The organism is Paenibacillus sp. UMB7766-LJ446 (assembly GCF_030226665.1).
Lineage (GTDB): Bacteria > Bacillota > Bacilli > Paenibacillales > Paenibacillaceae > Paenibacillus > Paenibacillus vandeheii.
In genome coordinates this window covers 115,344-173,014 of the sequence record NZ_JASOYM010000015.1, presented here as the reverse complement: position 1 = coordinate 173,014, position 57,671 = coordinate 115,344, and the positions used below count along the sequence as shown (strand labels likewise).

The 57,671-nt window shown below is 46.4% G+C and carries 51 protein-coding genes, 1 tRNA gene and 1 other RNA gene (2 of these 53 cut by a window edge); 47 read left to right on the top strand and 6 right to left on the bottom strand.

Features of this window, described 5'->3' with window-relative positions; all coding sequences use genetic code 11:
• From QP794_RS28440 to QP794_RS28290, 31 genes are all read left to right on the top strand, one after another.
• Positions 1 to 1,029, top strand: partial view of a PucR family transcriptional regulator gene (locus tag QP794_RS28440; RefSeq protein WP_285080080.1) — the 3' portion only. It extends 165 nt beyond the left edge of the window; the window shows 1,029 of its 1,194 coding nt (coding positions 166-1,194); its start codon lies beyond the left edge, outside the window; the stop codon is at positions 1,027 to 1,029.
• A 103-nt stretch (positions 1,030 to 1,132) separates the two neighbouring features.
• Positions 1,133 to 2,257, top strand: a complete 1,125-nt coding sequence (locus QP794_RS28435) for an ABC transporter ATP-binding protein (RefSeq protein WP_024634104.1) — start codon at positions 1,133 to 1,135, stop codon at positions 2,255 to 2,257.
• 274 nt (positions 2,258 to 2,531) lie between these two features.
• Entirely contained in the window at positions 2,532 to 3,470 is a 939-nt protein-coding gene (gene hprK / locus QP794_RS28430) for an HPr(Ser) kinase/phosphatase (protein ID WP_285080078.1), read from the top strand.
• Positions 3,471 to 3,595: 125 nt separating this feature from the next.
• Positions 3,596 to 4,633, top strand: coding sequence for a prolipoprotein diacylglyceryl transferase (gene lgt / locus QP794_RS28425; protein WP_024634106.1), 1,038 nt, complete (start codon positions 3,596 to 3,598; stop codon positions 4,631 to 4,633).
• 6 nt (positions 4,634 to 4,639) lie between these two features.
• Complete coding sequence (gene ppaX, locus QP794_RS28420) at positions 4,640 to 5,290, top strand: pyrophosphatase PpaX (RefSeq protein ID WP_079350116.1); 651 nt, start codon at positions 4,640 to 4,642, stop codon at positions 5,288 to 5,290.
• On the top strand, positions 5,287 to 5,829 hold the full coding sequence (locus tag QP794_RS28415) for an acyltransferase (protein ID WP_285080075.1): 543 nt from the start codon (positions 5,287 to 5,289) through the stop codon (positions 5,827 to 5,829). The genes ppaX and QP794_RS28415 overlap by 4 nt, the downstream gene beginning before the upstream one ends.
• A 538-nt stretch (positions 5,830 to 6,367) precedes the next feature.
• The gene (locus tag QP794_RS28410) at positions 6,368 to 7,579 is read left to right on the top strand and encodes an ATP phosphoribosyltransferase regulatory subunit (RefSeq protein ID WP_024634109.1); all 1,212 of its coding nucleotides are present in this window, start codon (positions 6,368 to 6,370) and stop codon (positions 7,577 to 7,579) included.
• A gap of 1 nt (position 7,580) precedes the next feature.
• Positions 7,581 to 8,240, top strand: coding sequence for an ATP phosphoribosyltransferase (gene hisG, locus QP794_RS28405; RefSeq protein WP_079344992.1), 660 nt, complete (start codon positions 7,581 to 7,583; stop codon positions 8,238 to 8,240).
• Positions 8,241 to 8,404: 164 nt separating this feature from the next.
• The gene (gene hisD, locus QP794_RS28400) at positions 8,405 to 9,709 is read left to right on the top strand and encodes a histidinol dehydrogenase (protein WP_285080074.1); all 1,305 of its coding nucleotides are present in this window, start codon (positions 8,405 to 8,407) and stop codon (positions 9,707 to 9,709) included.
• The gene (hisB, locus tag QP794_RS28395; protein WP_285080073.1) at positions 9,702 to 10,331 is read left to right on the top strand and encodes an imidazoleglycerol-phosphate dehydratase HisB; all 630 of its coding nucleotides are present in this window, start codon (positions 9,702 to 9,704) and stop codon (positions 10,329 to 10,331) included. The genes hisD and hisB overlap by 8 nt, the downstream gene beginning before the upstream one ends.
• Positions 10,332 to 10,334: 3 nt before the next feature.
• On the top strand, positions 10,335 to 10,955 hold the full coding sequence (hisH, locus tag QP794_RS28390; protein WP_285080072.1) for an imidazole glycerol phosphate synthase subunit HisH: 621 nt from the start codon (positions 10,335 to 10,337) through the stop codon (positions 10,953 to 10,955).
• 305 nt (positions 10,956 to 11,260) lie between these two features.
• A complete protein-coding gene (gene hisA / locus QP794_RS28385; protein WP_024634114.1) occupies positions 11,261 to 11,995 on the top strand; it encodes a 1-(5-phosphoribosyl)-5-[(5-phosphoribosylamino)methylideneamino]imidazole-4-carboxamide isomerase in 735 nt (244 codons plus the stop codon).
• Between the two features lie 269 nt (positions 11,996 to 12,264).
• Entirely contained in the window at positions 12,265 to 13,026 is a 762-nt protein-coding gene (hisF, locus tag QP794_RS28380) for an imidazole glycerol phosphate synthase subunit HisF (RefSeq protein ID WP_079344982.1), read from the top strand.
• A complete protein-coding gene (hisIE, locus tag QP794_RS28375) occupies positions 13,019 to 13,747 on the top strand; it encodes a bifunctional phosphoribosyl-AMP cyclohydrolase/phosphoribosyl-ATP diphosphatase HisIE (RefSeq protein WP_285080071.1) in 729 nt (242 codons plus the stop codon). Before hisF ends, hisIE begins: the two co-directional genes overlap by 8 nt.
• An 11-nt stretch (positions 13,748 to 13,758) precedes the next feature.
• Entirely contained in the window at positions 13,759 to 14,583 is an 825-nt protein-coding gene (gene hisJ, locus QP794_RS28370) for a histidinol-phosphatase HisJ (protein WP_285080070.1), read from the top strand.
• Between the two features lie 79 nt (positions 14,584 to 14,662).
• Positions 14,663 to 15,610, top strand: coding sequence for a ribose-phosphate diphosphokinase (locus QP794_RS28365; protein ID WP_024634118.1), 948 nt, complete (start codon positions 14,663 to 14,665; stop codon positions 15,608 to 15,610).
• 281 nt (positions 15,611 to 15,891) lie between these two features.
• On the top strand, positions 15,892 to 18,171 hold the full coding sequence (locus tag QP794_RS28360; RefSeq protein WP_285080069.1) for a helix-turn-helix domain-containing protein: 2,280 nt from the start codon (positions 15,892 to 15,894) through the stop codon (positions 18,169 to 18,171).
• 332 nt (positions 18,172 to 18,503) lie between these two features.
• Entirely contained in the window at positions 18,504 to 20,093 is a 1,590-nt protein-coding gene (locus QP794_RS28355; RefSeq protein ID WP_285080068.1) for an extracellular solute-binding protein, read from the top strand.
• Positions 20,094 to 20,231: 138 nt separating this feature from the next.
• The gene (locus QP794_RS28350) at positions 20,232 to 21,131 is read left to right on the top strand and encodes an ABC transporter permease (RefSeq protein WP_285080066.1); all 900 of its coding nucleotides are present in this window, start codon (positions 20,232 to 20,234) and stop codon (positions 21,129 to 21,131) included.
• Between the two features lie 70 nt (positions 21,132 to 21,201).
• Positions 21,202 to 22,074: a carbohydrate ABC transporter permease gene (locus tag QP794_RS28345; RefSeq protein ID WP_024634122.1), complete on the top strand. Its 873-nt coding sequence runs from the start codon at positions 21,202 to 21,204 to the stop codon at positions 22,072 to 22,074.
• Positions 22,075 to 22,113: 39 nt separating this feature from the next.
• Entirely contained in the window at positions 22,114 to 23,865 is a 1,752-nt protein-coding gene (locus QP794_RS28340; protein WP_285080065.1) for a prenyltransferase/squalene oxidase repeat-containing protein, read from the top strand.
• A gap of 193 nt (positions 23,866 to 24,058) precedes the next feature.
• The gene (locus QP794_RS28335; protein WP_285080064.1) at positions 24,059 to 25,792 is read left to right on the top strand and encodes a tetratricopeptide repeat protein; all 1,734 of its coding nucleotides are present in this window, start codon (positions 24,059 to 24,061) and stop codon (positions 25,790 to 25,792) included.
• Positions 25,793 to 25,961: 169 nt separating this feature from the next.
• Complete coding sequence (trxB, locus tag QP794_RS28330) at positions 25,962 to 26,921, top strand: thioredoxin-disulfide reductase (RefSeq protein WP_094939552.1); 960 nt, start codon at positions 25,962 to 25,964, stop codon at positions 26,919 to 26,921.
• 160 nt (positions 26,922 to 27,081) lie between these two features.
• Positions 27,082 to 28,113, top strand: coding sequence for an AI-2E family transporter (locus tag QP794_RS28325; RefSeq protein WP_029881471.1), 1,032 nt, complete (start codon positions 27,082 to 27,084; stop codon positions 28,111 to 28,113).
• Between the two features lie 443 nt (positions 28,114 to 28,556).
• Positions 28,557 to 29,507 (top strand): ROK family glucokinase, encoded by a 951-nt coding sequence (locus tag QP794_RS28320; RefSeq protein WP_024634127.1) that lies wholly within the window; start codon positions 28,557 to 28,559, stop codon positions 29,505 to 29,507.
• A gap of 51 nt (positions 29,508 to 29,558) precedes the next feature.
• Complete coding sequence (rapZ, locus tag QP794_RS28315) at positions 29,559 to 30,458, top strand: RNase adapter RapZ (protein WP_024634128.1); 900 nt, start codon at positions 29,559 to 29,561, stop codon at positions 30,456 to 30,458.
• Between the two features lie 13 nt (positions 30,459 to 30,471).
• A complete protein-coding gene (locus QP794_RS28310) occupies positions 30,472 to 31,458 on the top strand; it encodes a gluconeogenesis factor YvcK family protein (protein WP_024634129.1) in 987 nt (328 codons plus the stop codon).
• A 6-nt stretch (positions 31,459 to 31,464) separates the two neighbouring features.
• Complete coding sequence (gene whiA / locus QP794_RS28305) at positions 31,465 to 32,403, top strand: DNA-binding protein WhiA (RefSeq protein WP_024634130.1); 939 nt, start codon at positions 31,465 to 31,467, stop codon at positions 32,401 to 32,403.
• A 179-nt stretch (positions 32,404 to 32,582) separates the two neighbouring features.
• Complete coding sequence (locus QP794_RS28300) at positions 32,583 to 32,852, top strand: HPr family phosphocarrier protein (protein WP_017691248.1); 270 nt, start codon at positions 32,583 to 32,585, stop codon at positions 32,850 to 32,852.
• Between the two features lie 147 nt (positions 32,853 to 32,999).
• Positions 33,000 to 33,755, top strand: coding sequence for an SIMPL domain-containing protein (locus QP794_RS28295; protein ID WP_285080060.1), 756 nt, complete (start codon positions 33,000 to 33,002; stop codon positions 33,753 to 33,755).
• Between the two features lie 364 nt (positions 33,756 to 34,119).
• On the top strand, positions 34,120 to 35,217 hold the full coding sequence (locus QP794_RS28290; RefSeq protein ID WP_285080059.1) for a PdaC/SigV domain-containing protein: 1,098 nt from the start codon (positions 34,120 to 34,122) through the stop codon (positions 35,215 to 35,217).
• A 179-nt stretch (positions 35,218 to 35,396) separates the two neighbouring features.
• Here QP794_RS28290 and clpP read toward each other — a convergent pair whose 3' ends face one another.
• Positions 35,397 to 35,993: an ATP-dependent Clp endopeptidase proteolytic subunit ClpP gene (gene clpP, locus QP794_RS28285; protein WP_079344952.1), complete on the bottom strand. Its 597-nt coding sequence runs from the start codon at positions 35,991 to 35,993 to the stop codon at positions 35,397 to 35,399.
• Positions 35,994 to 36,172: 179 nt separating this feature from the next.
• A tRNA-Arg gene (locus QP794_RS28280) sits at positions 36,173 to 36,247 on the bottom strand.
• Between the two features lie 483 nt (positions 36,248 to 36,730).
• Here QP794_RS28280 and QP794_RS28275 point away from each other — a divergent pair.
• The 10 genes from QP794_RS28275 (at position 36,731) to ssrA (ending at position 49,461) form a co-directional block, all read left to right on the top strand.
• On the top strand, positions 36,731 to 37,756 hold the full coding sequence (locus QP794_RS28275; protein ID WP_024629504.1) for a sugar-binding transcriptional regulator: 1,026 nt from the start codon (positions 36,731 to 36,733) through the stop codon (positions 37,754 to 37,756).
• Between the two features lie 107 nt (positions 37,757 to 37,863).
• A complete protein-coding gene (gene gap / locus QP794_RS28270; RefSeq protein WP_285080058.1) occupies positions 37,864 to 38,871 on the top strand; it encodes a type I glyceraldehyde-3-phosphate dehydrogenase in 1,008 nt (335 codons plus the stop codon).
• 149 nt (positions 38,872 to 39,020) lie between these two features.
• Positions 39,021 to 40,202 (top strand): phosphoglycerate kinase, encoded by a 1,182-nt coding sequence (locus QP794_RS28265; RefSeq protein ID WP_285080057.1) that lies wholly within the window; start codon positions 39,021 to 39,023, stop codon positions 40,200 to 40,202.
• A gap of 33 nt (positions 40,203 to 40,235) precedes the next feature.
• On the top strand, positions 40,236 to 40,988 hold the full coding sequence (gene tpiA, locus QP794_RS28260; protein WP_285080056.1) for a triose-phosphate isomerase: 753 nt from the start codon (positions 40,236 to 40,238) through the stop codon (positions 40,986 to 40,988).
• Positions 40,988 to 42,532, top strand: coding sequence for a 2,3-bisphosphoglycerate-independent phosphoglycerate mutase (gene gpmI, locus QP794_RS28255; protein ID WP_285080055.1), 1,545 nt, complete (start codon positions 40,988 to 40,990; stop codon positions 42,530 to 42,532). Before tpiA ends, gpmI begins: the two co-directional genes overlap by 1 nt.
• Positions 42,533 to 42,769: 237 nt before the next feature.
• Entirely contained in the window at positions 42,770 to 44,056 is a 1,287-nt protein-coding gene (gene eno, locus QP794_RS28250; protein ID WP_024629499.1) for a phosphopyruvate hydratase, read from the top strand.
• Positions 44,057 to 44,283: 227 nt separating this feature from the next.
• On the top strand, positions 44,284 to 44,517 hold the full coding sequence (gene secG / locus QP794_RS28245; protein ID WP_024629498.1) for a preprotein translocase subunit SecG: 234 nt from the start codon (positions 44,284 to 44,286) through the stop codon (positions 44,515 to 44,517).
• A gap of 454 nt (positions 44,518 to 44,971) precedes the next feature.
• A complete protein-coding gene (gene rnr, locus QP794_RS28240; protein WP_285080053.1) occupies positions 44,972 to 47,749 on the top strand; it encodes a ribonuclease R in 2,778 nt (925 codons plus the stop codon).
• A gap of 178 nt (positions 47,750 to 47,927) precedes the next feature.
• Positions 47,928 to 48,410 (top strand): SsrA-binding protein SmpB, encoded by a 483-nt coding sequence (gene smpB / locus QP794_RS28235; RefSeq protein ID WP_024629496.1) that lies wholly within the window; start codon positions 47,928 to 47,930, stop codon positions 48,408 to 48,410.
• 686 nt (positions 48,411 to 49,096) lie between these two features.
• Positions 49,097 to 49,461, top strand: a transfer-messenger RNA (tmRNA) gene (gene ssrA / locus QP794_RS28230).
• Positions 49,462 to 49,618: 157 nt separating this feature from the next.
• On the opposite strand, the gene QP794_RS28225 is transcribed toward ssrA, so the two are convergent.
• The 4 genes from QP794_RS28225 to QP794_RS28210 form a co-directional block, all read right to left on the bottom strand.
• Positions 49,619 to 51,220 (bottom strand): recombinase family protein, encoded by a 1,602-nt coding sequence (locus tag QP794_RS28225; protein WP_285080050.1) that lies wholly within the window; start codon positions 51,218 to 51,220, stop codon positions 49,619 to 49,621.
• A gap of 81 nt (positions 51,221 to 51,301) precedes the next feature.
• Positions 51,302 to 52,153 carry a recombinase family protein gene (locus QP794_RS28220; protein ID WP_285080049.1) on the bottom strand — a complete coding sequence of 284 codons (852 nt, stop codon included), beginning with the start codon at positions 52,151 to 52,153 and terminating at the stop codon, positions 51,302 to 51,304.
• A 329-nt stretch (positions 52,154 to 52,482) separates the two neighbouring features.
• Positions 52,483 to 53,124, bottom strand: a complete 642-nt coding sequence (locus QP794_RS28215; protein WP_285080048.1) for a hypothetical protein — start codon at positions 53,122 to 53,124, stop codon at positions 52,483 to 52,485.
• Positions 53,117 to 53,665 carry a helix-turn-helix domain-containing protein gene (locus QP794_RS28210; RefSeq protein ID WP_285080047.1) on the bottom strand — a complete coding sequence of 183 codons (549 nt, stop codon included), beginning with the start codon at positions 53,663 to 53,665 and terminating at the stop codon, positions 53,117 to 53,119. The genes QP794_RS28215 and QP794_RS28210 overlap by 8 nt, the downstream gene beginning before the upstream one ends.
• 305 nt (positions 53,666 to 53,970) lie before the next feature.
• On the opposite strand from QP794_RS28210, the gene QP794_RS28205 reads away from it, so the two are divergent.
• The 6 genes from QP794_RS28205 to QP794_RS28180 all read left to right on the top strand — a co-directional run.
• A complete protein-coding gene (locus QP794_RS28205; protein WP_285080046.1) occupies positions 53,971 to 54,909 on the top strand; it encodes a hypothetical protein in 939 nt (312 codons plus the stop codon).
• Positions 54,906 to 55,283, top strand: coding sequence for a hypothetical protein (locus tag QP794_RS28200; RefSeq protein WP_285080045.1), 378 nt, complete (start codon positions 54,906 to 54,908; stop codon positions 55,281 to 55,283). The genes QP794_RS28205 and QP794_RS28200 overlap by 4 nt, the downstream gene beginning before the upstream one ends.
• The gene (locus QP794_RS28195; protein WP_285080044.1) at positions 55,241 to 55,933 is read left to right on the top strand and encodes a phage tail sheath C-terminal domain-containing protein; all 693 of its coding nucleotides are present in this window, start codon (positions 55,241 to 55,243) and stop codon (positions 55,931 to 55,933) included. Before QP794_RS28200 ends, QP794_RS28195 begins: the two co-directional genes overlap by 43 nt.
• 3 nt (positions 55,934 to 55,936) lie before the next feature.
• Positions 55,937 to 56,380, top strand: coding sequence for a phage tail tube protein (locus tag QP794_RS28190; RefSeq protein ID WP_285080043.1), 444 nt, complete (start codon positions 55,937 to 55,939; stop codon positions 56,378 to 56,380).
• 74 nt (positions 56,381 to 56,454) lie between these two features.
• Positions 56,455 to 57,222 carry a hypothetical protein gene (locus tag QP794_RS28185; RefSeq protein ID WP_285080042.1) on the top strand — a complete coding sequence of 256 codons (768 nt, stop codon included), beginning with the start codon at positions 56,455 to 56,457 and terminating at the stop codon, positions 57,220 to 57,222.
• Positions 57,223 to 57,270: 48 nt separating this feature from the next.
• Positions 57,271 to 57,671 carry the 5' portion of a hypothetical protein gene (locus tag QP794_RS28180; protein ID WP_285080041.1) on the top strand. The gene runs 118 nt beyond the window's last position, so only the first 401 of its 519 coding nucleotides appear in the window; the start codon lies at positions 57,271 to 57,273; its stop codon lies off the right edge, out of view.

The window sequence follows — 57,671 nt, the reverse complement described above, 5'->3', positions numbered from 1 at the left end:
ACACCTCAAGATGAAAGCTCAAATGATCCGGTTACAGATGTACGAAGTTGGACTGCAGAGGAACATGTTTATTTCAAAGTCGGTTTGAATGAACAAGAAGGCAATGTCTTGTGTTGGAGATGTTCTGCTGACTCTGTTACGTTTGAAGTACGGCGATTAATTGAGCTGCTCATTAGCAATCATAATCGATTACTGGATGAAGAACAGCCTGTGATTTATGAAAATGATAGAGAGCAACAGCTTGCTGAATTGGGGCATTGGCTTCGACAGCAGATTGAGCACCCAGCTCAGCAGGAGGCTATCCCGGATTATTTTTCGTTGGCTGGAGAATTGAAAGCAGAGAAGATCCCATTTTTGCTGCAATGTGAGACACCTGATGCTCATCGCATTCGTTCCAAGGAACTGAATAAACTGCTCGAAAGTTATTTTGGTGAAGAAATTATACTGATTCCTGTAGGGGCGCAGGAGTGGGTGTTTCTGGGTGATGAACAGATCGTTACAGGTGAAGCCGAAGAGGATACCGCTGAAGCCAGAAAAGAGTTGCTAAATGCCTTTTGTCAGGGGCTATATGAGTTGGTAGCCAGTGAATGGGCGGGTGTATTTCATTTGTCTGCTTCCTTACCCTGTATCCCTACGAGGCAACTATCTTCTGTAACGGCGCTCCTTCAAGAAAGTGTTCACTTGGGCCGGGCCTTCCATGTTGCACAGCACATTCATCTTCCTTGGGATTTGCACCTCGAACGTTTGGTAGACAGCATTCCTGTGCAGCAACGTCTTCGTTTTATACAGGAAACGGGAAAGGGCACTGTATTGTTTAGTGATAGTGAGACACTGGCTACGCTCGAAACCTTTTTCAATCTGGATTGTAATGTCAGCGAGACGGCAAAGCGCCTCTTCATTCATCGAAATACCTTGGTATATCGCCTTGATAAGATCAAACAGGAGATTGGATATGATGTCAGAAACTTCGAAAGTGCTGTTCTGGTGCGGCTTTTACTGCTTATGTACAAAGTGACGAAAAAGCTTTGATATTTTTGTGCAGTTTGCGAATAGTCAAACATCATGCAAATGGGTTAATATAAAACTACAAAATGTATTCGATTACAAAATGATCTCTGAGGAGGCAACAATCATGGCTGGTGTACGTTTAGAGCATATTTTCAAAAAATACCCGGGTTCTGATAAAGCAACAGTAGTTGATATTAACCTGGACATTAAAGATAAAGAATTTCTGGTACTGGTAGGTCCGTCCGGTTGTGGTAAATCAACAACACTGCGTATGATCGCAGGCCTTGAGGAAATTTCTGAAGGTAAACTCTATATCGGCGACCGTGTCGTGAATGATGTTGCTCCTAAAGACCGCGATATCGCGATGGTATTCCAATCCTATGCCTTGTATCCGCATATGAGCGTATACCAAAACATGGCGTTTGGTTTGAAATTGCGTAAAGTGAAAAAAGATGAGATCGACAAACGTGTACGTGAAGCAGCTAGAATCCTGGATATCGAGCATTTGCTTGAGCGTAAACCTAAGGCTTTGTCCGGTGGTCAACGTCAGCGTGTCGCTCTGGGACGTGCGATCGTCCGTGATCCACAAGTGTTCTTGATGGATGAGCCTCTCTCCAACTTGGATGCCAAACTGCGTGGTCAAATGCGTGCTGAGATCACTAAACTTGCGAAACGTTTGGAAACAACCGTTATCTACGTAACGCATGACCAAATCGAAGCAATGACAATGGGTGATCGGATCGTTGTTATGAAGGATGGTATCATCCAACAAGCAGCTTCTCCGGAAGAGCTATACAACCACCCGGCGAACCTGTTCGTAGCTGGATTCATCGGTTCCCCGACAATGAACTTTATCTCGGGTAAACTGGCTGAGCAAGGTGCTAGCCTGCATTTCGTAGCTCCTGGTGTGGACGTTGAAATCCCACAAGGTAAAGCACAAGTGCTGAAATCAAGAGGATACATTGGCAAAGAAGTGATTCTGGGTGTTCGTCCAGAAGACATTCACGAAGAGCCAGTATTCCTGGAAGCATCCCCGAACTCTGTATTCTCTACACACGTAGACGTAACAGAGAACCTGGGTCACGAAATGCTCCTCTACTTGAGCGGTGTAGGTAATGATACTACAATCGCACGTGTAGACGGACGTTCCAACACTCGTGATGGTTCCACAGTTAAAATGGCAATTGACATGAACAAAGTTCATATCTTTGACAAAGAGACTGAAGCAAACGTTCTTCTTCAAGACTAATAGCACTGAGATTCATCGGTAACGATGGAATCTGTCAGTTAACGCAATCATACATTGTAATCTGAGCCCCTTCCGTTATTGCTGGAAGGGGCTTTTTTGACTCATCGGTGAGTGAAGCCAAGATTGCATTCATCCCGGAATTCATTTAAGATTATTTGAAGGTTAGATGCTGTAACAAACAACTAACAAAGAACATGAATGCGCTATTAATGCAATGGAATGACGCTAATGCTGATGTACATAGAGGGCAGCGAATGCTGAAAGGAAGAGACAAATGGCGAAAAATGTGAAAGTATCTGAATTGGTACAACAGTTCCAGTTGGAGGTTGTTTCTGGATCTCACGGACTGAAGAGAGTCATTACAGTAGACGATTTGAACCGTCCTGGCCTGGAAATGGCCGGTTATTTCGAATATCATCCACAAGAACGGGTACAGCTGCTTGGTAGAACAGAGCTGGCCTTTTTTGCAATGCTGCCAGAAGATGAGCGCCGTGATCGGATGCAGCGCCTTTGTACGGAAGAAACGCCGTGTATCGTAGTAACCCGTGGACTTGAAGTGCCACAGGAGCTGGTTGAGATCAGTGAAGAACAGGACCTGGCTGTGCTGCGCAGTAACATGGCTACAACGATTCTGTCCAGCCGGATTACCGGATTCCTGGAGAAAAAGCTGGCGCCTACAGCAACGATTCACGGTGTACTCTGTGATGTGTATGGCGTAGGGATGCTAATCACCGGAAGCAGTGGTATTGGTAAAAGTGAAACGGCACTGGAACTGGTGAAACGCGGTCACCGATTGATTGCCGATGATGCGGTAGAAATTCGTCAGACATCAGACTTCCAGCTGCACGGAACTGCACCGGAGTTGATCCGTCATTTGCTTGAAATCCGTGGCGTCGGCATCATTAACGTAATGACATTGTTCGGTGCGGGCGCTGTCCGCAATAATAAACGGATTACATTGGTAGTCCGTCTGGAAGCTTGGCAGCAGGATAAGCAGTATGATCGTCTTGGTCTGGATGAAGAGACGACACGTATTATTGATACGGATGTACCGCTTGTAACGATCCCTGTTCGTCCGGGACGGAACTTGGCTGTTATTATTGAAGTAGCAGGAATGAACTATCGCTTGAAGCAGATGGGTCTGAATGCTGCACTGCAATTTACGAACAAGCTGACAGCAACGATCTCTGAAGATATGGAAGACATGGACTAAGAAGAGAAGGATCTATTATATGCTAAAAGACCAATTGTTGATGTGATGTACTCTGTATAGAGTGTTGAAGACATGCAGCAATTGGTCATGCGTATGAATGAGTCAATTTATAGGAGTGTGAATGAATGGATACATTATTACTGTTGAACCCGATCGCGTTCTCCATCGGAGCGTTAAAGGTTCACTGGTACGGGCTTATTCTCGGTACAGCGGCACTCGTAGGTTTGCTGCTTGTGATCCGGGAAGGCAAACGGTATAACATTCCGCAGGAAGTGTTCATGGACATGGTTCTGCTTGGTGTGCCTTCTGCTATTATCGGTGCCCGCATATACTACGTGGCATTTCGTTGGGACGATTATAAGGATAATTTCTGGGATGTCTTTAAAATATGGAATGGTGGTATCGCCATATACGGCGCACTGATTGGTGCGATCATATGTGCAGTCATTTTCTTCCGTCGTAAAGGGTATAATTTTTGGCGCATGGCCGACATCTGTGCACCTGGACTGATCGTTGGACAAATGATCGGACGCTGGGGTAACTTTGTAAACCAAGAAGCCTACGGCGGTCCTGTAGAAGAATCATTTTTGAGAGACAAGCTTCATTTGCCAGACTTTATTGTAAATCAGATGAACGTGGAAGGTGTATTCCACCATCCTGCGTTTTTGTACGAATCGATGTGGAGTCTTGTTGGTTTGGTCATCTTACTAGTGCTTCGTCGTCAGAAGTTTCTGCGTGCTGGTGAGCTGTTTATGTCCTATTTTATCTGGTACTCGATTGGTCGTTTCTTTATCGAAGCGCTGCGTACCGACAGTCTGGGATTCCAGGCACCGCAATGGGTTGCCTCCATGGTTAATGGATTATGGTCCCCGATGACAGCTATGGGCTTCGAGCAAGGATATCTTGATCCGGCCTACGGTAATGTAAGAATTTCGCAGCTGCTGGCTATTGGCATCATTGTTGTTGCAATTGTCTTCATCGTTGTGAGAAGAATGACAGGCAAGGCAGATGTGCGGTATAGCGATCCGATTGTATCTTCCAAGGTTCCTTCAGAATCATCGGATGATATGGTGCATACAGGCCCGGTTGCAGGCAAAGAGGACACGGTAACTCCAGTCTCGACCAAAGAGGATCCGAAGCAAGCTGAAGAGAAAAAGGAGTAATGCAGCATGATTGACACGGTTTTGTTTGATCTGGATGGAACGATTATCGACACGAATGAGCTAATTATCAACTCTTTCCTTCACGTAATGGAGGATCTGCAGGTGTCCACGCCGTGGACGCGGGAACAGATCATTCCTCATATGGGAGGTACACTGGAGAATCAGATGCGTACATTCTCTGGGAAAGAGGATGTTGCCGAGTATGTAAAAGGATATCGAGCGTACAATGATGTACATCACGATGCGATGGTGCAACCATTTCCACACGTCATTGAGGTCGTTGAAGCTCTTCATAAGGCAGGAATTGTGATGGGTGTGGTCACAACGAAGATTCGTCCATCTTCACTAAAGGTGCTGGAGCGTTTCGACCTGTTGAAATATATGAAATCGATTGTGACGGTTACCGATGTAACCCATCCCAAGCCGCATGCTGAACCCGTCCTGAAAGCAATCGAGGAGTTGGGTGCAGATCCTTCCAAAACATTGATGGTGGGTGACAGTCCGGTCGATATTCAATCGGCACAGAATGCGGGCGCACTTTCGGCAGGCGTAGCCTGGTCGCTTAAGGGAGAAGCCGTATTGAGCGAATATAAACCGGATTACATTTTGCACGACATGAAGGACTTGCTTACGCTGATTGAAACGGAACGTTCATGAGAAAAGTAACCCGCTATCCCGTAGAAGGCCATAACGCACTTTGGCATATCTACAAGACCGTGAGTCCGTGGAAGGGCGTGCGCAATTTTATCTGGATTCAGTTGTCACGGTACTGCCCGATTCTATCAGTAAAGAACTGGATCTATCGTCGCATGCTCGGCATGAAGGTGGGTAAACATACGGCATTTGGACTGATGGTCATGGTCGATGTGTTCTTCCCGGAGAAAATTACGGTGGGCGAAAATTCCGTAATTGGTTACAACACTACGATCCTTGCTCACGAGTATCTCATTAAGGAGTACAGACTCGGTGAGGTGATTATCGGGGAAAATGTGCTGATCGGTGCAAATTCAACTATTCTGCCAGGTGTGACTATTGGGGATGGTGCGGTTGTAGCTGCAGGAGCAGTGGTTCATAAGGATGTAGCTCCGGGGGCTTTTGTTGGAGGAAATCCACTTCGTGATCTGTCTCGCTCGAATGCTTCAATGGAGGAGATCGTATTAAATGCTGATGAACCTGTTCCTGGTAATTTGGAGTAAGAAGACGCGTCATAAGAAATCAAGAACAGGTGGAAACAAAGGTATATGGAAAAAATGTAATGATATACCGAAAAGGGATTAAGAAATATCTGAAAAGATGGTTAACGAATATACGGAAATTAACCTGTATTGGTTCAGTCAGGGAAAGATAAAAGTTGAACTGACTGGAAAAAGGAAGCTGCTGATGGCAGCTTTTTTCGTATACAAATAATTAGATTTTTCTTAAGCAAAGTGATCACAAATGGAGGATGCGTAACAAGTAAACCAAAGGTGCCGTATTGTTGACGATGGATGGTCATTCATGTTATCATATCCCATATCCTTTAGTTTGTTAGCACTTTACCATGTTAAAGAATTGGGATGAAAGTTAAGTATAGTTAAGCATAATTAAACATTTACGAAACACGTTTTGAAGGCTGTCTGGCAGCAACCGTAAGAAATCAGGTTACAAGATAGAATGAGGATTTACACTACATAAATCCTGTTGAAATAGAACGTCTACCAATCTTAAATTACTGACTCGGGGTGAATAATACCAATGTCCAAACCAAAAGGCTTTGAGAAACCGACAGGTTTTCGTGACTATACACCACATGTGGTGACCAAGCTGCGAACAATTGAGCGAAATGTACTGGAATGCATGGAACGCTGGGGTTACCGTCAAATCATTACACCAACGATTGAATACTACGATACCGTAGGTGTAGCGAGCTCCACATCGGATCGCAAGTTGTTTAAATTATTGAACAGTCGCGGGACTACGTTGGTGCTAAGATCGGATCTGACAGCGCCAATTGCACGAGTGGTTTCTTCTTTGTTGAAGGATGAAGAGCTTCCGCTGCGTCTTTCCTATCATGCGAATGTGTTTCGTTCTATAGAAGAGGAAGCGGGACGTGAGGCGGAATTTTTCCAAACGGGTGTAGAGCTTGTTGGTGATGATTCGCCTGAGGCAGATGCAGAAGTTGTAGCACTTGCAATTGCTTCTTTGCAGGCAGCGGGTGTGTCTTCCTTTAAAATTGCAATGGGTCATATGGGATTTCTGAACGGGTTACTGGAAGAAGTCATTCCAGGGCAAACGGTACAGCAGGAGCAGTTGAAAGAAGGATTGCTGGGACGCGATTATGTCGGCTATCGCCAATCCATTGAAGCATTGAATCTGGAACCGAAACTGAAGGAGCAGCTTGAAGCCATTTTGCGTCTGCGTGGCGGTAAAGAAGTATGTACACACGCAGCAGAGCTGAGTTCAAGTACTGAAGCAGCAAAATCGATTGCACATTTGTGTGCGGTATTTGAAGTGTTGGAAGCGTACGGTGTTTCCGAACATGTGTTGATTGATCTAACGATGATTGGTGATTTCTCGTATTATACGGGCATGACGTTTGAAGGGTATGCGGGTGAACTCGGATCCCCGGTATGCAGCGGCGGACGATATGACAATCTGTTACAGCAGTTTGGCCGTTCACTTCCAGCTACAGGGTTTGCGCTCAAAACGAACCGGATTATCGATGGTGTTCATGGAATTACAATGGAAGAGAAGAAGCCTGTACTTATTCAATATAACTCGGAACGCCGGGCTGAGGCTTTAACGGAGGCGGCGCGACTACGCAGTATCGGTCAGAATGTAGTAACGCAACTTCTTCCTAGAGATGGAACAGAGGCAAGTACGAATACTGGTGCTCTAACAGGCAACAAGTCAATCCAGGCTGAGCAGGTTATCACATACGGATCTGAAAATGGAGGGGGACGCTGAGATGTCGGATATTTTGAAGGTTGCCATGCCAAAGGGCCGAATCTATAAGAAAGCCTCCAAGTTGTTCCGTGAGGCCGGGCTTGATATTCCCGTTGATGTAGATGATACACGCAAACTGGTGATTGAAGTGCCGGAAGCGGGGATGGAGTTCATTATGGCGAAGCCTGTGGACGTGCCAACCTATGTGGAATATGGAGTAGCGGACATTGGTATTGTTGGCAAAGACGTTCTGCTTGAGGAAAATCGGGATGTGTACGAATTGTTGAACCTGGGAATCGCGCAGTGCCGTATGTCTGTTATTGGACTACCTGACTGGACGCCTGGCATTCAGCAGCGGGTGGCAACAAAATATCCGAGAATCGCTTCCCAATATTTCCGTGAACAGGGACAGCAGGTAGAAGTCATCAAACTGAACGGTTCCATCGAACTGGCGCCCTTGATTGGTCTGGCTGACCGGATTGTCGATCTGGTAGAGACCGGACAGACGTTGCGGGAGAACGGACTCGTTGAGATGACAGGCATCCTGGATATCACGAGCCGCCTTATTGCGAATCGGGTAAGCTATCGGATGAAGAACGCACGGATTCAGGCATTATGCGATGCTCTCCAACAGGTCATTCCAGCATCGAATGAATGGTCGGCGGGTATAGTTCGAGGTTAAACCATAGATAATCAAGGAATGTAAGGTTTTAATGAACGGGAAATATAGAAAATGGAAATAACCAAAGAATGAAACGATAGAAGAAAGTAATGAGAAACAATAGGAACGAATCTGCACATACATGACAGGGATTACGTAATACAGGGGATAAGGAGGTTGTACGCATGAAAATTATACCTGCACGGGAATTTGATCTGAAGAGGGAAGTGGAGTACGGTTCACCGGAGCAAAATGAATCGGTACGGCGCATTGTCGGCGACATTCGCCGGGAAGGAGATGCGGCACTGCTGCGTTACACAGAGCAGCTGGACCGCACGAAGCTGACGGCCGCAGAGCTGCGCGTGCCGCAGGAAGAGCTGCAGGCGGCTTATGCAGCCGTAGAGCCTTCCTTCGTGACGGCGATCCGGCAAGCCGCCGTTAACATTCGTGCTTTTCATGAGAAGCAGAAGCGGAACTCATGGATGGATTGGCAGCCGGACGGCAGTCTGCTGGGCCAGGTGATCCGGCCGCTGAAGCGGGTCGGTGTCTATGTACCTGGCGGCAAAGCAGCATATCCATCGTCGGTGCTGATGAATGTAATTCCGGCACAGGTGGCTGGCGTGCCGGAGATTGTTCTGGTGACGCCGCCGTCAACGAACGGCGGCGAAGGCATTAACCCGTACATTCTCGTGGCTGCTGCGGAAGCAGGCGTGAGCGAGATGTACCGGGTTGGCGGCGCTCAGGCGATCGCCGCCCTCGCTTACGGCACGGAGAGTATTGCCCCGGTCGACAAGATCTGTGGACCGGGCAATATTTACGTGGCGCTCGCGAAGCGCGAGGTGTACGGCGCGGTCGATATCGACAGTATCGCCGGGCCGAGTGAGATTGTGGTGCTCGCCGATGATACGGCGAATCCGGTGTATGTCGCCGCAGACCTGTTGTCGCAGGCGGAACATGACGAGATGGCATCGGCCATTCTCGTCACGACCTCGGCCGTGCTGGCGGAAGCCGTGCAGGCCGAAGTGCGGCAGCAGCTGGAAGTGCTGCCGCGGCGCGATATCGCTGCTGCTTCCGTGGAGCAGTATGGCGCGATTATTGTGGTCGATTCCATTGATGAGGGAATCGATGTGGTGAACCGGCTCGCACCGGAGCATCTGGAGATCATGGTGCAGGAGCCCATGGCTTATGCTGGCCGGATCGAGAATGCCGGAGCGATCTTCCTCGGCCCGTATAGCTCGGAGCCGGTAGGGGATTATTTTGCGGGACCGAATCATATTATTCCGACCAATGGAACGGCCCGATTTAGTTCACCTGTGGACGTGGATGATTTTATCAAAAAATCGAGTTTGATCTATTACAGCAAGGAAGCGTTGCTCCAAAACGGAGCGGCTATTATAGAGCTGGCCCGGCATGAAGGGCTCGAAGGACACGCCCGTGCGATCGCTGTACGGTTAGAACAGGAAGGAAAGGCGGAATCGGATAATGGATAAGCAGAATAATGGTTTGGACCTTCAGCACAAGGGGGCTGTACGTCAGGCAGAGGTAGACCGCAAGACAAATGAAACGAACATTCAGCTTGCTTTTGCTGTAGATGGAACGGGGCAATCCGAGATTGAAACAGACGTACCTTTCCTGAATCATATGCTGGACCTGTTCACGAAGCATGGACAATTCGACCTGAACGTACAGGCGCGTGGCGATGTTGATATTGACGACCATCACACGGTGGAGGATATCGGGATCTGTCTGGGGCAGACACTTCGTGAAGCGTTGGGAGACAAGCGCGGAATCAAACGTTATGCCAGTGTATTTGTGCCGATGGATGAAGCTCTCGCTCAGGTCGTGATTGATGTGAGCAACCGACCTCACTTCGAGTACCGTGCAGATTACCCATCCCAGCAAGTGGGCAGCTTTTCGACCGAACTGGTGCATGAGTTTCTGTGGAAATTAGCGCTGGAAGCTCGGATTACATTGCACGTTATTGTGCACTACGGGCAAAATACACATCACATGATCGAAGCGATCTTCAAAGCACTGGGTCGTGCACTGGATGAGGCGACTACAATTGATCCACGTGTAACAGGTGTGCCTTCCACGAAGGGAGTGCTGTAGACGATGGCGATTGCAATTGTCGATTACGGTATGGGGAACCTGCACAGCGTCGGCAAAGCGGTCGAACGTCTTGGCTACGAAGCGCTGGTCACAGGTGATCGGGATGCTATTCTTGGTGCAGATGGTGTGATTCTGCCAGGTGTAGGTGCGTTTGGCGATGCCATGGTGCACTTACGGGAAAATGGTTTGGACGCTGTGGTGAAGGAAGCTGCAGCTGGACCCAAACCACTGCTCGGGATCTGTCTGGGCATGCAGTTGTTGTTCAGCTCAAGTGAGGAGCATGGCGAGCATGAAGGACTTAACATCTTGCCGGGTCAAGTGGTGCGATTCGCACCGGGAGAATTAAAGGTTCCACATATGGGCTGGAATCGATTGGAGTTCCTGCATCCGGAAAATCCATTATTCGCGGGGCTTGAGGCAGGTCATGTCTATTTTGTCCATTCATACCATGCACGTACGGAAGTAGAGAGCGATCTATTGGCAGTAACGGATTACGGACATCCGGTTACGGCGATTGTTGGCAGAGGCTCCAATTTCGGCATGCAGTTCCACCCGGAGAAGAGCGGAGAGCTGGGGATGAAGCTGCTTGGAAACTTCCTGGCATTGACTGGATCGAAGGCGTAACCATAATTCGGGATCATATGAAGTTTATTTTCATCCTTATAAAATAATACGTAGCTAAACTTATATAAAATCTAATCTATATAAATTGAACTAAACATTTACACGATAACGGAGTGGACAGAAATAACCTGAAGAAGCGGAGCGGTCGCCTTTATCCCCGGATTTTCCCCTTTAAATAAGGGATTCAAAAAAATCTAGGGATAACAGCGATCGGAAGGTTGTTCTGTCATCGGAGTGGCAAGTGTAAATATTCTTTAGTTTCAATTTATATAGAGACAAATATGAATATATTCAGGAGGCCTTGTATGTCATCTTTTATCATATATCCGGCAATTGATATCCGGGACGGCAAATGTGTAAGACTGGTGCAGGGAGATTACAATCAGGAGACGGTATATAACGATGACCCGGTTCAAGTTGCTCTTTCCTGGGAGAAGCAAGGTGGTACATACGTTCATCTGGTGGATCTGGACGGTGCCAAAGCAGGACATCCGGTGAATGATGAACTGATCGGACGCATTGCTTCGGCCGTGAACGTACCTGTACAGGTAGGTGGGGGTCTTCGTACAGTAGCTGATGTGGAGCGTTTGCTGGGTCTTGGCGTGAGTCGTCTTATAATCGGAACAGCGGCTATCGAGGATCGCGCTTTTACTGAAGAAGTACTGGGACGATATGGAGACAAAGTAGCGATTGGTATCGATGCACGTAACGGCTATGTGGCAACACGCGGCTGGCTTGAGACATCGGAAGTTCAGGCTGAGGTGCTGGCGAAGGAACTGGCGGCATTCGGTGCGGAAACCTTTATCTTCACGGACATCTCCCGTGATGGCATGATGCAGGGTCCTAACGTGGAAGCGATTGTGTCTCTTGCGAAGGCGAGTGGTCGTACGGTGATTGCTTCCGGGGGAGTTAGTGTGATGGATGATCTGCTTCGTTTAAGCAAGCATGCGGAAGATGGTGTCGGAGGAGCAATCGTGGGCAAAGCGCTGTATACGGGCAGCATCGATCTGTCCGAAGCGGTTCGTGCGGTAAATAAATAATAGCGATACTATATAGGCTCAAATAAACATTCGCACGATAACGGAGAGGACAGAAATAACCTGAAGAAGTGAAACGTTCGCCTGAAAGCTTTCTGAAAGAAAGCTGCATCGGAAGCATACGCTATCCCCGGATTTTCCCTTTAAAAAAGGATCAAAAAATCTGGGGATAACAGCGATCGTAAGGTTGTTCTGTCATCGGAGTGGCTAGTGTGAATATTCTAAGTTGAACTTATACAGGTATGCGATCATCAGGAGAGAGGAAGAGGATTATGCTGGCAAAAAGAATCATTCCTTGTCTGGACGTGAAGGACGGCCGGGTCGTCAAAGGCGTTAACTTCGTCAATCTCCGCGATGCGGGTGATCCGGTAGAGCTGGCGGCGCTGTATGACCGCGAGGGCGCGGATGAACTGGTATTTCTCGATATCTCCGCTTCGGTGGAAGGCCGCGAGACGATGGAAGAAGTAGTGCGGCAGACCGCAGGCGAGATCGCTATTCCTTTTACCGTGGGTGGAGGCATTTCCAAGGTGGAAGACATGAAGCGCATTCTACGTGCAGGAGCGGATAAAATTGCTGTAAATACGGCAGCCGTTCTTAATCCTCAGCTGATTGCAGATGGGGCGCGCCGCTTTGGTTCCCAGTGCATCGTCGTAGCAATAGACGCCAAGTATAATGAGGCTTGGGGCGAGTGGGAGGTTTATACGCATGGTGGACGGAAACCTTCAGGGATCAAGGCGCTGGAATGGGTTAAGCAGGCGGAGACATTAGGTGCTGGAGAAATTCTGCTGACAAGCATGGACGCGGATGGAACGAAGGACGGATTCGATCTGAAGCTGACCGCAGCGGTATCCGAATCGGTACGTATTCCGGTGATTGCTTCGGGTGGTGCGGGCAAGGAATCGCATTTCTATGATGTGTTCACGACAGGTAAAGCGGATGCAGGTCTGGCGGCAACGATATTCCATTATAAAGAAATCGCCGTTCCGGCGTTAAAACAACATTTGAGAGAGCAAGGGGTGGAGATCCGTGACTAACGTAAGCAATGAGATCAAGGAGCAATTATCCTTGGAGCAGGTTGTGGAGCACATTCGTTGGAGCGACGGATTGGTACCTGCCATTGTGCAGGATACTGAGACCCGTCAAGTTCTGATGATGGCTTATATGAATCGGGAATCCCTGAAATTATCGCTGGAATCCGGTGAAACGTGGTTCTGGTCGCGTTCGCGTCAAGAGCTGTGGCACAAGGGCGCAACTTCAGGCAACGTACAGACGATTACTTCATTGAAATACGATTGTGATGGTGACACCTTGCTAGTTGAGGTAAAGCCAAATGGGCCTGCTTGCCACACCGGAGCAGTAACGTGTTTCCATAATGAAATCGTGGGCTTGCCAGAGCAACCCGGAGACAAAGCTTCAAGTGAATTGGGTGCAACGACTGCAAGTTCCATCTCGGAAGGTCGTTTCGAAGTACTGGCTGAACTGGAATCCGTAATTGCAGAGCGTGAACGCGAGCGTCCGGAAGGCGCATATACGACGTACCTGTTTGATAAGGGCGTGGATAAAATTTTGAAAAAAATCGGTGAAGAAGCGTCCGAGACGATCATCGCCGCCAAAAATAAAGACAATGACGAGCTTCGCCTTGAGGTCAGTGACCTGATGTATCACTTGCTCGTACTGTTGCAAGAGCGCAAGCTGCCGCTGGATGACATCATGTCAGAGCTGAGCCGTCGCCACGAGCGGCCTCGCCGCGATTAGGAGGCGAACCTGTGCGCATAGATTATCATACACACCATGAGCGGTGTGGTCATGCTGTTGGCAAGCTGGAGGCTTATGTGCAGCGTGGGGTGGAAATTGGCCTGTCTCAGATTGGGCTGTCGGATCACATGCCATTGCTGCATGTAGATCCCGCTCAATATTATCCCGAGATGGCTATGCCTATGGACGAGCTGCCGCGTTATGTGGAAGAGTGTTTTTCTCTGAAGGAGCGGTACCGTGGCCAGATTGATGTACGTGTCGGCCTCGAAGGCGACTATATTGAAGGCTGGGAGACAGAAATTCGGGCCATTATCGAGCGGTACCCTTGGGACTATGTGATTGGATCGGTTCACTTTCTCGGGGAATGGGACATTACGGATTTTCGCCAGACCCATCATTGGGAAGGCAAAGACGTACTGGAAGTTTACCGTCAATACTATGATGCTGTGAGCAAAGCGGCAGCTACAGGAATGTACGATATTATGGGCCATGTGGATGTGATCAAGCGATTTGGCTTCGCTCCGGCACCTGAGCAGACGGAAGAGCGGGTAGCTCTGGAAAATGCAGCGCTGCAAGCCATTGCAAAGAGTGGCTGCGCTATGGAGCTCAATGCATCAGGATTATCGAAACCATGTGCAGAGATGTTCCCCGGTCCCCGAATGCTAACTAAGGCTATTCAATTGGGGATTCCGCTCACGCTTGGCTCCGATGCACATGATCCGTTGAAGCTTGGCGATTACCTGCCTGAAGCCGAGGCGCTCCTGCGCGAGCTGGGCTGTACGGAGGTAGCTGTTTTTGAAGGACGTCAGCGCTCGTTCCTTTCTTTAAATGTATAGAGCAGTGGAGTATAATGAGGGTAGGAAATAACCTTTTAGATAAGGATTATATAGGGACTTCAACCCTCGGGAGGGCATTATGCAGCATTCGTTACGTATTTTTTCCGGTTCATCGAACCCTAAGCTGGCAGAACAGGTATGCGACAAGCTGGGTGTACAACTAGGCAAGATCAAACTGTCCCGGTTCAAGAGCGGAGAAATATACGTTCACTACGAAGAGACGATCCGCAACTGTGATGTGTTTCTGATTCAATCTTTATCTCATCCGATTAATGAGTTGTTCGTTGAATTGCTCGTCATGATTGATGCAGCCAAAAGGGCTTCTGCCCGTACGGTAAATATTATTGTTCCCTACTACGGATATGCCCGTCAGGAACGTAAGTCTGCTCCGCGTGAGCCGATCTCGGCCAAAATGGTTGCAGATGTGTTAACTACGGCTGGAGCGAACCGGGTAGTAACCATTGATCTGCATGCAGCAGCAATTCAGGGATTCTTTAACATTCCAGTGGACCATATGACATCCTTGGATCTCATTAGTGATTATTTGTTGAGTAAAGGCATTGAAAATCCGGTGGTTGTCTCCCCTGATGCGGGACGAGCATCAATGGCGGAGAAACTGGCGAATCGTCTGGATTCTCCTTTTGCCATTATGATCAAGAAGCGGCCAAGCCATAACGAATCGATCATTACACACGTCATTGGGGATGTGGAGGGTCGAACTCCGATTATTATTGAGGATCTGATCGATACAGGAACGACAATTCTCAATGTTGTTGAAGGGTTGAAGGAGCGAGGCTCCAAAAACGTATATGTATGCGCAACACATGGTCTGTTCTCGGATGGGGCGCTAAGTAAGCTCAATCACCCGTCTATAGCCGAGGTGGTGGTCACAGACTCCATCGCACTGCCTGATGATCATCCCGAATGCTTCAAAGTGCTGCCTGTAGCTCCAATGCTTGCTCGTGCTATTCGCATCATTGTGGATGGTGGGTCTATGGCTACGCTGTTCAAAGATTCAGGGATTTAACTATGCTGCACAGACATGTGCGAATCCAGATTTACTGTACCGTGTTGGAGTAGTTTGCTGCTCAGCACGGTTTTTGTTTTTTTTATGATCATGGATGCCATGGATGAGGATAAGGATTCCGATGTGATAAGAGAGCGTAGACAATCGATTCCTGCTTTGCTGCCTGAAGGCTTGTGCTATAATAACTTAAAATTAGTTCTATGGCTGCGTGCTGTTAGGGTGACTCAATCCCAGAGATGTGACGGATGTAATGAACAGTAGAACCACGGCAATATACACCGGTGTCGTGGAGTGAGGAGTGGGGTCTATTGTCCCGGACTTGGTATTATCGGCTACTATTTTCTTATTTTCCTATTTTCTTTCTTACCATGACCGTACTCATTTTTATCGCTTTTGTTTTCATTAATGACATCTCCAGGGAAGAAACAAGGAAAGCAGATCGCATCTCCTCCAGTTATTTGGCGGACAGTCTGGACCGGACGCTCCGGGATATTGAGCTTTCGTTGATGGAAGCGGTGCAGAGTGAACAGGCCTACAAGTACTATTTTAATAGCCAGAATCAGGTGGGCAAAGAGACCGTGTATAGCATTGCACAGAGTTTGCGTGAGCTGACGAGCTCTAACCCTTGGATTCAATCGATTTATTTATATGACAAGAAAAATGAAAGCGTTTTAACGTCAAGCGGGTCCAAGGATATAGACAGCTTTTCAGACAAGGCGTGGATCAACCAAATGGAGTCCGGTTCTCTTGCTTCAGGCTGGCAGCCTGTCAGGGAATACGATGCGGGGGTTAATCAGCGTACGCCTATTCGAGTGTTGACGGTAGATAAAGACATGCCCCTGCCATTTGGTTCGGATGGAGTGCTTGTCATTAATATCAAGATGAGCAGTATTGAGCAGAGTATTGACAGTATGGTCAATGGACAGCTTTCCTTCATGAGCATTCTTGACCGTAACGGTCAGGTTGTATACGATGCGCATTCAGATCGTGAAGGTGCCGTAGAAGGACAAGAGCTGAACACCCTTTCGCTGGAAAGGTTGGGGTGGACGATCTCCAGTGGAATCAAGAAAGGAAACCTGTATGGCTGGGTCTCGGTCGTTTCCTATGTGTGGGTGGCCATTGCGGTTGTAACAGTCATCTGCGCTATTATCTATATCATCTATATCACACGTCGTAATTATAAGCCTATTCAGATCATTATGAACCGGATTGAGGCCCATCAGATTCGGGTGCTGGAACAATCCGGCTCTCGTACCGATGAGATGAAATTGATTGATGGCGTGTTGGAAAACCTGATCAACCATATGATGGATTCGGACAAAAAGAGCAGGGAAAACGTGTTACTGCAACGCAGCAAACTTTTTAACGATCTGCTGAATGGAGAAAATCTGGATCATGCGGTAGAACGATTGAAGGAACTTTCCCCGTTAACGGGTATGGATACTTCGTCACGCTTCGCTGTTGTGGTTGGCGAAATCAACCGTTATGAGAAGGGCTTCCAGGAACAGTTTACGAGAGGTGAGCAGAATACGCTTAAATTTGCACTAATGAACGTTCTGCAAGAGCTCTCACGCAATGCAGATATGCAATGCTGGACGGAATGGGTCAGCTCCGATCAGATTGCGATCCTTTTCCTGTCCACAGACAGCAGTGTGGATATGACAGAGCAGATTCGCCTGGTTGCAGAGGAATGCCGATCTTGGGTTGAGCAGAATCTGCGTATATCCTTGAGTTTCGGTATCGGACCGATTGCAGAGGGTATCAAGGCCATTCGTGAATCATACGTGGCGGCTGAGACTGTGATGCACCGCAGATTACTGAGAGACGGGGATGTGGCACTGGCCGGGTATGGAGAAACTCAGCAGCAGCTGCTTGATACCTATACTTATTTGCAGATGATTGCAGATTTTGTTAAACGGTTTCGGATGTCGAGCAGTCAGTGGCGTGATCAGCTGGAGGAGATTTTCGCGGCTTTTGAACGTGATAAGCTGCCGGATGATGAGATTCACTCCTTGATTCAGGCGATGCTGCAGATGCTCAGCCGTGAAGTAGCGGTCATGTCTGAACAGCTGCAGGAGAAATTATCGGAGAAAAATATTAACAAGTGGTTAATGCTGATGAAAGAAGCGGAGACACTTGAAGGTGTTAAGGACATTCTTTTTGATGACCTCACGGATTTGTTCAGAACTTATGTGTCGGTAACTGAAACCAAGAGCTACAAAGCGATGGTCAATGAAATGAGAAACTATATTGAAGAACAGTTTGCGAATCCAGATCTTTCGCTGAAACATCTGAGTGATCGATTCCAGATTACCGGCAAACATGCGAGTTATTTGTTCAAGACAGAGTTCAATATGAAGTTTGTAGACTTCCTTACAGAATTGCGGATGAAGGAAACGGAACGGCTGCTCAAGAATACGGATCTTTCGTTACAGGACATCGCCCAGAAGGTGGGCTACGCCAATGGGATTACTTTGGGACGAGTATTTAAACGGGTTGCGGGTATTACACCAGGTGACTACCGCCGTATGAAACGTGAACATCACGATCCCGAGTCGTAAACCATAGGCTCATGCTGCGTATTAAATCATCTAAGCACGGGTGGACTTCATGCAGGTGTATCTCTCAGGAGGCGCCATGCAGAAGTTCGCCTTTTTGCTGCTGGTGTAAGCCTGGAATCCGACCGGAGCCTGCGTTTATGCAAGAAGCCCCTGATTTACTCCTGTTTGTGGCCCCTTTACGAAAATCGTCAGTCTGCGAAAATCGTCGCTAGGGATAAACCATTATCCTTATGTAAGCGTTTCCGAAACAGGTTTATTGCCAGGGTACGGAAAGATGTGGAATACTCTGGGCAAGCTTTAAACATTCACGCAAAGCCAAAGGGGATGACAAAATGACAGGAAAAGCAACCAAAGGCAATCTTAAGAAATGGATGGGATTAGCACTTACGATGGTAATGGGAGTATCTCTACTTGCTGGATGCTCATCTGCATCAGATCAAGAGACAGCAGAGGGCGGCGCATCGGGCAAGGGTGAGCGCGTTACCTTGAAAGTCGAGGTTTTTGATCGTGGTAACAGCCCTTCACCGTATACGATTACCAACAACTATATGACTAAATGGATTCAGGAACAGTTTGGTGATCCAAATAACATTGATGTGCAATTCGTACCGGTTCAGCGTTCGGAGGAAACGACGAAGCTCAATGTGCTGATGGCTAGCGCCAGCGACGTTCCGGATATTGTATTTGTATATGACTCGAGTGTGTTCTATCGCTATGCCCAGCAGGGGGGACTTACCGACGTAGGTGAGCTTATTAATGAGCATGCACCTAACCTGAAAGAATATTTGGGTGAAGACTTGTTGAAGTTTGGTCAGCTTGAAGGTCAGCAATTCGCCATTCCGGGTAAACGTGCCATTACTGCTCGTTATAATTCTTATATCCGCCAAGATTGGCTCGACAAAGTTGGAATGAAGGCTCCAACGACAACAGAAGAGCTCTACGAAACGCTAAAAGCATTTAAAGAGAAAGATCCGGGTAATCTGGGAAGCAAAAACATCCCAATGGGTATGGCACTTGCGCCAGCTCAGTATGAGACACTGATTTATTCGTTTATCAAGCCGATTCAGGATGGACTGACGTACAGTCAACGATACGAACTACCGTTGCATGAAGGCTTTAAGGACGCGATGCAGTTCCTTAACAAATTGTACAATGAAGGTCTGATCAGCAAAGATTTCAGTCTCGATGAAGAGAAAACTCAATTGGTTAAGGACTTCCAAAACGGCAACATCGGTTATATGTCGGAAGATGTAGGTCAGATTCTGTACGCAGACGGTATGTTGGATAATTTGTACAAAAACGTGCCGGGTAGCAAAGTCGCAGCAATCGACGCTTATACAAACGCCAATGTTGACAATAAATATATCAAATCACGTTACGGCAGCAACGGAATGTATATCATGATTCCAAAGAGCAGCAAACGAGCTGTAGAAGCAGTGAAATATTTGGATTGGATGGCTTCTGGAAATAATCTGCTTGATATGTACAGCGGCGTCGAAGGTGAAAATTACGAGATGGTCGATGGAATTCCAGTTGTCAAAAATGACGCAACACAGGAAATGAAGGATCGCATCTACAATTCCGGTGACATGGCTATTATCGCCAATGGCAAAGTGATCGGAGACCAGGAAGTAAATGAAGCAGCATGGATCGCGGGCTTCCCGGAGAATAATCAGGAATTGATGAGACAATCCATTAACATTGCCAATACCGACACCATCGGTCCGATCGTTTTTAGCAAACCAATTGCAGCGGAATCCAAATATGGGACGGCGCTGAATGATAAGCTAAAAGTGATTATCGTAAAAACAGCGATGGCTAAGCCGGCGGAATTTGAAGCTGTTTATGAAAAGGAAATGAATGATTTCATGTCGCTCGGTGGTACAGAATTGAAGAAAGAGCTTGAAGAAGCACTTCAGTAAGTAATCGTTACTCAATAAATAATCCTTACACATCATGGCTCCAAATAAGATACGCATGTTACCGCATAACTTTGGAAGGGACGTGTGCCGCTGATTTGTGCGGCACAGCCGTTTCTTTGTTGATAGGAGGAAACCGACTTGACGATCACATACTTGAAAAGGTATTGGCAATTGTATGCACTGATCTCACTGCCCCTGATCTACTTTTTGATCTTTCGCTACGGACCGATGTACGGTGTTCAGATCGCTTTTAAGGATTTCAACCTGTTTCAGGGCATTAACGGTAGTGAGTGGATCGGTTTCGATGCTTTCCGTGAGGTATTTGGGATGCGTGATTTCTACACCACACTACGCAATACCTTTATGCTGAATTTTCTTGATCTGATTGTTTCGTTCCCTGCACCTATTATATTGGCAATCATGCTCTATGAAGTTCGATTTAAATGGTTTAAAAAAATATCGCAGACGATTCTGTACATTCCTCACTTTATTTCATGGGTGATCATCGGGGGGATTGTATACCAACTGTTTGGTAATCAATCGGGTATGGTTAACGGTGTGCTGGAGAGCATGGGATTAAATTCTATACCATTTTTGACAGAGAAGAATCCTTGGCTTGTAACGTACCTGTTCACAGGTGTCTGGCAAAGTGCAGGATGGGGAACCATTCTATATTTGGCCGCATTAACCAGCGTGAACAAGGAATTGTTTGAAGCAGCTGAGATCGATGGAGCATCACGGCTGAAGAGAATCTGGCATATTACGTTGCCGAGCATCAAACCAACCATCGTGACCTTGCTTATTCTCAATCTCGGACATATGGTCAGTATCGGTTTTGATCGGCCTTATATTATCGGTAACACGGCTGTGCGTGAATATTCCGATGTACTCAGTACCTTTGTATACAGAGTTGGACTTGAATCAGGACAATACACACTGGCAACCGTCGTTGGTTTGTTCCAGGCCGTTGTGGGACTTATCTTTGTACTTGGCTCCAACTATATTTCAAAAAAAGCAACCGGTGAAGGTATTTTGTAGGTTATTAAAGAATGAAAGATACGCCAATCGGCTTGTTTGTATAGACCATCAGTAAAGGAGCTGTGTGCATATGAGTGAACGCACCTCAAACCGGATTTTTGATATCGTTAATATCTCCTTTATCATTTTGTTTGTTATATTTTGTCTGGCTCCGTTTCTGCACACGATTGCGATATCGCTCAGTTCGAACCGGGCGATTACGTCAGGTGAAGTGACCATATTCCCCAAAGAAATCAATTGGGATGCGTATATTCAGGTATTTTCTGATCAATCGATGCTCTATTCACTAGGCTTCACAACGGTTCTAACTGTCGTGACCACAGTGCTGTGCATGCTGTTCACACTTGCAGCTGCATATCCGTTAACCAAGAAAAAACTGAAAGGGCGCAAGCTCTTTATGTATGTCATCATTATAACGATGTTTTTCAGCGGCGGGATGATACCTGAGTACTTGCTCATTCGTGATCTCAACTTGCTTAATTCGGTCTGGGCATTGATTCTGCCTGGTCTGGTGAGTCCGTTTAACCTGATTATCCTGATTTCGTTCTTCAGAGGCATACCGGAAAGTTTGGAGGAGTCGGCAGAGATTGACGGCAGTTCACATGTACACACGCTCTTTAAAATTATATTGCCACTATCCATGCCTGTATTGGCTACGTTGGCCCTTTTCTATGCGGTTGGACGCTGGAATGGATTCCAGGATTCCCTTTTGTATATTAATGATCCTCAGCTATATCCCTTACAGCTCAAGCTCTTCCAAATGGTACAAAACAATATGGTGAGCGAACTTACGCTGATGGAGGGTGCTAATCGCGCTCCATTAACCCCGGAAAGCCTTAAGGCTGCGACCGTCGTTTTTGCGACTGTACCCATTCTTCTCGTCTATCCGTGGCTGCAAAAGTATTTTGTTAGCGGTGCCATGCTTGGGGCAGTCAAGGGTTGATGACAACGGTGTAAATGCATTTGTTTGGAGGGACTAGACATGTACAGACAACTGGTGGACAGCAATGACAGAGCAGTTCAGAAAGGGATTACCCGGCAAGTACTTGACCCGGAGAGCCGCTATTACGGAGGAACGATTGATCCCTATACAGGTATCGCTTGGGTCAACCACACGACCGGAACGCCTACGGATATGTGTTACTGGGGAGCGGCGCTTGTTAATCCCGATTCGATTTATTTCCAAGACAATGAATTGCTTGATCGCCTGCTTCTGGCATCGGAGTATGTACTCCGTAATCAGCATGAAGATGGCTCCATCTCCCCCGGCTGGACCAATTCCCATTCTCCGCCAGATACAGCATTTGTCGTCGTGGGATATGCTCAGTTGTATCAACTTCTTAAGCAGCAGAACTGGGAGCCATTGCAGCCTGTGCTGAACAATATGCGCCTGTTTCTGGAACGAACTGTTCCGGTCATGTTAACCGGGGGCTGTCATACCCCGAACCATCGCTGGGTGCTGTGCGCGGCGCTCGGTTTCCTGCATCAATTGTTTGACCTGGAGGAAGCCGTGCAGCGTGCAGAGCAGTGGCTGGCTGAGGGTATGGATATTACGCCTGAAGGGGAATGGACGGAACGGAGCAACGGAATTTACAGTGCGGTCAGTGATATCATGTTAATCCATGCGGCGAGTCTGTTAAATCGTCCCGAGTTGTTGGAACCGGTGAGGCTCAATCTGCGCATGATGGTGTATCTAGTACATCCAACCGGTGAGGTTGTTACGGATTACTCAGGTCGCCAGGATCTGGGGAGCGTGCATGATCTATCTCCGTATTATTTGCCGTATGCCATGTTGGCCCGGCTGGACGGTGATCCGATCTTCACCGGCATGGCTGAATGGGCGGGAGAAATGTTAACAGATCCCGGCGTCTGCTCGGTCAATGCGCTCGTTCGGCTGCTGCTGGAGCCTGAGCTTCAGAAGGCAGGTAAGGCACGTGATCATTTGCCTGAGCGGTACGAGATCATACTGAACGAGCGATTTGTACGGGAGGACTATTTGCAGCGAATGGAATCGGCAGGTCATCATGGACGCATCTCACACAGCCGGTTGCATACGGACTTCGGCGCACCTGTAGCGCGTATTCGGAGGGGTAATACAAGCGCGACCGTAATGACGGAGGTGCCTTCATTTTTTGCCCTTCGTCATGGTGCGGTACGACTGCTGGCTGTTCAGTTAGCCTCCTATTTTAATCCAGGGTATGTGCCGATGCAGCAAATGTCTCGATTGCCAGCAGGTTATAGTCTAACGGGCGAGCAGAAGAAGGGCTACTATGGTCCGATCCCTGATAGCCAACTGCCTGAGACTGCAGGAACAGCCATCAGCCCTTGGTATTTGTTACCCCATCAGAGTCGAGCGCTCACCTATGAGCAGACGTTCCGTGTACAGACGGAAGTGTTACCAACCGAAAATGGCTGGACACTGAAACTGGCGGGAGAGCAGCCGGAGCAGCTCATGGTGCAGCTGTCTTTCGTGTTCGGAAGCGAGGGCGAGCTTTCCCATGGGGAATTGCACGAGACGGATGAGGGCCATTACCTGTGGAAGAGCGGCACATTGCGTTATTCCTGTGGAGATGACTGGATTGAGCTGACCGGAGGCGAGATGGGGCATTTGGCGGCAACCGTACGTGAGGCGAAGCTGCCCGATAAGTGTAAGGTTGTGCTGGTTAACTTTATGACCCCTTTCCACAAGACGGTTCATATCTCTCTTTCGCCATCCATGGCGTTGAAGCTGTAATTCTGATGATTCTCTTTATACGAAAGAGTACAAGAAGAAAAAAGATGACATTTCATTCGAAAGGGATGAGGAGGTGTCATCTTTTTTGCGCATTTTTGGCATAAACGACATGAAACTACATATTGAGAAGTGGGCCTTAAGATGTGGTATACTGGAGAGTATGAATGAAAGCAAAGAGGGGGTGCCTTGGAAGATGAAGGGCAAGCTACTGCGGGCTGAGGGACACCTTGCCAATGTTATACCGATTCACTTGGATGCTTCTTTCTTTTTTGAGAGAGCTGTCCGCTCGCTGGACCGTAATCACGTCGACAAGGCATTAAAATATTTTCGTAAAGCTGTTGAATATGAACCGGAAAATCCGGTGAATCATTGTAATATGGCGGGTATATTATCAGAGAAGGGGGATTACGAGGCTTCGAATGCCGTTCTTGCGCATGTGCTCGACGTGGTAGATCCGTCCATGACGGAATGTTATTTCTACATGGCGAACAATTATGCGAATATGGATCGGTTTGAAGAAGCTGAGCAAGCGCTTGTTACGTATTTGGAGGAGGATACCCAGGGTCAGTTTATGACGGAAGCCGAAGAGATGATGGAGCTTCTGTACTATGAGCTGGATCGACCAGCCAAACTGAACCGGATCAAATCACGTAAAGGTGTCGTGGAGCACGATCAGGCGCGGGAATTGTTGGAACAAGGGAAGTTTGCACAGGCAGCTGAGCTGCTGGAAGGCATGGCACCCGATTATCCTGATTATTTGGCTGCTCGCAACAACTTGGCGCTTGCCTATTATTATATGGGGCTGTTTCCCAAAGCGAAAGAGACGATTGCCGAAGTACTGGAGCAGGAGCCTGGTAATTTGCATGCATTGTGTAATCTCGCAATCTTTCACCAGAACGAGAATCGAGCTGACCAAGTGCTGCTTCTGATCAAAAAATTACGTGTCATCGTGCCTTTCCAGCACGAACAGGTCTACAAACTGGCTACCACGATGGGTATCCTGGGACAACATGATACGGCTTATGTACATTTCCGTCGCCTGTTGAAGGATGAAGAAACCGCTGCAGACCCGGCTCTCGCACATTATGCAGCAGTCGCGGCTTATAATACGGAACGTTACGATTCTGCTGAACGTCTGTGGCGTCACGTGGGCAAGCTGGACCCGGGTTCGGAAGTATCCCGGTACTATCTGTCTGGACTTGAGGCTGTGAGACAGGGAGAAAAAGATCCTGAAAAACTAAGTTATCACTATCATCTGCCATTTGACGAGCAATTCAGACAATGGGAGGACTATGGCAACGGCATACCTGAAGAGATGAAAAACGATCCCTTGATCCGTTCCTCTTTCTTCTGGGCGCTGCGACATGGGGATCGGGCTACCAAGCTTCAGGTCATTCATGCTCTTGGCATGATTGGTGATTATGAGGTGCAGCAGGCACTGCAATCCTTTATCCAGGAACCGGGTGAAGATCAGGAGCTGGTGGTAGCCGCTCGTTCCGTACTCCATGGTCTTGAATCAGAAGAAGCTAAACAGGATGATTCTCCTGTTCTACTACCGTTAACTGCGTTGAGCAAACGCACCATTCCGAAGATGGAGTCGATGACGGAACAAACGGAGACAAAACCATCTTCGCATTGGCAGGCGGTCGTGGACCGTGCGTTACAGATGTCTGAAGCCAAAGCCGAATTGCAGCAAGAAATGGAACGGCTGTGGACCGACTATATATCTCGCGTACACCCGGAGGTGCCTGGTACGAAGCAAATTGAAGGCTTGGCTGCGGGATTGGAATATTTGGCGGCCAAGATTCATAGTCGTCCAGTGACCTACCAAAGCATAGCCGAGCGATATGGCATATCAGCTGCCACAGTCAGCAAATATGCACGGCAAATCAACAAAGTGTGCAACTCCAACCCACCGATCTTGTAAATGTTCCTTAAAATCTCGCTTTGGGAAAGACTTCATGGCGTGAAGGATACATTGGCCTGGAAAACGGGTAAACTTAACGAATAGGTCTCGATATGCCTGTAGGATATCATCATAGCAAGTTAATCGCCACTCAACACACTCTCAACCTTATTAAGGAGGCTGTATCTATATGACTAAATACAGAACGATTGTGATCGGAACCGGACCTGCGGGTCTGACAGCAGCGATATATCTGGCTCGTGCTAATCTTAACCCACTGGTTATCGAAGGTCTACAACCGGGTGGTCAATTGACGACGACAACGGAAGTTGAGAATTTCCCTGGTTTTCCACAAGGCATCATGGGTCCGGAATTGATGGACAATATGCGCAAGCAAGCGGAGCGTTTTGGCGCGGAGTTCAAAAATGGTTGGGTGGAGGAAGTGGATTTCAGCAAACCGCCCTTCAAGGTTAAAGTTGGAGGCATCGGTGAACTGGAAGCCGATTCGATCATTATCTCTACCGGCGCTTCGGCCCGTTATCTCGGCATTCCGGGAGAGCAGGAGAATGTGGGACGTGGGGTAAGCACATGTGCCACATGTGACGGATTCTTTTTCCGTGGCAAAAAGATCGTCGTTGTCGGCGGTGGAGACTCCGCGATGGAGGAGGCCAGCTTCCTGACCCGTTTTGCAACAGACGTTACCCTGGTTCACCGCCGGGACGAATTGCGTGCATCGAAAATTATGCAGGATCGGGCTCGCGGCAACGAGAAGGTGAAATGGGCGTTGAACCGTACACCGCTCGAAGTTGTGCCTGAAGCTCTTGGCGTTAAAGGGCTTAAGGTGCGCAATAACGAGACTGGGCAGGAAGAGTTGCTTGAAGCCGACGGCGTATTCATTGCAATTGGGCATACACCGAATACGGGTTTCCTGAGCAATCAGATTACACTGGATGAACACGGCTATGTTGTCGTTAAACCGGGTACTACCGAGACTAACATTCCGGGTGTGTTCGCCTGTGGTGATGTTCAGGATACGAAGTACCGTCAGGCCATTACAGCAGCAGGTTCAGGGTGTATGGCCGCAATGGACTGCGAGAAATTCCTTGAAGGCAGCATTGTGCATGACTGGAGCGAAACACTGGATAAGTAAGCATGAAAAGGGTATGGTTTGGCATAAATTAAGTAATAGAGACAACGGGAAGTCTCATGATGTGAGAAGCCGGAAGGCTTCTCTTTTTTTGAAACCAAAATGAGCATCAGATCGTATACATAATGGGCATATTAGCTGTGAGGTGAAGACTTTGGGGGAAATGATAAAAGATTGGTTACAGAATGCAACAGTGCGGCGATTTTTGATCCTGCTGTTGTTTTGTTTGGTGCTTTTCAGCATGGGGAGTATGCTGCACATGATTTTGCTGTTATTCCTGGTGACGTATGTCATGAACAGGTTGCAGCATTTTATTACAGAGAAGTTGAATCGTTTATTTCCGGTTAACTATAAAGTTGTCGTCATCCTGCTCTATCTTATCGTTATTGCAGCCATTGTTCTGGGTATCTCCAGGTATTCACCACGGATCGTGGATCAGGTCGTTCAGTTAACGAATGAGATCATGAAGTTTCTTGATACCGCGGACGGTGATAATTTTGCTTCCAAAATTGCAGGTTATCTGCAATCGTTCGATATTAAAAACTATACCAACGATGCATTGAAGTATATTTTTGCGTTAAGCAAATGGTTGGAGTTCATTCTGCTGGTCATCATCCTCAGTCTGTTCTTCTTGTTGCAAAAGCGGGAGATTTCCAAGTTTACCTCCAAGTTCAAAACAAGCAAGATTGGCTGGTTCTATAATGAAGTGGCTTACCTTGGAGATAAATTTGTATCTTCCTTCGGTAAAGTCATTGAGGCGCAGTTGTTGATTGCGGTATTCAATACAGCTTTGACGATTTTGGGATTATGGATACTTGGTTTCCCGTACTTATTCGCCTTGACCATTCTGGTGTTCATGCTGAGTCTGGTACCTGTTGCGGGGGTTATCATTTCATTGATTCCACTGTGTCTAATAGGATATCAACTAGGAGGATTGCAGCTCAGCGTAATCGTGATCATTATGATCATCATCATTCATGCGCTGGAGACGTACTTCCTGAATCCGAAGCTGATGGCGCACAAAACCAAATTGCCGATGTTCTACACGTTTATCGTACTGATTCTGTCTCAACATTTCCTGGGAATCTGGGGGCTTATCATCGGTATTCCGATCTTTGTCTTCCTGCTTGATATTCTGGATGTTAACAAGATGGAAAAAACGGAAGAGCCCATTCGTGTGGAAACGAAGTTGTGACCAGTAGCTGAATAGCTGCTGAATGCTAGGTAATTGTTCAAAGAAATGTAAAACGCCACCCATTTTCTGGATGGCGTTTTTGCTCTCTTTCCCTAAGGTGACATTGTCAGAGAAGGTATCTGTTTCCTGAACGCACTGGGTATGGGTTAATAAGAGCTGTCATAACTTTCAGATGACAAATGTCATCTTTTACGCATGGAACGAGTGGATATGCAATATCATGAGTTGAGGCTTCCTCTTCTATGGAGGAAGAAATGAAGCTTGCGTTTTTAATAGAGACAAATGGGGTTGTATACGTATTCAAAAATAGCCTGTGATGTTGTTCACAATAGCGGGGAAGCTAATCACAGCAAAGGTCTTATCGTCTTGACCCAGGCGTATCCTTCAATTATAGTTGGTACGTAGGATTAAACTATTATAGATAGATAAAGGTGGCTTGTAGCATGTCTGAGAAAATCTACGTTGGGGTCGATCTCGGCGGAACAGCAATCAAGGTCGGTATATGTGATGAACACGGTCAGCTTATGTATACGTATGAAGGACCGACTGAAGTGGATAAGGGCGTTGACACGGTCATTGCCAACATCGAGAAGTATGTCCGTCATATCGTTGCCGAATCGCCTTTCAGCTGGGAGCAGCTTGAAGGTGTGGGAGCGGGCGTGGCTGGGTTCACCAATGTACGCGAGGGAATTATCGTTCTTGCCCCCAACATTGGATTTCGGAATGTAGCCATTCGTTCGATTTTGGAAGAACGTCTGGGCAAGCCAGTCAAAATAGATAACGATGCAAACGTGGCTGCACTGGGTGAAGCATGGGCAGGCGCTGGTAAGGGCGTGGACAACTGTGTGTGCTATACGCTTGGTACAGGCGTTGGTGGCGGACTGATTCTGAACGGCAAGATCTATCAGGGTTTCTCCGGTATGGCTGGTGAGCTTGGTCATGTCAGTGTTGTCCCTGATCTGGAAGCGATCCAGTGCGGATGTGGCAAAATGGGATGTGTGGAAACTGTATCTTCAGCAACGGGAATTATTCGTATGGCCAAAGACGCTGTAGAGCGTGGAGATCATACATCACTGGCACTCGTTGACAAAATCGCAGCCAAGGAAGTATTTGATGCAGCCAAGGCGGGCGATGAAGTTGCATTGCGTATCGTCAATCGTGCAGCGTTCTATTTGGGTAAATCGATGGCGGCTGTAGCGGCTGTAATTAACCCCGAGATGTTCATTATCGGTGGCGGTGTGTCCAAAGCGGGTAATATTTTGTTTGATGAAGTACGCACTGTATTTGCGAAATTGACACCTGAACCACTGCAAGAAGGCGTTAAAATTCTTGAAGCAACACTTGGCAATAATGCAGGTATTGTTGGCGCGGCTGGTCTTCTCTTGCGTTCCTAGTAACCTCGTAACAGTATAATCCGACAGCAATATGATAAGGAGGGGACATTTATGCTTGAAGGTGAAGTTTCACCGGGCACAGGCGCCACGCTCATTATCATTACGGGCATGTCCGGGGCAGGCAAGACGATTGCAGTACAAAGCCTGGAGGATCTTGGTTTCTTCTGTGTGGATAATCTTCCGCCGGTATTGATTCCGAAATTCGCGGAACTGATTGAACAATCGAACGGCAAAATTGGCAAGGTCGCACTTGTTATCGATCTTCGCGGGCGTGAGTTCTTTACGGCTTTGTCCGAGTCACTGAACTATATTAAAGATCATTTTACCATTCATTGCGAAATATTATTCCTGGACGCGACAGACTCTGTATTGGTCCAGCGCTATAAGGAGAGCAGGCGCAGACATCCACTCGCTCCTGAGGGCATGCCGCTGGACGGCATCCGGCTGGAACGTAAAATGCTGGAGGAGCTCAAAAATTCCGCCACTCAGGTGCTGAATACCAGTACAATGAAGCCTGCTCAACTGAAAGAGCGCATCATATCCCGCTTTTCTCATCTGGAAAGCCATATGCTGTCGGTAAATATTACGTCGTTTGGGTTCAAATACGGTATTCCAATTGATGCGGATCTGGTGTTTGACGTTCGTTTCTTGCCAAATCCGCATTATATTGAGCATTTACGTCCGAATACGGGACAGAATAATGATGTATACGAATATGTTATGAAATGGCCGGAGACGCAGGCGTTTCTGACCAAGCTGCTGGATATGCTGCATTTTCTGATTCCGCAATACCGGAAGGAAGGCAAAAGCCAGGTTATTATTGGAATCGGCTGTACCGGAGGCAAGCATCGTTCGGTAGCAATATCGGAATATTTGGGCAAAATGTTGGGAAGCAGCGAAACTGAGGCTGTCACCGTGAGCCATCGCGACGCCGACCGGGACCGTCATTGAAGAGGGTGAAGGGATGAAAGAAGCCGGACCACGAAGAGAACGTCCGAGAATTGTAGTCATGGGCGGCGGAACCGGATTATCCGTGATGCTGCGCGGTTTGAAGGAAAAGCCGCTGGACATCACGGCCATCGTGACGGTGGCGGATGACGGAGGAAGTTCGGGCATCCTGCGTAATGAGCTGCAAATGCCGCCTCCGGGCGACATTCGTAACGTACTTACGGCGCTAGCGGATGTAGAACCGTTGTTGTCGGATATGCTGAATTATCGCTTCAATACAGGCGCGGGGCTTGCAGGCCACAGCCTGGGTAACTTGATTTTGGCTGCAATGACGGATATATCGGGCGACTTCGTGACCGCTGTGCGGGAACTTAGCCGCGTGTTTGCCGTTCGGGGTGAGGTGTTGCCCGCAGCCGGGCAGGCCGTTATTCTGCATGCAGAGATGGAGGATGGCTCGATTGTTACGGGCGAGTCCAAGATCCCTGAGGCTGGCTTACGGATCAAACGCGTTTTCCTTGAACCGGATCACGTGGAGCCGTTGCCAGAGGCTGTGGAAGCCATTCGTCAGGCAGACGCCATCCTGATTGGGCCAGGTAGTCTCTACACGAGCATTCTGCCCAATCTGCTTGTACCTAAGCTGGCTGAAGCTGTCGTTGAGGCTGACGCCGTGAAAATGTTTATTTGTAATGTGATGACACAGCCGGGAGAGACGGATAATTACACGGTGAGTGACCACCTCAAGGCGGTACATGAACATATAGGACACCAGATTTTCGACTATGTCATTGTAAATAATGGTGATATTCCGCTGCAGGTGCAGAATAAGTATGCGGAAAAAGGAGCTAAACCGGTTGTGCTCGATATGAATGTGCTGAAGAGTGCCGGCTATCAAGTGGTTGCGGATACGTTGGTCCTGTTCCGGACTTATCTGCGTCATGATGCCGACAAGCTGAGCCATCACATCTATCAACTTGTACAAAATTGGATGTTACGGAAGAGGTGAAGTCCCATGTCGTTTGCAGCACAGACCAAAAAAGAACTAACGATGATTGAAAGCGAACCGTGCTGCGAAAAGGCGGAACTTTCAGCCCTCATCCGTATGCTTGGTGCGGTGCAGTTATCGAATAAAAAAGTCATCTTGGATATTTCGACGGAGAATGCCGCCATTGCAAGACGGGCATACTCTCTGCTTAAAAAGCATTTTCAAGTGCATACGGAATTGCTTGTCCGCAAAAAAATGCGGCTGAAAAAGAACAATGTGTATATTGTTCGAATTCCAACCATGGTACAAGAGATATTAAAAGAGCTGTACATTGTTTCCGAAGGATTTCTGTTTACTCCCGGGATCAGTGGAGAGCTGTTCAATAATAATTGCTGTAAACGGGCTTATCTCCGAGGAGCATTTATGGCGGGGGGCTCGGTCAACAATCCCGAAGGTTCATCCTACCACCTGGAGATTGCGTCCATGTATGAGGAGCACTGTCAGGCCCTGGTGGACCTGGCGAATGAATTTCATCTCAATGCCCGGTGTATAGAACGCAAAAAAGGATTCATCCTATACATTAAGGAAGGCGAGAAAATCATTGAGCTGCTCAGTATTATTGGTGCACATCAGGCCCTTTTCAAGTTCGAGGATGTGCGGATCATGCGAGATATGCGTAATTCCGTCAACCGAATCGTCAATTGTGAGACGGCTAACCTGAACAAAACGATTGGAGCAGCAGTCAGACAGATTGACAACATCAGACTGTTGCAAAAGGAAGTTGGTCTGGAATCGCTGCCCGAGAAGCTTCGTGAAGTGGCTGAAGTCAGACTCGCCCATCCGGATATCAACTTGAAGGAAGTAGGCGAACTGCTTAAGGGTACAGTCAGCAAGTCCGGAGTGAATCACCGGCTTCGCAAAATTGATGAGCTGGCTGAGAAGGTTCGTAACGAGCGTTACGGTTGAAAAAGGAGAGGCAGCTCAGGTGTAATGGGGCGATGTAAAAAGGCTAAAACGGGTCATAATAATGACATCCCAATTACCCTGAGTTTTTCTTCTAGTGTCCTGCTCTGGTTATATGGTATAATGTTATAAATATAATTGTGTATTTAATGTCCAGATTTCATAATAGGGGGTAAGTTTCCATGACAAAGCACCCGGTAGTTGTCCGTTTGAAAACGGGTCTCCATGCCAGACCTGCGGCACTGTTCGTTCAAGAAGCGAATAAGTACTCATCTGAAGTGTTCGTCGAGAAGGACGACAAAAAAGTAAATGCAAAAAGTATCATGGGGATCATGAGCCTTGCAATCAGTACTGGTACGGAAATCCAGATTAGTGCAGAAGGTGCGGACGCCGAACAGGCTGTAAACGCTTTAGTTAGTCTGGTAAGCAAGGAAGAGCTTGAGAACCAATAAGATATGATTTGAACCCAATGAAGAAGTCCCGAAAGGGGCTTTTTTGCGTTTTATGGCTGTCAAGTGCAACATTATGGAATTAAGCCCGTCTGTTAGGTATCAAATCGATTTGAGATAGAGATGTTAAAACTTAAGGAGGCTAACGTAATGGGTAAATTATGGATGAAACCGCTGGGTGCGGTGATGGTTGTAGGTACATTGCTGGTTGGAGGTACGGCGTGGGTGGCGCCTAGTAATTATGCGTATGCTGCTGAGGTACAGGGGGTACAACAAAACGTGATTAACGTTGTGGGTACAGGTGAGATTCAGGTGAAGCCTGACATCGCTTATCTTTCCATCGGAGTGAACAGTACGGCGGATACAGCTGCCTCTGCTCAAAAAGCGAATGCAGCGAAAATTCAAAAGGTGAGCAATCTGCTGAAAAGTACGTGGAAAATCAGTGCGGACGATATTCAAACCAGCCAGTTCTACGTACAGCCTAACTATACGTATAGCGACAAAGACGGACAAAAGATCAAAGGGTACACCGCTCATCACACACTGACCGTGACTTACCGTCAGATGGACAAGATCGGAGAGCTTTTGGATGCTGCTTCCGAAGCTGGTGCCAATAACATTGAGAATGTACGTTTTACCGTCGAAAAACCGGAGAGCTTTGAAGCTCAAGTGATTGAGAAAGCCGTAGCTAATGCTGATGTAAAAGCTGGAGCTATTGCAAAAGCGGTTAAACGCCAATTGGGCGCTGTTCTTTCCGTGAGTCAAGGTGACGCTAATGTGCCTGTGTTCTATGCAAGTGAGTCTCTGATGTCCAAAGCGTCAGCTGATTCTGCTGGTAGCACAGAAATTGAAACAGGACAGGTTAAAGTAAGCACAACGCTCAATATTACTTATGAAATGAAATAAGCAAAATAATCATTACCAAATGTCCGTTAAAGAGATGCTTGGGCGGGCGAAAGGCAATAATGACAAAGACGTTGTCCGATGGACAGCGTCTTTTTTGTTATAAAGACGGACTTTGATGAAGTTTGAAAAGAAGAGTTAAAATATGAAGAATTAAATTGCTGTTTTTTGGTATCTTTTTTGTCCGTTTGTTCGTAACAAAACCTTCATTATAGGCATCTGGATCGAACAACATTGTAACTGAAGCTGTAAACCTTTCCGGAATTGGGTTAATTATAATAAAGAGGTGAGCGTATGAGACATACGAACAAATCAGGATACATACGCAATGACACTCAAATTTGAATTCGAGAGAGGAGTTATATATATGACATCATGGAAAAAATGGACAAGTGCACTATTGGCAGCAGGAATTATTGTGGGGAGCGGGGCTGTATGGCAGGATAGTTCCGTACAGGCGGCATCTGTATCGACAAAAGTGACAACACCAACTGAGGTAACCCTGAAATCGGGAGGCAAAACACTTACTCAAAAAGGACTTCTGCAAGGTGGATCTACCTGGGTATCGCTTACCGCAGTGAAGGATGTGGCGGGTGGAAGCTTAAAATATGATGCAAAGGCTAAAGAGTACGCCTTAACGGCAGCCAATAATACGATGACAATCAGCATGATTGATGGGGCACCGAGTGTTAGAATTAACAATTACTACCCACAATTCGAAGCGAAACTGATTAACGGCCGCTTGTATATTCCGTTTTCTGCAATGAGAGATTATCTGGGAGTTCAGGGCAGCTGGGATGGAAAAGCGAAGACACTGACGCTGAGCAAGGTGAAGCAGAATAGTGTGGCGGTTAAGGCGGCTACCGTGAAGGTGAGCATCAAGAACGCCGAAGTTGATATTCAATATCCTCAGGTGAGCGGATTGGCTAACGATAAAGCAGCAGCGGCCATCAACAAGGTGCTGAAAGATGAAGTCGATGCTTTTGTAGCGGATTTCAAAAAACAAACCAAGGAATTCGGCGACGCAGCAGCGAACCGTCCATATGCATTTGAGAGCACTTATGTTGTGACTTACAACGAAAATGGTGTTCTGGGCCTGATTACTCAGCGTTATGAAGATTATGCTGGTGCACATGGCATGACGACTCGTTCTGGACACACCTTTGCCCTGGATTCCGGTAAGGAACTGAGTCTGGATGATGTGATTCAAAACAACAAAACTGTGCGTGAAACGGTAAGCAAAAAAGTTGGAGATCAGCTTAAAGCTCGTGGAGGTTACCTTGAAGGCTATAAAGGCCTGAATAAGGATCAGGATTTCTATGTAACACCAACAGGTGTGGTTGTATTCTTCCAGTTGTATGAGTACACAGCTTACGCAGAAGGATTCCCGGAATTCCCGTTCACGTATAAAGAGTTGCTACCTAAAGGCACAGAGCCGTTCAGTGGCTTAACAGCAAACAAGTAAAAGTATTAGAGTTAAAGTAAAATCGAATAAATATATATCATGCACTCATATGTATCTTCAAAAAAGGACGCTCTCGTCATATTGACGAGAGCGTCCTTTTTTCATATAGCCAACTCAACTGGGCGTTGCCGTTTGAGTTGGCTATATGGTATATCCGTTTAATTGGCGATTCACTTGGCTTAGATGCCTTGGGAACCTACGTTTTCGATGACTTTATCGATGATACCGTAATCGGCAGCTTCAGCAGCACTCATAAAGTAGTCACGATCTGTATCTTTCTCGATACGCTCCAGCGGTTGGCCTGAACGTTCAGAGATGATGCGGTTCAAGGTGTCACGCATTTTCAGGATGCGGCGGGCACGGATTTCGATGTCCGAAGCTTGACCTTGCGCACCACCAAGTGGTTGGTGAATCATGATTTCACTGTTAGGCAAAGCAAAACGTTTACCTTTGGCACCTGCGTTCAACAGGAATGCACCCATGGAAGCCGCCATACCTACACAGATGGTAGATACATCCGGTTTGATGAATTGCATTGTATCGTAAATGGCCATACCGGCTGTAATCGATCCGCCTGGGCTATTGATGTATAAGTGAATGTCTTTCTCCGGATCTTCCGCAGCTAGGAACAACATCTGTGCCATGATGGCATTCGCCACAACGTCATTTACATCACTGCCAAGGAAGATGATACGATCCTTCAGCAATCTGGAATAGATGTCATAGGCGCGCTCACCCCGGTTGCTCTGTTCAACGACCATTGGAATATAACTCACGTGAAAAACCTCCTCGGAAATGTAAATGTTAAATTGGTGTTTATATATAAACTGTTACCGTATTAACCACATCATAAACAATTTCAAACAAAAAGTCAAAGAAAGTCAAACTAAGTTCGAAAAAAAAGAAACCTATTCGGTTTCATTGGTTAAAAGGGTTATGAGCTGCTAATTAAGAATGGCGCGCCCGCCAAGAATCGAACTTGGATCTCAGGCTTCGGAGGCCTACGTCATATCCATTGGACCACGGGCGCACATAGATTATTGCTGCAAATATAGTTGCTTAAAAGCAGTTTTGAAATATAAGTTTCAAATATGTGACAGCAATAATGATTATAGCTCATGAGTAATTTAATTGCAAGCAGATGCTCGCTGTTTTGGTTTGGATTACTCAGAAATGGATCATGATGAAGATAAGTGGATAAAGAGCGCAAATAGGTAAATGCTAAAAGAGGTTTGGGACATACTATATGAAAAACAAAAGCGAGCAATATGTAGATGAGATTTTTGCTTTCCTTCTATATATAGTATCGGACAGGTTGTTCTCGATCTTGGGAGATTGACATTGTGAAAATAGGCGCGTACAAACGCCTGAAACTTGTCGAATTAACGCTTCGAAACACTTGCATGTCGCGTCAGTTTTAGGTAGAATAGACGTGGGACTTAAAAAGTTAACCCGGGACGTTTTAGGGCCATGAAAGAGAGCTTGGAACGAGAAGCTTGCGGGAGTGGAAAGCATGCGAACGATTTTAGAAGTGCAAAAGCAGCTTCTGCCTGATCTCATGGATGTCTTGAAGAAGAGGTATACGATTCTGCACCAGATCATGTTATCGGATGTGATCGGACGAAGAACGTTAGCTAATTCCATGCAGATGACCGAGCGGGTTCTGAGAGCTGAGACCGATTTGTTAAAGGCTCAGGGACTTATTGAAATTGACAGTGCAGGGATGAAGATCAGCGAGGCGGGGCATGAATTGCTGCAGCAGTTGGAACCCGTCGCCAAAGAGCTGTTTGGATTATCCGAACTGGAAGAGCGCATCAAGCAAGCCTACGGTCTGCAAAAGGTAGTAGTGGTTCCTGGCGATTCGGACATTTCTCCATTTGCCAAACGGGAACTCGGCAGAGCCGGAGCGAAGGCTCTGGGTAATATTATGAGTGATAACGATGTTGTCGCCGTTACTGGCGGTTCAACAACGGCTGGAGTGGCAGAGCAACTGACTCCGCCAACATCGCTGAAAGGTGTCTGGTTCGTACCGGCACGCGGCGGGTTGGGAGAAAGCCTCGAAATTCAGGCCAATACGATCGCATCCACGATGGCAAAACGGGTAGGAGCCCAATACAAACTCCTGCATGTACCGGATTTGCTTAGTGATCACGCCTACGAATCACTAATCCAGGACCCTAGTGTTCAGGAGATTCTGCAGCTGATCCGTAAATCGCGAATCGTCATTCATGGAATCGGTGATGCCGTAGAGATGGCACGGCGACGTAAGCTTGCACCTGAGATTATAGATGAACTTCAGGAGCAAGGAGCCGTATCGGAATCCTTCGGTTATTACTTTAATGATCAGGGTGAGGTGGTACATACCATGCTTACGCTGGGCATGCGACTTCAGGATATTGAGCGGACCGATGTTGTGATTGGGATTGCAGGCGGCAAAAGCAAGGCTGCTGCCATACATTCCGTCCTGCGATTTGGTCAGGAAGATATTCTGATTATTGATGAGGCTGCTGCCGAAGTCATCGTTGCCGAAATGGAATAAGGCTTTATTTTGCACCACAAACATTGTTGTCTTGACGGACTTCACCGTCTGTCTTGAATATATAAGCTTCATAAAAAAATCAATCAAAACTTGGGAGGAACTTACTCATGATTAAAGTAGGTATTAACGGTTTTGGACGTATTGGTCGTTTGGCATTCCGCCGTATTCAAAATGTAGAGGGCATTGAAGTTGTAGCAATCAACGACTTGACTGATGCTAAAATGCTGGCTCATTTGCTCAAATATGATACAACTCAAGGTCGCTTCGATGGCGATGTTGAAATACACGACGGCTTCTTCAAAGTGAACGGCAAAGAAGTTAAAGTATTGGCTAACCGTAACCCAGAAGAACTGCCATGGGGCGACCTCGGCGTAGATATCGTTCTGGAATGTACTGGTTTCTTCACAACTAAAGAAGCAGCTGAGAAACACTTGAAAGGTGGAGCTAAGAAAGTTGTTATCTCCGCACCAGCTACTGGCGACATGAAAACCATTGTTTACAACGTAAACCATGAAATCCTCGACGGTACTGAAACTGTAATCTCCGGCGCATCTTGCACAACAAACTGCCTGGCACCTATGGCAAAAACACTGCAAGACAAATTCGGAATCGTTCAAGGTTTGATGACTACAATTCACGCTTACACTGGCGACCAAAACACTTTGGATGCTCCACACCCTAAAGGTGACTTCCGTCGTGCTCGCGCAGCAGCTGAAAACATCATCCCTAACACAACTGGTGCTGCTAAAGCAATCGGTCTGGTTATTCCAGAACTGCAAGGCAAACTTGATGGTGCAGCTCAACGTGTACCAGTAGCTACTGGTTCCCTGACTGAGCTCGTAACTGTTCTGGGTAAAAAAGTTACTGCTGAAGAAGTTAACGCAGTAATGAAAGAAGCTTCCGATCCACAAACTTTCGGATACACAGAAGACGAAATCGTATCTTCCGATATCCAAGGAATCACTTTCGGTTCCCTGTTTGATGCAACTCAAACTAAAGTTCTGACTGTTGGCGACCAACAATTGGTTAAAACTGTAGCTTGGTATGACAATGAAATGTCCTACACTGCTCAACTGGTTCGCACTTTGGAGCACTTTGCAAAAATGATCAAGTAATATCTGCAATAACATAGAGCGGAAACAGATGCTATTGTTTCCGCTCTTTATATATCAACATTTTGCAAATTTCTCAAAAACACCAGGATTGACAAGGGATTTCAGCTCTTGATTGGTCCAACAAATACATGGGTGCGGAGGAAATACAGATGAACAAAAAAAGTGTACGCGATATCGAATTGACAGGAAAACGGGCTTTTGTCCGTGTAGATTTTAATGTGCCGCTCGAAGATGGTAAAATTACAGATGACAAACGTATTCGTGCCACGCTTCCTACGATCAATTATTTGATCGAAAAAGGCGCTAAAGTTATTTTGGCAAGCCACATGGGTCGTCCAAAAGGCGAAGTGGTTGAATCCATGCGTTTGACTCCAGCTGCTGAACGTTTGTCCGAATTGCTCGGTAAAAAAGTGGTTAAAGCAGATGATTCCGTTGGCGAAACAGTAAAAGCTCAAATCGCTGAACTGAACAACGGCGACGTATTGTTGCTTGAGAACGTTCGTTTCCACGCAGGTGAAGAGAAAAACGATCCGGAATTGGCAAAACAATTCGCTGAACTGGCTGACATATTCGTTAACGATGCATTCGGCGCAGCTCACAGAGCACACGCTTCGACAGAAGGTATTGCTCACTTGTTGCCAGCAGTATCCGGTCTGTTGATGGAGAAAGAACTTGAAGTGTTGGGCAAAGCAATCTCCAACCCTGAGCGTCCTTTCACAGCAATCATCGGTGGTTCCAAAGTTAAAGACAAAATCGATGTAATCGACAACCTGTTGAACATTGCAGACAACGTAATCATCGGTGGCGGTCTGACTTACACGTTCTTCAAAGCACAAGGACATGAAATCGGACAATCTTTGTTGGATGATTCCAAACTGGATGTTGCTCTTGGTTTTATTGAAAAAGCGAAAAAATTGGGCAAAAATTTCTACCTGCCGGTAGATATCGTTGTATCTGACGATTTCAGTGCGAGTGCAAACACACAAATCGTTGGCATCGACGGCATCCCTGCAGACTGGGAAGGCGTGGACATCGGACCGAAAACGCGTGCAATCTATGCTGAAGTAATTAAAAACTCCAAGCTGGTTGTATGGAACGGACCAATGGGCGTATTCGAAATTGAACCTTTCTCTAATGGTACACGTGAGGTTGCTGAAGCTTGTGCAGAGACAGAAGCATACACCATCATTGGTGGCGGTGACTCCGCAGCAGCAGCTGAGAAGTTCAAATTGGCTGACAAAATGGACCACATCTCTACAGGTGGCGGTGCATCGCTCGAGTTCATGGAAGGCAAAGTGCTTCCTGGCGTAGTTGCATTGAACGATAAGTAAGCTTAAAGCTATAGCATGAAGGAGTTGAAAACCATGAGAACACCGATTATCGCAGGTAACTGGAAAATGTTCAAAACGGTTTCCGAATCCAATGACTTCATTCAGGAAGTTAAAGGAAAAGCGGAAGTTGAAGGCGTAGAGACGGTTATTTGCGCACCGTTTACGAATCTGCCGTCCCTGGTAGAAGCCGTTAAAGGCACAAACATCAAAATTGGTGCACAAAATCTTCATTTTGAAGACAATGGTGCATTCACAGGTGAAATCAGCGGCGTTATGCTGAAAGACCTGGGTGTGGATTATGTCATTATTGGTCACTCGGAGCGCCGTCAATATTTTGCGGAAACCGATGAGACTGTCAATAAAAAGCTGCATGCAGCATTCCGTCACGGATTGACTCCAATCTTCTGCCTTGGTGAAACGCTTGAAGAGCGCGAAGCCAATCAGACGAAAGACGTATGCAAAGTGCAAACAGAAGCGGCTTTGGCAGGTCTGACTGCTGAGCAGGCAGCACAAGTGGTTATCGCTTATGAGCCAATCTGGGCGATCGGTACAGGCAAATCCTCCACATCCCAAGATGCGAATGAAGTTATTGCTTACATTCGTACGTTGGTGAAGGATCTGTACGACCAAAAGGTAGCAGATGCAGTTCGTATTCAATACGGCGGCAGTGTTAAACCTGAGAACGTAACAGAATACCTCGGACAAAGCGACATCGACGGCGCGCTTGTTGGCGGTGCCAGCTTGCAGCCGGCTTCGTTCATCGCGCTTGTTGAGGGGGCGAAGTAATGACAGCTCCAAAACCTGTAGCACTGATCATTATGGACGGCTTTGGTCTTCGGAACACGGTGGAAGGCAACGCGGTAGCGCAAGCCAAGAAACCGAACTATGACCGTTTTATGAGCCAATTCCCTCATACAACGCTCACTGCTTGCGGTGAAGCTGTAGGTTTGCCAGAAGGGCAAATGGGGAACTCCGAGGTAGGTCACCTGAACATTGGTGCTGGCCGGATCGTATACCAGGATTTGACTCGTATTTCCAAATCGATTCGTGACGGTGAGTTTTACGATAATGAGACACTCGTTAAAGCTGTTCGCGAAGCGAAACAAAGCGGTAAAAAGCTTCACTTGTATGGATTGTTGTCTGATGGCGGTGTACATAGTCACATCGACCACTTGTTCGCTATGCTGGATCTCGCCAAAAAAGAAGAAATGAATGACGTATACATTCATGCCTTCATGGATGGCCGTGATGTTATGCCAGATAGCGGTAGAGAATTCATGCAGAAGCTGATTGCCAAAATTGCAGAAGTCGGTGTAGGACAAATTGCAACGGTTCAAGGTCGCTACTATGCGATGGACCGTGACAAACGTTGGGAACGTGTTGAGAAATCATATCGTGCCATCGTTTATGGTGATGGACCAAAATACACTGACCCACTCAGAGCAGTTGAAGAATCGTATGAAAAATCTGTATTTGACGAATTTGTTGAACCAACGGTTATCGTCAAAGCGGATGGCCTGCCGGTAGGTTTGGTGGAGAGCGGCGATTCCGTCATTTTCCTCAACTTCCGTCCTGACCGTGCGATCCAACTGTCGCAAGTATTCACGAACCAGGATTTCCGTGGTTTCGACCGTGGTCCGAAGTTCCCTGTGGGCTTGCATTTCGTGTGCTTGACGCTGTTCAGCGAGACCGTTGAGGGTTATGTGGCTTACTCGCCTAAAAACCTCGACAACACGCTGGGTGAAGTTCTGGTACAGAACAACAAGAAACAATTGCGTATTGCAGAAACTGAGAAATACCCGCACGTAACCTTCTTCTTCAGCGGCGGCCGTGATGTTGAGCTTCCAGGCGAAACACGCGTGCTGATCAACTCACCAAAAGTTGCAACGTACGACTTGCAACCGGAGATGAGCGCGTATGAAGTAGCTGACGCATGTGTTCGCGAGATTGAAGCAGACAAACATGATGCTATTATTCTGAACTTCGCTAACCCTGATATGGTTGGACACTCCGGCATGCTGGAGCCTACGATTAAGGCAGTAGAAGTAACAGACGAATGCATGGGCCGTGTTGTGGATGCAGTTCTCGCTAAAGGCGGCGTTGTGCTGATTACTGCGGATCATGGTAACGCGGATATGGTGTTCGATGAGCAAGGACGTCCGTTCACGGCTCACACAACGAACCCTGTTCCATTCATCGTTACAGATGCGAATGTTACCTTGCGTGAAGGCGGAATCCTCGCGGATATCGCTCCAACGATTCTTGACCTGATGCAATTGCCTAAACCGGAAGAAATGACAGGTACATCGGTCATCGCTACCCGTAAATAGATTACGCAACACCATATAAATTGGGCCGTTTGGCGTTTGCCTATGAACGAAGGCAGCAGAAATAGTCTGTAGAAGCGAAGCGGTCGCCTTTATCACATGATTTCAACTTATAAAAATAAGTTCAAAGAAATCAGGGGATAACAGCGATCGAAAGACGATTCTGCTGACGTAGTGAATTTGGGGCAAACACAAGTTGGTCCAAAATTAAAATTCCAAATTAAAAGGAGATTATCACTCATGACTATTATTTCTGACGTGTACGCTCGCGAAGTCCTCGACTCCCGCGGTAACCCTACAGTTGAAGTTGAAGTATACCTGGAGTCCGGCGCAATCGGACGCGCTATCGTACCATCCGGTGCATCCACTGGTGCCCACGAAGCCGTTGAGCTTCGCGATGGCGACAAATCCCGTTATCTGGGTAAAGGTGTTCTGCAAGCTGTTAAAAACGTAAACGAAACAATCGCTCCAGAAGTAATCGGTATGGATGCATTGGATCAACTGGGTATCGACAAATTGATGATCACTTTGGATGGTACGCCAAACAAAGGTAAACTGGGTGCTAACGCAATCCTGGCTGTATCCATGGCTGTAGCTCGTGCAGCTGCTGACGCTCTGGACCTGCCATTGTACGTTTACCTGGGCGGATTCAACGCTAAAGTACTTCCAGTACCAATGATGAACATCATCAACGGTGGTGAGCATGCTGACAACAACATCGACGTTCAAGAGTTCATGGTTCTTCCTGTTGGAGCACCAAGCTTCAAAGAAGCTCTTCGCGTAGGTGCAGAAATCTTCCACAACCTGAAATCCGTACTGAGCTCCAAAGGCCTGAACACAGCTGTAGGTGACGAAGGCGGCTTCGCACCGAACCTTGGTTCGAACGAAGAAGCAATCACTACAATCATCGAAGCGATTGAAAAAGCAGGTTACAAACCAGGCGTTGACGTATTCCTGGGTATGGACGTAGCTTCCACTGAGTTCTACAAAGATGGTAAATACACACTTGCTGGCGAAGGTAAATCTTACACTTCCGCTGAGTATGTTGACCTTCTGGCTTCATGGGTTGAGAAATACCCTATCATCACCATTGAAGACGGTATGTCTGAAGATGACTGGGATGGTTGGAAATTGCTCACAGAAAAATTGGGAGACAAAGTACAACTCGTTGGTGATGACTTGTTCGTAACGAACACAGAGCGTCTGGGTAGAGGTATCGAAGAAGGTATCGGTAACTCCATCCTGATCAAAGTTAACCAAATCGGTACATTGACTGAAACATTCGATGCAATCGAAATGGCTAAACGTGCAGGATACACTGCTGTAATCTCTCACCGTTCCGGTGAGTCCGAAGACAGCACAATCGCTGACATCGCTGTTGCAACAAACGCGGGTCAAATTAAAACGGGTGCTCCTTCCCGTACAGACCGTATCGCGAAGTACAACCAATTGCTCCGCATCGAGGATCAACTGGGTGAATTGGCCCAATACAATGGTCTTAAAGGTTTCTACAACCTCAAAAAATAAGTTGTCTTCTGACAACTCTTGGGCAAGCCGGGTAACCGGCTTGTCTTTTTTATTAGTTTTTGTTAGACATTTCAATACCGATAAATATGGGTACTGTTCAATGAATTTTTGAGTATCAGTGAATTGAGAGATCGCCACTACTTGTATCACGCTAATTGCTGTGTTACAATTAAAGTAACTGTTTTTATGGTGAGATGTTATGCCCACATGGGTAGGAGGTGGAATGAATGGATATTGCTTTGAAATTGCTGCTCGTCGTATTTTCGATCGGTCTAATCACTGTAGTATTGCTGCAGCACGGAAAAAGCGCTGGTTTGGCGGGTGCCATCTCCGGTGGTGCGGAACATCTTTTCGGTAAAACGAAAGCGCGCGGACTGGATCTTTTCTTGCAACGTGCAACGGTTGTACTGGGTGCAGGATTCTTCATTTTGTCTATTATTGTTACGGTTGTGTCCAAGTAAGAATCGGATATATGCCTGAACAATTCAATAGCTTGAGCGTAATCGCTTAAATGATTAACCTTCGTTTCGAGAAGAAACGGAGGTTTTTTAATAAATTCATCCATGACCAGTCTTTTCCAATGAACCACACGATTCTGATCTTCGATTTCTTCTCACTTCCGTTCGGTTACCTTCCTACATATTCGCCCTGTTCTGGGCCGTTTCTTTTCTGTCTGTTCGAGAGCAAAAAACACATGTAGCATAAATGCTGTTATGATGCATGAAAGCGCGCTTATTCAAAGGGCCATGCATATTTAGTTTATTTTGCAGGGTACGGATGCGCCGGATTGAATTCGTGTATACTAGGGTATGAGATAGTGAGGCCTGAGTTAGACGGCTTTTCTATTGGTAAGGTTTCTGATACATAGAGAGACGAGACAAGATTACACTTTTATGTTTCCCGAGGTGAATATTAATGATAACAGAACAACAATTGCTCGACTTCATGCGGGAAACCGCTTATAAACCGATGACTTATCAGGAACTGGAACAGCACTTCGAGATTGAAGACGCGGCTGATTTCAAAGCCTTTTTGATTATGCTCAATACGCTGGAGGAATCCGGCAAAGTCATGCTGACCCGCAATAACCGCTATGGCATGCCAGAACGCATGGATTTGGTGCGTGGACGTTTGCAGGCTCATGCGAAAGGGTTTGCTTTCCTCATCCCTGAGGATCGGGAGCACCCGGATGTGTACATCCACGCCAATGATATGAAAAGCGCCATGAACGGTGATACGGTGTTGGTTAAAGTGACTTCTCAAGGACCTTCCGGTGGACGTTTGGAGGGTGAGATTGTCCGTATTGTTACCCGTGCGGTTACGCAGGTTGTTGGTGTATTCCAAAGCCACGAGGTGTACGGTTTCGTTATACCGGATGATAAGCGGATTAACCGGGATATTTTCATCCCGCGTCCGAACTTCCACGGGGCTGTTGATGGACAAAAAGTTGTTGCAAAAATCGTCAGCTATCCAGAGGGCCGGGCAGCAGCAGAAGGTGAAGTGATCGAGATTCTCGGTCATAAGGATGAACCGGGTATTGATATTTTGTCCGTAATCCGTAAGCACCAGCTGCCAGAAGCCTTTCCGGATGAAGTCGTGGAAGAAGCGGAAAAAGCACCGGACGCCATTACGGAAGAAGAAATTGTCCAGCAGGGTCGCCGCGATCTGCGTGGGCTGAATATCGTTACGATTGATGGCGAAGACGCCAAGGATCTCGATGACGCTGTCAACGTGGAGAAGTTGCCGAACGGTAACTACCGTCTGGGCGTTCATATCGCCGATGTAGGCTATTACGTGCGGGAAAACTCCAAGTTGGATCAGGAAGCGTACAACCGCGGATGCAGTGTGTATCTGGTGGACCGTGTTATTCCGATGCTGCCACAACGTCTGTCCAACGGGATCTGTAGTTTGAATCCGCAGGTAGATCGCTTGACGTTATCTTGTGAAATGGAGTTCAACGACCAGATGAAGGTTGTGAAACATGACATTTTTACAAGTGTTATCAAGACCAAAGAGCGGATGACGTATTCCAACGTTCGCAAAATTCTTGAAGGTGAAGAGCCTGAATTGTTGGAGCGTTACAAGGATCTAGTGGACGATTTCCACTTGATGAAAGAGATTGCTTTGAAGCTTCGTGCGATGCGTATGCGACGCGGTGCGGTTGACTTTGATTTTGAAGAATCCAAAATCATTGTGGATGAAGAATGCAAACCGGTTGATATCGTGAAACGGGAGCGTTCGATTGCGGAGCAAATTATTGAGGAATTCATGCTGGCAGCCAATGAAACGGTAGCAGAGCATTTCCACTGGTTGAAGGTTCCGTTCATCTATCGTGTGCATGAAGATCCTGATCAGGAAAAACTGCAAAATTTTCTCGCCTTTGCGGCGAATTTCGGACACCACGTCAAAGGACGGGGCAACGCGATTCATCCACGGGCGCTTCAATCCCTGCTTGAGGATATTAACGGAACGAAGGAACAGACGGTTATCAGTACAATGATGCTGCGTTCCATGAAGCAGGCGAAGTATGACTCCGAGATGTCGGGTCACTTTGGTCTGGCAGCAGAGTTCTACAGTCACTTCACCTCACCGATCCGTCGTTATCCCGATCTCGTCATTCACCGTGTTATTCGGGAAGTGATTGAGAACAATGGAGCATTGCCTGAGAACCGTCAGGAGTATTTGGCTGGACGTATGGCCGATATTGCGCAGCAGTCCTCGGAACGTGAGCGTGTGGCGGTTGAAGCTGAACGGGATACGGAGAAAATGAAGAAAGCGGAGTACATGCTTGATAAAGTTGGCGAAGAGTTCGAAGGCATGATCAGCAGTGTAACCAGCTTCGGTATGTTCATTGAACTGGAGAATACGGTAGAAGGTCTGATTCGCTTGAGTGCGCTCACGGACGACTATTACCATTTTGATGATCAGCATATGGCTCTGATTGGCGAACGTACATCTAAAGTCTTCCGCATCGGTGATGAGGTGAAGATTCGTGTGGCCCGTGTGAGCATGGAAGAGTACACGATTGACTTTGAAATGGTTGACATGAAACCTCGTGGCGAACGTCCAGGTGGCTTCAGTGGTGGACGCGGCGGTAAAGGTGGACGTCCTGCTGGCGGCGGAGGACGCGGAGGAGTGAAGAGTGGTTCCGGTGGATTCAGTGGCTCGCGTGGTGGTAAAGGTGCCCCAACTGGTGCTGCAGGCAGCCGTGGTGGCAGATCAGCCGATGAGAGCAGCAAAGGTGGTCGTGGTGGCCGTAGCGGAGCTTCGAACACAGCAGGAAGCGCAGGTGGAAAGGGTGGCGGTAAACCGAGAGGTGAGCGTCGTACTGGAGACGCCGGCGGATCAGCGGGTCGGAGCAAGGGAGCGGTAAGCTTTGGTTTTGGCTCAGGCAAAGGCGGCTATAGTACTACAGCAGGTGGCCAGGAAGGCACTTCAGCTGGTGGACAAGAGAATGGTCTGAACAGCGGCAGCAGTCGCAGTGAGGGAAGCTTCAAATCCGGTAAAGGCGGAGGTAAAGGTGGCAAAAGCGGTAGTGCACGCAAAAACACCTCACCTAGCGGAGTGTTTATCGGCGAAGGAGCTACACCGGGCGGTGTTCAGGAAGGTGGGGCACCACGGCGTAAGCGCAAGAAGACTAAAGGTGCACCTGCCAACGGAACGGCGGCTTTTGTACGGAAGAAGAAAAAGTAATCGCGTTTCGCTGAGCATAAAATGAGTGTAATGAGAAGGGGCGGCGCAGACCGCCTCTTTCTTGATTTTAACAGCGGTACTTGCTACAATTAAGGTCTGGCATGAGGTACCTAGGAAATGTGTGGTGCACTGCTGTAGAGCATGGTACCGGCTTATTTTACGGAGAAGGAGTGAGGACATGGGCAAGAATGATGGACAGAGTAAAGTGCTTGCACAGAATAAAAAGGCTTCCCATGACTACTTCATTGAAGATACGTATGAAGCGGGCATGGTGCTTACCGGAACGGAGATTAAATCTCTTCGTAATGGCCGTGCGAATATTGGCGATGCATTTGCCACGATTCGGAACGGTGAGATTCATATTCACAATATGCATATTAGTCCTTTTGAACAAGGAAACCGTCATAATCCAATTGATCCAACCCGTACGCGCAAATTGTTAATGCATAAAGTGCAGATTCACAAGCTGCTTGGGCTGTCGAAGCAAGACGGATACAGCATTGTACCGCTGAAGATCTATATTCGTAACGGGTATGCAAAGCTGCTGCTCGGGCTGGGTAAAGGTAAGAAGCAGTACGATAAACGGGAGTCAGCTGCAAAACGCGATGCACAACGTGATATTCAACGGGTTCTGCGCGAGAAGCAGAAGGTTGCTCGTTGATTTGGATTTGCGATTGCTATGTTTTGAATGGCGCACGGTAAGTTATTTAGTGATAAGTGCGTTATGATAGAAATAAGGATCTCAGGTTTTGCCCGTAATGGGGTGGAGCTTGGGATTTTTTGATTTGATAAAAAGAGTCCTTGCTACGGGGGAACGGTGTAAAGATTTGGCACAATAATCTGACCTGCAATGTGGCGGTCAAGTCGGTCAGATTATTGTGCCAGTTCTGATATGAGATACATCAGTTGTTGCCGCGCCCTGTCTAATAAAAATGTTAGCAGTGGTACCGGGTAAACTTGTGAGGATTGTTGGAAAGAATCGTAGGAGTAAGTTTGCTGATGACTGCGTACTTTGTTCCGATCGTGGGTAAGATAGTTAAGAAAGCTGTTCATGCTCATGAATTGTCTGCACTTCGGTACTCAACTTTACTTCGCTTGAGGGACGCGGTATAATATGTAGACGATTGAGCCTCATATGTGTGTTGGATAAACTTGCACAGTTGCTCAGCCAGCTGGAACGTCTTCCAGTAATCTGTACTATATCGGTGATTGGTCCTGTGTTATGATGTTCTTGTAGCAGACAGGAATGCCGAGTTTGAAAGAAGCATCTTTTTACCTTGGAGGAAAAAGATGTGCAGCACCTTTGCTCCGTATTCACGGATTAATCCTGGAGCCCTTCTTATATGAGGGGGCGTTTATGGATTCGACGGGGATAGTTCGAGCATGGGTAGCGGGTAGTGGGGACGCGTCCACTTCATCAACGCTAAAGCCTATTAAACGGCAAACAACAAACAAACTACGCTTTCGCAGCCTAAGAAACTGTGTGCGTGCTTCTAACCTGCATCGCCCATGTGACAGGATTAGGGGCTAACAAGTAGTGGGATACGCTGTCACATCTCCGCCTGGGGTGTGCTGAAGAAGACAATCAGGCTGACCCAACGTATAGCCGGTTACGGGGCGATACTCGGGTGACATCAAAACTGTGACTACACCCGTAGAAGCTTATGTGTCGTTATCTTCGGACAGGGGTTCGACTCCCCTCGCCTCCATTAGTAGTACCAGAAGAAGCACCTTTATGGGTGCTTTTTTTCTTTGTTCTTATACATGGTGGTTTGAAAAACCCTACAATTACTGGATTTTTACCAGTAACTATAGGGCATCAGAATTATTTTGTTTGAATCAAGGTGTGGTGGCACAATGAATCAGAACTTACTTCCATTCGCACACCATTGTTTTTTCATACATAAGCTTGTCATTCATAGTCAGTTGGAGACTCAAATAGATCTTTTTAGTATCTCTGTTGATGTAAAGCTTCGAGATATACTTGCTAGCTAAAGCATGTAATAACTGTGGATTGGGCACTTCTTGATCTAGTAGACTAATGAAAGATTGAATATCATATCGGATACCTGCAACGTACTCCTCAGGCACATGGAAATCGGACCAGTTAGATGTTAGCCGAAGGTAAGAATCTGACTTCTCCCTTAACTCGTTTTGCATCTCCGCAAGCATTTCCTGATGGTAAGGCTTTGCCTTTCCTGTTGAGATGTCATCTTCGATTAACTCTATTCGTTTTTTCAGAAATTCGAGTTCGTTTTCCATAATTGTTTTCTGAGTAGTATGTTGCTGATTACTCTCGGTGTAAAATTGTCGCATTTCTTCTACTAGATTATTCCCCATGAGCAGACTCATTATATGGATGCGTAAACGATTAGAGACTATCTCTTCTATCCGTTCCTTGTTCCATCCAGCATATGGACAGAAGTCCTTACCTTTTCTAAGGTAGCCGCCGCATACATAGTATTGTTTTTTTCCACCTTTCATTTTACTTGATGTGGAGTTACCTACCATTCGTGAACCGCACTTTTCGCATACCATAACTCCTCGTAACCAGAAAGGGGAGGCTAGTTTGCTATCAAAAGGCTTATGTGTTTCTCCACCGCCAGTATTTCTTTTCTTTGCGTTCTCTTGGCATTTGTTAAATATATCTTCCGAAATGATTGAAGGGTGAGCATTTTCAGTAATTATCCACTCTGAACGGTCACGCCACTTTTTACCTTTGGTTTGATAATCCTGCTTATTCCAGCAACGCCGACCAATATAAGCCTCGTTAAAAATGATAGCTCTAATTGTGCTTGATGCCCATGTTCCGCCTTTCTGGGAGGGGATTTGTCGGCGGTTTAGTTCAGAGGCGATCTTTGTGTAACCCATTCCTTCATGAGCATACTGGTTAAAGATCCATTTTACGATATCTATCTCTTCACGTGGGCCATGTATCCACACTGCCTTGGTTTTATTATTCCCTAGAGCAATATGTTCTGTACGATATCCATATGGAGACGTACCACCATTGTTATACCCTTGCTTAGCGTTCTGCGTCATACCCTTACGTACCTCGGTAGCCAAGTTTGCGTTAAAGAACTCTGAAATGACCTCTAGCATTCCTTCCAGTAGCATGTCTTGCGGCGTCTCTGCTTCTGTCTGTTCCGTGACTGATATGACCTTCACACCACTTTGATTCAGTAATGCTTTGTAGATAACATGGTCGTCCCGCTTACGAGAAAACCGATCAAACTTATGAACAACAACCGCATCGAACGGTCTATTTGAGCGTTTAGCTAATGCTATCATCTTCTGAAACTCTGGACGGTCATCTGTCTTTGCAGATTTTCCTTTCTCAATGAACTCATTAACGATGATCCAACCTTTCTCCAGACAATATTGCTGAATGGCTTTAACCTGTGCTGGAATAGACAACTCTTTCACTGCTTGGCGATCTGAAGACACGCGGACATAAATAGCTACTTTCAATGAAATACTCTCCCTTTTCTTGTTTTTGGGCATAAAAAAAGCACGTACACCGTTTTGGCGTACCTGCAATGAAACTTAACATTATTGTGTTTTATTGATTTTCCTTGCCATCAACGATGCCTGAGCGGCATCCCAAATCCGTTGGTCAACAATAGCAGGATGAGCTTTCTCTGCGACAATCCACTCAGATGCATCATTCTGTTTCCCATCTGCATCCGACTTCTTATTCCAGACACGCTTACCGAGATAGACTGAATTGTTGAGGATAGCAAGCACTGTGGATGGAGCCCACCTCTTCCCCTCGATGACTTTTTGCTGATTCAGTTCACGAGCAATTCGCTTGCCTCCATGACCTTCTACCGCCATTTGAAACATCTGCTGGACTAATTTGACCTCTTCATTACTTCCAAGCTCATACGTGATCTTTTTGCCTGTCTGAACACGTCGATAACCGAATGGCACTCTGCCACCACAATGAAATCCTTGAGAGGCATTTTCCCTCATGCCCTTCAACGTCTCGTGACGCAGATTAACGTTGTAGAACTCACTGATAACTTCCAGCATTGACTCTAACAGAAAGCCATGTGGCGTATCCGTATTAATAGGCTCGGTTGCAGATACAACGGTAACACCGAGCTTTTTTAGTAACGCTTTGTATACAGCATGATCTCCACGATTGCGACTGAACCGATCAAACTTGTGGACGACAATTGCATCAAAGTGTTTATCTGTTTTCTGAGCATCTGCAATCATTCGTTGAAAGTCTGGTCTTGCATCTGTCTTTGCAGACCTAGCTTCATCTATATATTCATCCACGATAGACCATCCACGCTCGTCCGCGTATCGCTGCAGTGCTTCTCGTTGAGCAGGGATGGATAATTCACGTTCTGCTTGTTGTTCAGATGATACACGAAGATAAGTTACTACATTCATTTTCCATCATTTCCTTTCCTCTGTGTTAGTTACTATTAAGTAAATACAGTCTATCCACCTTTCTTTTTTGAGCGCTTCTCACCACTCGATATTCACTGTAAAAAGCAAAAAGCCTGAATCCTATTGGATTCAGGTATATGAGATCGTTAAGTTGATAGTAAGGCAGTCAAGGCTGAGCGATAGCGAATTCATTTTAGCCTTGATTGGCACTTACTAAGCCAACGCTGTATTAAGCCCTTGGCTAAATGCCAAGGGGCGGCTCACGCCGAGTGCTGGGATTGCAAAGGGTAGAACCCTTTGTGTTTCCCCTTAGGGGACGGAAGGGGAAGTTAAACTATTAAATCTAAAGGATGCTGATCGTAATGGAGCCAAGCATAGTCAATAATTTTCCAAAATAAGGAGTCAACATGTGGTTTGTCGAAGAAAACCCATCCATTTATCTGTGTTCCACTTGATAGATTAAGAGGTAACTCAATAGAATTCTTAACTTTAGCATGACGTTTGGTTTTCTTTACATGACGGAAGGCTCGAGAACGTTTTGTGCATACAAAGCAGGAAACATTATAATCTATTCCTCCTAAGCCAACGTCTAAATCGACTCCATGCCTGACATCTTGACTTAGTGAGTAACCAACGTGATTGAAAAGTCTCGATTCATTGGCTAGACAATAGAAATGAATCTCTCTCACTAGTGAAGGGTAACCCCTAAGGATTCTAGCCAACACGGATTTTTGGCAAAACCCATTGAGTTCAAAACTGTGTACCTGTATATAGTAATCTGCAAAATCTTTTTGAGAAGGAACACGTTGTTGAAGAATAATGTATGACCATAGAGTTGACATCATATTCGGAAATCGAGTGGCGTATTCCACTTTATTGTCTTTGTACGCAATGAACTGGGGCGTGACCTGCGAAACTTCCAACTCGATTTCTTTTGAGGATAGGTTAATCCCAGAAGTAAGATCAATCATAGGTAGAATCAACACCTTTTAGAAGGTCGTATGCTTTATCGAGCTTACTTTGTCTCTCAATTCTTTTTTTAGTCAACTCAATCTCGTTTTCCAGCCTAAGTAGTAACTCTTCGGCATCCAGATGCCTTGCTTTTAGGTTTAGTGTTCTTTCAACTGAAGGTTCATTAGCTATCGGACTTCGTATAGTGTATTTTATTTCAATTTCATATTGTGCAGATCGGATATCCCTGTCTTCGTAATGTCTACCCAGAAAGAAACGTTTTGGAGCGTGAGCGGTGAAGATTTCGACAGGAACTTGATAATAAGCAGCAAGAGCCTCAAGGGTTGATTGTCTAGGCAGTGTGTCCGAACTCTCTAGCTTATATAAGCCTGTATGGCTAATGGTGTTGCTATCATTTGAGACTCGTTTTACGGAGTATTGTCCTACATATATCTTATTCAGTTCTTCGCGTACCCAACGTAACCTTTCGCTGAATGTAAGGAGTGTAAAGTTCTGTAGTTCCTCTCCTTCAATCCACCTTCCCGTATTATCATAAATCATCGTACGACTCTCCTTCCTGTTCTAATAAGAGTATAGACCATTACACCTCGTAAGTAAAGTTTTTATAAACGTTTACTTTTTGCTTACCTTAATGTAATATGAGAAAAAAGTTATTTTACTGGAGGGGTGAACACTAGGATGTTTAGCATAAGAGAGGACATACCTTTGTTTAACGTTTTGAAGCTATCAGGAAAATTGGAGTATGACGATGAGTAGCTTCTACGTTTGTTTAACATCACTGATAATAACCTAGAAAGTGTTCAGAATCCGAACAAGCACAGTGTAAACAAAGGAGAGATGAGAGTATGATTCACATAGATACCCTCCATATTGAGACTCAGGGAGTTATACCAGAGCAAAGCTTAAAGGAGATGACTCTTAGGAATAGGAGAGGCTTCAACACCTTTAGTACGTATACTGGAAGCACATATAGAACGTATGATGGCCGCTATGATAATGTTTTCATTAAACATACTGTAGAGAGCCAGAAGATTAAGATCGAGATTGATTCATGCGGCGGCTTCCTACACGGTAACAGCATGATTCCTATAGGAGATGAACAGAGTGGTCATTTCTTAGAAAGGTTAGAGGGCTTTCTACTTGAAACAACTAACGTCTCACTAATGGTACCTCTCCGAGATGCCCAGATAAAAAGAATGGATATTAAATATGACTTCCAAGTTGGAGACGAAGTGCGAGACTACTTATCTGCAATTGCAAAGCACTCAGTTCCTGGACATCAACGAGATATTCTTGGAAATGGAGATACTGTGGTGTTTAAAAATTCTTCAAGAAAGATGATGTTCTATAATAGGGAGGCAAACTGTATCAATCGAAGGAAGTCGGAAGAGGAAACCGAGATGAGTAAGGGGGTTATTCGGTTTGAGGTAGCTTGTAATTCAGCAGAACTATTACGAAGACTGAAGCTGAATACAGTCTGTATAAATGATGTCTTTAACTCAAATGTGACAGAGGATTTGCTGCGGCGCTACTTTGACAAGGTGAGGTTCATTGACAGGGTAACTAGCACTGAAAGTGAGTTGCTTAGGATTCTTCAAGATAACTTTGGAGAAAACAAGGGCTATCGAATATTATCGTATATAAAAGCCAAACAAGATGGTAATTTATCTGGCTTTTCTCGAACAACTATATATGAGTATGAGAAGCTTCTTGAAGAGAAGGGGATCGCTTCTGTCATTGGAGAGAGGAGGCAGGACTGCGCGGCAATGATTTTGAATACATGATCCGAGCCAGCTTGGTTGATGCCTCCAAGAAAGAGATCATCATCAAAGACACCAAAGGGATTTACGACACAGAAACTTTCACAGTTGCCGATAAGGCTGCTGCAGAAGAAGCCCTGAAGAAGTCCAATATGGTCCGCTTCAAATCAACAGGTGCTGTTGCTTGGGCAGACGTGGCATACACGGCGCTCACGGGAGCGGTATCCGGTTCCGTGACAATCACAGCGTCTGACTGGAGCCGTATTTTCAACCGGGTCGATGGTCTGACCTTCGATGTGTTCTATTCTATTTACCTTCCACTGACGCAGCCGTCCAAGCGGCTGCAAAACAATGGTTGCTGGATCGTCGCATTAAGGCCCGCAGACTTGCGCAGTTAGTCGTTGCTGGCATCGCATTGGATGACACAGACATTGAGAAGCATAATGCCCGTAGCCGCAACATGAACGCCCGTTTCATCGTCAGCAACTCTATCGCTGGTACACATATTAATGGCAAAACGTACAATTCAGTTCAATGGGCTGCATGGCTTGCAGGGTTGATGGCGGGCACGCCTGCGAATAAGTCTTTCACAGGGGTTAAGGTACCGATGACACAGGCTGCCATTGATTGGAGCTATAGCGAAGTCATTAAAGGTTTGGCTGAAGGCACTCTGATGGCAACTCGTGACGGTTATGACTACATCATTGAGTCTGCAGTGAATACACTGACCACGATGGGCGCAGGCGAGCGTGAGGACTTTGGGAAGATTCGGGTATCCATGACGATTGATCAGGTGCTGAACGATATCTATTCCACCGCCAAAAAGTGGAAAGTTAAACTGGACAACGATAAGGATGGCCGGGGCATGTTTATTGCGGCTGTGTTGGAATATCTGGCGATCCGGAGGAGCCAGAAGGCAATTGATGAAGGTTACACATTTGTAGAAGATCCGAACAACGTAAGTGACTTCGATTATGCCTATTTCAAACTGTTCGCCAAACCGCTTGATGCCATTGAAGCATTCTACATTACATGGGAGGTGGCATAGTAAATGGAACGCGAACTTATTGGCCGGAATCTTTCTTGTGAAGATGATAACGGGGATTCAGTTCAGACTATCAAGGAAATGGAAGTCACACTGAATCCCGAAACGTTGGATATTGTCCGGGCCCGCCGAATGGCGAAGACTAAACAAATTGTGGGTTATGAAATCCCGGTTAAACTGGTCATGTCCAAATTGGAATCCAGGATGCGTTATCGTCTGTTGGAGGACTTTAAAGCAGGTAAGACCATGTTCCTCGATCGCATCACTGGTTCCTTGGAAGATATGCAAACGGGAAATACGGAACGGGTCCTTTTGACAGGGATTCATATCCACGGCAACATGGACATCTTGGTTGCTCAGATCGACAGCAATACTGGTATTGATATCACGTTGGAGGGAACAGCTACGGATTTCGAATTTGTAGAGCAATTCCTTGATTACATGGCCTAAATTAAAAGGGAATTTATCCAATCTTTTTTGTATAATAGTTGAGGTGGATACAAAATAGAGTGGACGGAGTAAACATGTTAAGTAAAAAGTATAAAAACAAACCAAACAAAAATAAAAGGCCTTTAAATAAGTTTGAATCTTTCAGGAAGGGACTAGAAAGGAATAAAATATTCTTTGAGGTTTTAGTAACTCTATCACTTTCGACTATGGCTCTATTTGTTTCCTGTCAAGCGAATACAATAGCCTCTAACCAAACAGCTATCGCTGAAGCAGAAAATATGCCGGTTTTTGAAATCAAATCTACTCAAGTCTATGATGATGATAGGAAGGAATACACAGAACACAAAGTTAAAATCGCTAATGAGGGAGGACCAATCTACGGTTTTGATTCTGATGTAGTAACCTTTTTGAATATTGATTATCTAGATAATAAAGACGGCTATATCAATAAAAATATTAGAGTTCCGTTGCGAGGTTATTTTACGGCTAGTTTAGTAACGAGTAAGGTTAAAGGTGAACTAGCAACAGTACAAGGTTATTTAAACAATAATAAGTTGTTTGATCTAACGCAAGAAATTCTAAACGGGCCAGATGCCGAAGAGAAATTTATAGATATTGAGATTCAGGTTTATGTAAAAATAAGGTATGAAGATTTTCTTCATAGATATAATGAAGAATATTACTATGTACCGTATCTTCAAACCCAAAAACTGAGCCAATCAGAAGGAGAGAATATTTTCAAGGAGCACTCTGAGGCGCTTTTATCTAAAGGAGTGGAGTTTCTAGATCTAAGCAGAAATAAAGTAATAAAAATAATAAATGAAGTAAACGAGGATGAATAAAAATTAAGCCACTCTTAAGAGAGTGGCTTTTACTTTTGGGGAGGAATTATGATGAGCGATAAATTACAGAAATACCTTGCTGCCGGTACGGCCGCAACTGAACCTGAACAAATTGTTGTTGAAGTGGACGGGGAAAAATGGTCTGTGCGTCGTCTGACCACTATGGACCTGCGCCGAGCTTATGAAGCAGCATATAACGATGACGGCACAGAAAAAGGGTCGTTCAATGACATTGATGCCATGATCGTAAAAGCCACAGAGCATGATTTCGATTGGAAAAACATTGAACTTCTAAAGGCGTACAATTGCGTGAACAAAAACGAGTTACCGCCACGTATGTTAAACAACCCTGATCACTATGCTGTGTTGGCCAAAGCGGTTCGTAACTTCCAAGAAACAAAGGACGAGTTGCTTAAAGAAGCAAAAAACTCATCCGGCGAGACGGCGAA

Excerpts from the sequence above, each read along its gene's own strand:
- QP794_RS28435 (WP_024634104.1), top strand. The coding sequence starts at position 1,133 with ATGGCTGGTGTACGTTTAGAGCATATTTTCAAAAAATACCCGGGTTCT.
- hprK (WP_285080078.1), top strand. The coding sequence starts at position 2,532 with ATGGCGAAAAATGTGAAAGTATCTGAATTGGTACAACAGTTCCAGTTG.
- lgt (WP_024634106.1), top strand. The coding sequence starts at position 3,596 with ATGGATACATTATTACTGTTGAACCCGATCGCGTTCTCCATCGGAGCG.
- ppaX (WP_079350116.1), top strand. The coding sequence starts at position 4,640 with ATGATTGACACGGTTTTGTTTGATCTGGATGGAACGATTATCGACACG.
- QP794_RS28415 (WP_285080075.1), top strand. The coding sequence starts at position 5,287 with ATGAGAAAAGTAACCCGCTATCCCGTAGAAGGCCATAACGCACTTTGG.
- QP794_RS28410 (WP_024634109.1), top strand. The coding sequence starts at position 6,368 with ATGTCCAAACCAAAAGGCTTTGAGAAACCGACAGGTTTTCGTGACTAT.
- hisG (WP_079344992.1), top strand. The coding sequence starts at position 7,581 with ATGTCGGATATTTTGAAGGTTGCCATGCCAAAGGGCCGAATCTATAAG.
- hisD (WP_285080074.1), top strand. The coding sequence starts at position 8,405 with ATGAAAATTATACCTGCACGGGAATTTGATCTGAAGAGGGAAGTGGAG.
- hisB (WP_285080073.1), top strand. The coding sequence starts at position 9,702 with ATGGATAAGCAGAATAATGGTTTGGACCTTCAGCACAAGGGGGCTGTA.
- hisH (WP_285080072.1), top strand. The coding sequence starts at position 10,335 with ATGGCGATTGCAATTGTCGATTACGGTATGGGGAACCTGCACAGCGTC.
- hisA (WP_024634114.1), top strand. The coding sequence starts at position 11,261 with ATGTCATCTTTTATCATATATCCGGCAATTGATATCCGGGACGGCAAA.
- hisF (WP_079344982.1), top strand. The coding sequence starts at position 12,265 with ATGCTGGCAAAAAGAATCATTCCTTGTCTGGACGTGAAGGACGGCCGG.
- QP794_RS28365 (WP_024634118.1), top strand. The coding sequence starts at position 14,663 with ATGCAGCATTCGTTACGTATTTTTTCCGGTTCATCGAACCCTAAGCTG.
- QP794_RS28355 (WP_285080068.1), top strand. The coding sequence starts at position 18,504 with ATGACAGGAAAAGCAACCAAAGGCAATCTTAAGAAATGGATGGGATTA.
- QP794_RS28345 (WP_024634122.1), top strand. The coding sequence starts at position 21,202 with ATGAGTGAACGCACCTCAAACCGGATTTTTGATATCGTTAATATCTCC.
- QP794_RS28340 (WP_285080065.1), top strand. The coding sequence starts at position 22,114 with ATGTACAGACAACTGGTGGACAGCAATGACAGAGCAGTTCAGAAAGGG.
- QP794_RS28335 (WP_285080064.1), top strand. The coding sequence starts at position 24,059 with ATGAAGGGCAAGCTACTGCGGGCTGAGGGACACCTTGCCAATGTTATA.
- trxB (WP_094939552.1), top strand. The coding sequence starts at position 25,962 with ATGACTAAATACAGAACGATTGTGATCGGAACCGGACCTGCGGGTCTG.
- QP794_RS28325 (WP_029881471.1), top strand. The coding sequence starts at position 27,082 with ATGATAAAAGATTGGTTACAGAATGCAACAGTGCGGCGATTTTTGATC.
- QP794_RS28320 (WP_024634127.1), top strand. The coding sequence starts at position 28,557 with ATGTCTGAGAAAATCTACGTTGGGGTCGATCTCGGCGGAACAGCAATC.
- rapZ (WP_024634128.1), top strand. The coding sequence starts at position 29,559 with ATGCTTGAAGGTGAAGTTTCACCGGGCACAGGCGCCACGCTCATTATC.
- QP794_RS28310 (WP_024634129.1), top strand. The coding sequence starts at position 30,472 with ATGAAAGAAGCCGGACCACGAAGAGAACGTCCGAGAATTGTAGTCATG.
- whiA (WP_024634130.1), top strand. The coding sequence starts at position 31,465 with ATGTCGTTTGCAGCACAGACCAAAAAAGAACTAACGATGATTGAAAGC.
- QP794_RS28300 (WP_017691248.1), top strand. The coding sequence starts at position 32,583 with ATGACAAAGCACCCGGTAGTTGTCCGTTTGAAAACGGGTCTCCATGCC.
- QP794_RS28295 (WP_285080060.1), top strand. The coding sequence starts at position 33,000 with ATGGGTAAATTATGGATGAAACCGCTGGGTGCGGTGATGGTTGTAGGT.
- QP794_RS28290 (WP_285080059.1), top strand. The coding sequence starts at position 34,120 with ATGACATCATGGAAAAAATGGACAAGTGCACTATTGGCAGCAGGAATT.
- QP794_RS28275 (WP_024629504.1), top strand. The coding sequence starts at position 36,731 with ATGCGAACGATTTTAGAAGTGCAAAAGCAGCTTCTGCCTGATCTCATG.
- gap (WP_285080058.1), top strand. The coding sequence starts at position 37,864 with ATGATTAAAGTAGGTATTAACGGTTTTGGACGTATTGGTCGTTTGGCA.
- QP794_RS28265 (WP_285080057.1), top strand. The coding sequence starts at position 39,021 with ATGAACAAAAAAAGTGTACGCGATATCGAATTGACAGGAAAACGGGCT.
- tpiA (WP_285080056.1), top strand. The coding sequence starts at position 40,236 with ATGAGAACACCGATTATCGCAGGTAACTGGAAAATGTTCAAAACGGTT.
- gpmI (WP_285080055.1), top strand. The coding sequence starts at position 40,988 with ATGACAGCTCCAAAACCTGTAGCACTGATCATTATGGACGGCTTTGGT.
- eno (WP_024629499.1), top strand. The coding sequence starts at position 42,770 with ATGACTATTATTTCTGACGTGTACGCTCGCGAAGTCCTCGACTCCCGC.
- secG (WP_024629498.1), top strand. The coding sequence starts at position 44,284 with ATGGATATTGCTTTGAAATTGCTGCTCGTCGTATTTTCGATCGGTCTA.
- rnr (WP_285080053.1), top strand. The coding sequence starts at position 44,972 with ATGATAACAGAACAACAATTGCTCGACTTCATGCGGGAAACCGCTTAT.
- smpB (WP_024629496.1), top strand. The coding sequence starts at position 47,928 with ATGGGCAAGAATGATGGACAGAGTAAAGTGCTTGCACAGAATAAAAAG.
- QP794_RS28220 (WP_285080049.1), bottom strand. The coding sequence starts at position 52,153 with ATGAATGTAGTAACTTATCTTCGTGTATCATCTGAACAACAAGCAGAA.
- QP794_RS28215 (WP_285080048.1), bottom strand. The coding sequence starts at position 53,124 with ATGATTGATCTTACTTCTGGGATTAACCTATCCTCAAAAGAAATCGAG.
- QP794_RS28210 (WP_285080047.1), bottom strand. The coding sequence starts at position 53,665 with ATGATTTATGATAATACGGGAAGGTGGATTGAAGGAGAGGAACTACAG.
- QP794_RS28205 (WP_285080046.1), top strand. The coding sequence starts at position 53,971 with ATGATTCACATAGATACCCTCCATATTGAGACTCAGGGAGTTATACCA.
- QP794_RS28200 (WP_285080045.1), top strand. The coding sequence starts at position 54,906 with ATGATCCGAGCCAGCTTGGTTGATGCCTCCAAGAAAGAGATCATCATC.
- QP794_RS28190 (WP_285080043.1), top strand. The coding sequence starts at position 55,937 with ATGGAACGCGAACTTATTGGCCGGAATCTTTCTTGTGAAGATGATAAC.
- QP794_RS28185 (WP_285080042.1), top strand. The coding sequence starts at position 56,455 with ATGTTAAGTAAAAAGTATAAAAACAAACCAAACAAAAATAAAAGGCCT.